Source organism: Rhodoferax ferrireducens (assembly GCF_003347515.1).
In the GTDB taxonomy this organism is placed as follows: Bacteria; Pseudomonadota; Gammaproteobacteria; order Burkholderiales; family Burkholderiaceae_C; genus Rhodoferax.
Window position 1 is genome coordinate 1 of record NZ_QEII01000211.1, and the last position, 54,271, is coordinate 54,271.

The 54,271-nt window shown below is 62.8% G+C and carries 58 protein-coding genes (1 of these 58 cut by a window edge); 10 read left to right on the plus strand and 48 right to left on the minus strand.

From position 1 onward, the window contains the following. Nucleotides 1-195 precede the first annotated feature (195 nt). Genes C5P05_RS02855 through C5P05_RS02965 form a run of 23 tightly spaced genes read right to left on the minus strand, consistent with a single transcriptional unit; the run spans nucleotide 196 to nucleotide 21,622 of the window. On the minus strand, nucleotides 196-1,617 hold the full coding sequence (locus C5P05_RS02855; protein WP_420130717.1) for a sensor histidine kinase: 1,422 nt from the start codon (nucleotides 1,615-1,617) through the stop codon (nucleotides 196-198). Beyond that, nucleotides 1,617-3,074 carry a nickel-dependent hydrogenase large subunit gene (locus C5P05_RS02860; protein WP_114968363.1) on the minus strand — a complete coding sequence of 486 codons (1,458 nt, stop codon included), beginning with the start codon at nucleotides 3,072-3,074 and terminating at the stop codon, nucleotides 1,617-1,619. The genes C5P05_RS02855 and C5P05_RS02860 overlap by 1 nt, the downstream gene beginning before the upstream one ends. Nucleotides 3,075-3,084: 10 nt before the next feature. Then, nucleotides 3,085-4,110, minus strand: a complete 1,026-nt coding sequence (locus tag C5P05_RS02865) for a HupU protein (RefSeq protein WP_114968364.1) — start codon at nucleotides 4,108-4,110, stop codon at nucleotides 3,085-3,087. A gap of 2 nt (nucleotides 4,111-4,112) precedes the next feature. After that, nucleotides 4,113-5,573 (minus strand): sigma-54-dependent transcriptional regulator, encoded by a 1,461-nt coding sequence (locus C5P05_RS02870; protein WP_114968365.1) that lies wholly within the window; start codon nucleotides 5,571-5,573, stop codon nucleotides 4,113-4,115. Continuing rightward, the gene (locus C5P05_RS02875) at nucleotides 5,570-7,327 is read right to left on the minus strand and encodes a hydrogenase maturation protein (RefSeq protein ID WP_114968366.1); all 1,758 of its coding nucleotides are present in this window, start codon (nucleotides 7,325-7,327) and stop codon (nucleotides 5,570-5,572) included. Before C5P05_RS02875 ends, C5P05_RS02870 begins: the two co-directional genes overlap by 4 nt. Nucleotides 7,328-7,347: 20 nt before the next feature. Then, nucleotides 7,348-7,848 (minus strand): hypothetical protein, encoded by a 501-nt coding sequence (locus tag C5P05_RS02880; protein WP_198674601.1) that lies wholly within the window; start codon nucleotides 7,846-7,848, stop codon nucleotides 7,348-7,350. A gap of 45 nt (nucleotides 7,849-7,893) precedes the next feature. After that, on the minus strand, nucleotides 7,894-8,952 hold the full coding sequence (gene hypE / locus C5P05_RS02885; protein WP_114968367.1) for a hydrogenase expression/formation protein HypE: 1,059 nt from the start codon (nucleotides 8,950-8,952) through the stop codon (nucleotides 7,894-7,896). Continuing rightward, nucleotides 8,949-10,094, minus strand: a complete 1,146-nt coding sequence (hypD, locus tag C5P05_RS02890) for a hydrogenase formation protein HypD (protein ID WP_114968368.1) — start codon at nucleotides 10,092-10,094, stop codon at nucleotides 8,949-8,951. The genes hypE and hypD overlap by 4 nt, the downstream gene beginning before the upstream one ends. Next, a complete protein-coding gene (locus tag C5P05_RS02895) occupies nucleotides 10,091-10,336 on the minus strand; it encodes a HypC/HybG/HupF family hydrogenase formation chaperone (protein WP_114968369.1) in 246 nt (81 codons plus the stop codon). Before C5P05_RS02895 ends, hypD begins: the two co-directional genes overlap by 4 nt. Next, nucleotides 10,327-11,526, minus strand: coding sequence for a carbamoyltransferase HypF (locus C5P05_RS02900; protein WP_157979200.1), 1,200 nt, complete (start codon nucleotides 11,524-11,526; stop codon nucleotides 10,327-10,329). Before C5P05_RS02900 ends, C5P05_RS02895 begins: the two co-directional genes overlap by 10 nt. Continuing rightward, nucleotides 11,523-12,476: a hydrogenase nickel incorporation protein HypB gene (gene hypB, locus C5P05_RS02905; protein WP_114968370.1), complete on the minus strand. Its 954-nt coding sequence runs from the start codon at nucleotides 12,474-12,476 to the stop codon at nucleotides 11,523-11,525. Before hypB ends, C5P05_RS02900 begins: the two co-directional genes overlap by 4 nt. A gap of 24 nt (nucleotides 12,477-12,500) precedes the next feature. After that, nucleotides 12,501-12,848, minus strand: a complete 348-nt coding sequence (locus tag C5P05_RS02910; RefSeq protein ID WP_114968371.1) for a hydrogenase maturation nickel metallochaperone HypA — start codon at nucleotides 12,846-12,848, stop codon at nucleotides 12,501-12,503. Beyond that, the gene (locus tag C5P05_RS02915) at nucleotides 12,841-14,010 is read right to left on the minus strand and encodes a hypothetical protein (RefSeq protein ID WP_198674602.1); all 1,170 of its coding nucleotides are present in this window, start codon (nucleotides 14,008-14,010) and stop codon (nucleotides 12,841-12,843) included. The genes C5P05_RS02910 and C5P05_RS02915 overlap by 8 nt, the downstream gene beginning before the upstream one ends. Beyond that, nucleotides 14,007-14,555 (minus strand): [NiFe]-hydrogenase assembly chaperone HybE, encoded by a 549-nt coding sequence (gene hybE, locus C5P05_RS02920; RefSeq protein WP_114968372.1) that lies wholly within the window; start codon nucleotides 14,553-14,555, stop codon nucleotides 14,007-14,009. Before hybE ends, C5P05_RS02915 begins: the two co-directional genes overlap by 4 nt. Nucleotides 14,556-14,567: 12 nt before the next feature. Continuing rightward, entirely contained in the window at nucleotides 14,568-14,804 is a 237-nt protein-coding gene (locus tag C5P05_RS02925; RefSeq protein ID WP_114968373.1) for a rubredoxin, read from the minus strand. Beyond that, on the minus strand, nucleotides 14,801-15,667 hold the full coding sequence (locus C5P05_RS02930) for a hydrogenase expression/formation protein (protein ID WP_114968374.1): 867 nt from the start codon (nucleotides 15,665-15,667) through the stop codon (nucleotides 14,801-14,803). Before C5P05_RS02930 ends, C5P05_RS02925 begins: the two co-directional genes overlap by 4 nt. Before the next feature lie 27 nt (nucleotides 15,668-15,694). Next, nucleotides 15,695-16,207, minus strand: a complete 513-nt coding sequence (locus tag C5P05_RS02935; RefSeq protein WP_232834322.1) for a hydrogenase — start codon at nucleotides 16,205-16,207, stop codon at nucleotides 15,695-15,697. Next, complete coding sequence (locus tag C5P05_RS02940) at nucleotides 16,197-16,517, minus strand: HypC/HybG/HupF family hydrogenase formation chaperone (RefSeq protein WP_420130718.1); 321 nt, start codon at nucleotides 16,515-16,517, stop codon at nucleotides 16,197-16,199. Before C5P05_RS02940 ends, C5P05_RS02935 begins: the two co-directional genes overlap by 11 nt. Nucleotides 16,518-16,545: 28 nt before the next feature. Continuing rightward, a complete protein-coding gene (locus C5P05_RS02945) occupies nucleotides 16,546-17,211 on the minus strand; it encodes a HyaD/HybD family hydrogenase maturation endopeptidase (RefSeq protein WP_114968376.1) in 666 nt (221 codons plus the stop codon). A 5-nt stretch (nucleotides 17,212-17,216) separates the two neighbouring features. Further along, nucleotides 17,217-17,969, minus strand: coding sequence for a Ni/Fe-hydrogenase, b-type cytochrome subunit (gene cybH / locus C5P05_RS02950; protein WP_114968377.1), 753 nt, complete (start codon nucleotides 17,967-17,969; stop codon nucleotides 17,217-17,219). A gap of 36 nt (nucleotides 17,970-18,005) precedes the next feature. Beyond that, a complete protein-coding gene (locus C5P05_RS02955; RefSeq protein WP_114968378.1) occupies nucleotides 18,006-18,596 on the minus strand; it encodes a HupE/UreJ family protein in 591 nt (196 codons plus the stop codon). A gap of 45 nt (nucleotides 18,597-18,641) precedes the next feature. Beyond that, the gene (locus C5P05_RS02960; protein WP_114968379.1) at nucleotides 18,642-20,498 is read right to left on the minus strand and encodes a nickel-dependent hydrogenase large subunit; all 1,857 of its coding nucleotides are present in this window, start codon (nucleotides 20,496-20,498) and stop codon (nucleotides 18,642-18,644) included. A 29-nt stretch (nucleotides 20,499-20,527) separates the two neighbouring features. Then, nucleotides 20,528-21,622, minus strand: coding sequence for a hydrogenase small subunit (locus C5P05_RS02965; RefSeq protein WP_114968380.1), 1,095 nt, complete (start codon nucleotides 21,620-21,622; stop codon nucleotides 20,528-20,530). Between the two features lie 369 nt (nucleotides 21,623-21,991). Here C5P05_RS02965 and C5P05_RS02970 point away from each other — a divergent pair, with 369 nt between their 5' ends. After that, nucleotides 21,992-23,281, plus strand: a complete 1,290-nt coding sequence (locus tag C5P05_RS02970; RefSeq protein ID WP_114968381.1) for a methyl-accepting chemotaxis protein — start codon at nucleotides 21,992-21,994, stop codon at nucleotides 23,279-23,281. A gap of 25 nt (nucleotides 23,282-23,306) precedes the next feature. Here the strand turns inward: C5P05_RS02970 and C5P05_RS02975 are convergent, their stop codons facing one another. From C5P05_RS02975 to C5P05_RS03010, 8 genes are all read right to left on the minus strand, one after another. Continuing rightward, nucleotides 23,307-24,593, minus strand: a complete 1,287-nt coding sequence (locus C5P05_RS02975) for an OmpP1/FadL family transporter (RefSeq protein ID WP_114968382.1) — start codon at nucleotides 24,591-24,593, stop codon at nucleotides 23,307-23,309. Nucleotides 24,594-24,685: 92 nt separating this feature from the next. Continuing rightward, on the minus strand, nucleotides 24,686-25,324 hold the full coding sequence (locus C5P05_RS02980; protein WP_114968383.1) for a Rieske 2Fe-2S domain-containing protein: 639 nt from the start codon (nucleotides 25,322-25,324) through the stop codon (nucleotides 24,686-24,688). A 20-nt stretch (nucleotides 25,325-25,344) separates the two neighbouring features. Next, nucleotides 25,345-26,169 (minus strand): universal stress protein, encoded by an 825-nt coding sequence (locus C5P05_RS02985; protein WP_114968384.1) that lies wholly within the window; start codon nucleotides 26,167-26,169, stop codon nucleotides 25,345-25,347. A 2-nt stretch (nucleotides 26,170-26,171) separates the two neighbouring features. Continuing rightward, on the minus strand, nucleotides 26,172-26,603 hold the full coding sequence (locus C5P05_RS02990; RefSeq protein WP_114968385.1) for a hypothetical protein: 432 nt from the start codon (nucleotides 26,601-26,603) through the stop codon (nucleotides 26,172-26,174). A gap of 10 nt (nucleotides 26,604-26,613) precedes the next feature. Then, nucleotides 26,614-27,579 carry a sulfite exporter TauE/SafE family protein gene (locus C5P05_RS02995; protein ID WP_114968386.1) on the minus strand — a complete coding sequence of 322 codons (966 nt, stop codon included), beginning with the start codon at nucleotides 27,577-27,579 and terminating at the stop codon, nucleotides 26,614-26,616. 12 nt (nucleotides 27,580-27,591) lie between these two features. After that, nucleotides 27,592-28,533, minus strand: coding sequence for a dimethyl sulfoxide reductase anchor subunit family protein (locus C5P05_RS03000; RefSeq protein ID WP_114968387.1), 942 nt, complete (start codon nucleotides 28,531-28,533; stop codon nucleotides 27,592-27,594). A gap of 18 nt (nucleotides 28,534-28,551) precedes the next feature. After that, complete coding sequence (gene soeB / locus C5P05_RS03005; RefSeq protein ID WP_114968388.1) at nucleotides 28,552-29,280, minus strand: sulfite dehydrogenase subunit SoeB; 729 nt, start codon at nucleotides 29,278-29,280, stop codon at nucleotides 28,552-28,554. Next, nucleotides 29,277-32,198, minus strand: coding sequence for a molybdopterin oxidoreductase family protein (locus C5P05_RS03010; protein WP_114968389.1), 2,922 nt, complete (start codon nucleotides 32,196-32,198; stop codon nucleotides 29,277-29,279). The genes soeB and C5P05_RS03010 overlap by 4 nt, the downstream gene beginning before the upstream one ends. Nucleotides 32,199-32,448: 250 nt before the next feature. On the opposite strand from C5P05_RS03010, the gene C5P05_RS03015 reads away from it, so the two are divergent. Together C5P05_RS03015 and C5P05_RS03020 are read left to right on the plus strand one after the other, a co-directional pair. Continuing rightward, nucleotides 32,449-33,660 carry a GAF domain-containing sensor histidine kinase gene (locus C5P05_RS03015; RefSeq protein ID WP_114968390.1) on the plus strand — a complete coding sequence of 404 codons (1,212 nt, stop codon included), beginning with the start codon at nucleotides 32,449-32,451 and terminating at the stop codon, nucleotides 33,658-33,660. Beyond that, nucleotides 33,657-34,355, plus strand: a complete 699-nt coding sequence (locus C5P05_RS03020; RefSeq protein ID WP_114968391.1) for a response regulator — start codon at nucleotides 33,657-33,659, stop codon at nucleotides 34,353-34,355. The genes C5P05_RS03015 and C5P05_RS03020 overlap by 4 nt, the downstream gene beginning before the upstream one ends. Here the strand turns inward: C5P05_RS03020 and cobA are convergent. The 15 genes from cobA to C5P05_RS03095 are packed head-to-tail and all read right to left on the minus strand — an operon-like array spanning nucleotide 34,345 to nucleotide 47,905. Beyond that, a complete protein-coding gene (gene cobA / locus C5P05_RS03025; RefSeq protein WP_114968392.1) occupies nucleotides 34,345-35,169 on the minus strand; it encodes a uroporphyrinogen-III C-methyltransferase in 825 nt (274 codons plus the stop codon). The genes C5P05_RS03020 and cobA overlap by 11 nt on opposite strands. After that, on the minus strand, nucleotides 35,166-35,549 hold the full coding sequence (locus C5P05_RS03030; RefSeq protein ID WP_114968393.1) for an iron-sulfur cluster biosynthesis family protein: 384 nt from the start codon (nucleotides 35,547-35,549) through the stop codon (nucleotides 35,166-35,168). Before C5P05_RS03030 ends, cobA begins: the two co-directional genes overlap by 4 nt. A 26-nt stretch (nucleotides 35,550-35,575) precedes the next feature. Continuing rightward, entirely contained in the window at nucleotides 35,576-37,333 is a 1,758-nt protein-coding gene (locus C5P05_RS03035) for a cobyrinate a,c-diamide synthase (protein ID WP_114968394.1), read from the minus strand. A gap of 12 nt (nucleotides 37,334-37,345) precedes the next feature. Further along, entirely contained in the window at nucleotides 37,346-38,569 is a 1,224-nt protein-coding gene (gene nrfD, locus C5P05_RS03040) for an NrfD/PsrC family molybdoenzyme membrane anchor subunit (RefSeq protein WP_114968395.1), read from the minus strand. An 18-nt stretch (nucleotides 38,570-38,587) separates the two neighbouring features. Then, nucleotides 38,588-39,361, minus strand: coding sequence for a sulfate reduction electron transfer complex DsrMKJOP subunit DsrO (gene dsrO / locus C5P05_RS03045; RefSeq protein ID WP_114968396.1), 774 nt, complete (start codon nucleotides 39,359-39,361; stop codon nucleotides 38,588-38,590). Nucleotides 39,362-39,369: 8 nt separating this feature from the next. After that, complete coding sequence (locus C5P05_RS03050; protein WP_114968397.1) at nucleotides 39,370-39,765, minus strand: hypothetical protein; 396 nt, start codon at nucleotides 39,763-39,765, stop codon at nucleotides 39,370-39,372. A 4-nt stretch (nucleotides 39,766-39,769) separates the two neighbouring features. Continuing rightward, nucleotides 39,770-41,728: an NAD(P)-binding protein gene (locus C5P05_RS03055; protein ID WP_114968398.1), complete on the minus strand. Its 1,959-nt coding sequence runs from the start codon at nucleotides 41,726-41,728 to the stop codon at nucleotides 39,770-39,772. A 56-nt stretch (nucleotides 41,729-41,784) separates the two neighbouring features. Beyond that, nucleotides 41,785-43,278, minus strand: a complete 1,494-nt coding sequence (gene dsrK / locus C5P05_RS03060; protein ID WP_114968399.1) for a sulfate reduction electron transfer complex DsrMKJOP subunit DsrK — start codon at nucleotides 43,276-43,278, stop codon at nucleotides 41,785-41,787. A gap of 15 nt (nucleotides 43,279-43,293) precedes the next feature. Next, on the minus strand, nucleotides 43,294-44,028 hold the full coding sequence (locus C5P05_RS03065; protein ID WP_114968400.1) for a respiratory nitrate reductase subunit gamma: 735 nt from the start codon (nucleotides 44,026-44,028) through the stop codon (nucleotides 43,294-43,296). Nucleotides 44,029-44,039: 11 nt separating this feature from the next. Next, nucleotides 44,040-44,372 carry a TusE/DsrC/DsvC family sulfur relay protein gene (locus C5P05_RS03070; RefSeq protein WP_114968401.1) on the minus strand — a complete coding sequence of 111 codons (333 nt, stop codon included), beginning with the start codon at nucleotides 44,370-44,372 and terminating at the stop codon, nucleotides 44,040-44,042. A gap of 42 nt (nucleotides 44,373-44,414) precedes the next feature. Next, on the minus strand, nucleotides 44,415-44,714 hold the full coding sequence (gene tusB, locus C5P05_RS03075; RefSeq protein WP_114968402.1) for a sulfurtransferase complex subunit TusB: 300 nt from the start codon (nucleotides 44,712-44,714) through the stop codon (nucleotides 44,415-44,417). Between the two features lie 18 nt (nucleotides 44,715-44,732). Next, nucleotides 44,733-45,128 carry a sulfurtransferase complex subunit TusC gene (gene tusC / locus C5P05_RS03080; RefSeq protein ID WP_114968428.1) on the minus strand — a complete coding sequence of 132 codons (396 nt, stop codon included), beginning with the start codon at nucleotides 45,126-45,128 and terminating at the stop codon, nucleotides 44,733-44,735. A 17-nt stretch (nucleotides 45,129-45,145) separates the two neighbouring features. Further along, a complete protein-coding gene (gene tusD / locus C5P05_RS03085) occupies nucleotides 45,146-45,505 on the minus strand; it encodes a sulfurtransferase complex subunit TusD (RefSeq protein WP_114968403.1) in 360 nt (119 codons plus the stop codon). A 21-nt stretch (nucleotides 45,506-45,526) separates the two neighbouring features. After that, a complete protein-coding gene (dsrB, locus tag C5P05_RS03090) occupies nucleotides 45,527-46,597 on the minus strand; it encodes a dissimilatory-type sulfite reductase subunit beta (RefSeq protein WP_114968404.1) in 1,071 nt (356 codons plus the stop codon). Between the two features lie 27 nt (nucleotides 46,598-46,624). After that, nucleotides 46,625-47,905 carry a sulfite reductase, dissimilatory-type subunit alpha gene (locus C5P05_RS03095; protein ID WP_114968405.1) on the minus strand — a complete coding sequence of 427 codons (1,281 nt, stop codon included), beginning with the start codon at nucleotides 47,903-47,905 and terminating at the stop codon, nucleotides 46,625-46,627. 226 nt (nucleotides 47,906-48,131) lie between these two features. Between C5P05_RS03095 and C5P05_RS03100 the strand changes: the two genes are divergently transcribed. The 7 genes from C5P05_RS03100 (at nucleotide 48,132) to C5P05_RS03130 (ending at nucleotide 52,955) form a co-directional block, all read left to right on the plus strand. Continuing rightward, nucleotides 48,132-48,371 (plus strand): DUF6967 family protein, encoded by a 240-nt coding sequence (locus C5P05_RS03100; protein ID WP_114968406.1) that lies wholly within the window; start codon nucleotides 48,132-48,134, stop codon nucleotides 48,369-48,371. Continuing rightward, on the plus strand, nucleotides 48,368-48,982 hold the full coding sequence (gene cas6, locus C5P05_RS03105; RefSeq protein WP_114968407.1) for a type I-MYXAN CRISPR-associated protein Cas6/Cmx6: 615 nt from the start codon (nucleotides 48,368-48,370) through the stop codon (nucleotides 48,980-48,982). The genes C5P05_RS03100 and cas6 overlap by 4 nt, the downstream gene beginning before the upstream one ends. A 38-nt stretch (nucleotides 48,983-49,020) precedes the next feature. Beyond that, nucleotides 49,021-49,350 carry a TusE/DsrC/DsvC family sulfur relay protein gene (locus C5P05_RS03110; RefSeq protein WP_114968408.1) on the plus strand — a complete coding sequence of 110 codons (330 nt, stop codon included), beginning with the start codon at nucleotides 49,021-49,023 and terminating at the stop codon, nucleotides 49,348-49,350. A gap of 108 nt (nucleotides 49,351-49,458) precedes the next feature. Beyond that, on the plus strand, nucleotides 49,459-50,076 hold the full coding sequence (locus C5P05_RS03115; protein WP_114968409.1) for a hypothetical protein: 618 nt from the start codon (nucleotides 49,459-49,461) through the stop codon (nucleotides 50,074-50,076). Between the two features lie 10 nt (nucleotides 50,077-50,086). Beyond that, a complete protein-coding gene (locus C5P05_RS03120; RefSeq protein WP_114968410.1) occupies nucleotides 50,087-51,028 on the plus strand; it encodes a TauD/TfdA family dioxygenase in 942 nt (313 codons plus the stop codon). A 43-nt stretch (nucleotides 51,029-51,071) separates the two neighbouring features. Continuing rightward, a complete protein-coding gene (locus C5P05_RS03125) occupies nucleotides 51,072-52,547 on the plus strand; it encodes a 2Fe-2S iron-sulfur cluster-binding protein (RefSeq protein WP_114968411.1) in 1,476 nt (491 codons plus the stop codon). Nucleotides 52,548-52,577: 30 nt separating this feature from the next. Further along, entirely contained in the window at nucleotides 52,578-52,955 is a 378-nt protein-coding gene (locus C5P05_RS03130) for a S24 family peptidase (RefSeq protein WP_198674603.1), read from the plus strand. A 9-nt stretch (nucleotides 52,956-52,964) separates the two neighbouring features. On the opposite strand, the gene C5P05_RS03135 is transcribed toward C5P05_RS03130, so the two are convergent. Both C5P05_RS03135 and dsrE2 read right to left on the minus strand, forming a co-directional pair. Next, nucleotides 52,965-54,053 carry a YeeE/YedE family protein gene (locus C5P05_RS03135; protein WP_114968412.1) on the minus strand — a complete coding sequence of 363 codons (1,089 nt, stop codon included), beginning with the start codon at nucleotides 54,051-54,053 and terminating at the stop codon, nucleotides 52,965-52,967. 8 nt (nucleotides 54,054-54,061) lie between these two features. Further along, on the minus strand, nucleotides 54,062-54,271 hold the 3' portion of the coding sequence (gene dsrE2 / locus C5P05_RS03140) for a sulfur carrier protein DsrE2 (protein ID WP_114968413.1). Its footprint extends 261 nt past the window's final position; only the last 210 of its 471 coding nucleotides appear in the window; its start codon lies off the right edge, out of view — the gene reads right to left on this strand; the stop codon is at nucleotides 54,062-54,064.

The window sequence follows — 54,271 nt, forward strand, 5'->3', positions numbered from 1 at the left end:
TTTCCATGGCTGTGCTCCTGTGGTGAACGAGGCCAATTGCCTCACCTCACAACATAGGCACTCGCCCACCTTCGGCAAACCACAAACGTCACATCGCAGGGTACCGCGCGAGCGGTTTAGTCCGACGCTGCATTGCCGACCATCAATGCATCCGGAATCACTGTTTGCATAGATCCAGTCGAATGGTTTCTGACTCTAATGGCCCGTAGCCACCGCCCCCACCAACGGCAACTCCAACAAAAACTCCGCCCCCCCATCCGCATGGTTGCGCACGCTCAACGCCCCGCCATGCTGCTCCACAATCCCATAACTGATCGACAAGCCCAGTCCCGTTCCCTTGCCCACAGGCTTGGTCGTGAAAAAGGGATCGAAAATGTGCGACAGGTGTTCCGGCGCGATGCCGGGTCCGTTGTCACGCAGGCGCAAGCGCAAATGCGTGCTGTTTACCTCGGTGTCTATCCACACCACCGGTGGCACGCGGTCGATGCCGGTGGCTGCATCCAGTGCGTTTTGCAGCAGGTTCATCAGCACCTGCTGCAGCTGGCCCGCGCTGCCGGTCACGGTGCAGGGCGCACCGGGTTGCCAATGCACTTCGAAACTGGGCGCGGCACCCTTGCGCACCCAGTGGATGGCGCGCTCGATTACCTCGTTGAGGTTGACCGGCGAGCGGGCCTCCGGGTCCATGGCGGAGAAGCGCTTGAGGCCATTGACGATGTCGGCCGTGCGCTGCGCGCCTTCAAGCGTGCCTTCGATCAGCGAGGGCAAGTCGCCCAGCAGGTGATCGATGCGCAATTTGCTACGCAGCGTTTCAAGCTGCTCGGCGGGTTCGTCGGCATGCACGGCGGCCAAGTAAACGCGCATGCGCTCACAGTAGCGGCTCAGGGCGTGCACGTTGCCCAGCACAAAGCTGATCGGGTTGTTGAGCTCGTGCGCGACACCGGCCACCAGCCGGCCCAGCGAGGCCATTTTTTCAGAATGCAGCAGTTGCTGCTGCGCGCGTTTGAGCGCTTCGTGCGCGGCGCGCAGCTCGTGGTAGGCGCGCTTGATTTCGGCCGTGGGCCGCGCCACGAACACGGTGCCGACCCGGCGCCCGCTGGCGGCCACGCGGGGCGTGCAGTTGGCATCCACCGGCACGCTTTGCCGCTGGGCGTCGAGCAGGTTGAGCTCCAGCCCTTCGCCGCGACGCGGCGGGTTGGTGTTGTCGAGCACGGTACGCGCACGGTCCGCGCTCTGGGTATCGGCCAGCAGGTCATAAATCGAGGTGCCGCGCAGTTCGGCGTCGCTGCGGCCGACCAGTTCGCACAGGGCGGCGTTGGTTTCCTCGATCACGCCGCGCTCGTTGCACACCAGCAGCACGTCCGACATGGCGGAGAGCACGCTGAAGATGAATTGCTGCGACTGCTCCAGCTCGGTGTTTTTCTTCTCCAGCTCGATCTCGTCATGGATCAGCTGCGAGTAGACCTCGTCCATTTTCTGAATAACGTCCATCCAGGTGGACTCGTCCACACCGTCCATGGGGCCGACGGGCAGCAAGCTTTCCAGACCCGGGGGGCGAGGGGCGGGCGTGTTGGCCGACGAAGAATCCGACTCATCCATGGCGTGAAATGGTTCCGTCATCAATGCACTGTGCAAACCATGCAGGGATCAAACGAACGCACGATGTGTTGCACCGCCACGGGCGTGATCTCTCCGTCCTGCACCGGCGCGCCCACCAGTGCCTGCTCCAGCGCGCCAGGCGTGCCGGCGGCGTCGCGCGGCGAGAAGTTCCAGGTGGTGGGCGCGACGATCTGGTAATTGGCAATGCGGCCCCGGCTGGCCACGACCCAGTGGCCCAGGCTGCCGCGTGCGGCCTCGCTCAGGCCTATGCCCACACCGTCGGTGAAGGTTGGCGTCGGCACGCAGTAGGCCTCGTTGTGTCGCAGTTGTTGCAGCCAGTTTTCCATCATGGGCACGACGCGCGCCAGCTCCAGCAGGCGCGCCAGCACCCGTGTGTAAACGGTGCCGCCGTGGCGGCTCACCGCGTCAAGCACCAGCGGGTGCGCGGACGCCAGTTGGCGCGCAATCGCGCCAGTCTCCACCACCTCGCCGGCCAGGCGCGGCGCCTTGTTCCAGGTGTAGGCCTCGGCCTTGTTGGCATCGGGCAGCGTGACGCCGTCGATCGGGTGCCGCGGTCCGGCCGTGTCGGACAGCCAGGCGTAGGTGGCGTCCTCACGAATACCCTGCTCGTCAACGGGTGCCAATGCGCCGGTGCTTGCGTGCCACACACCGTCTCCCAATTCGAAGCCGCCCTGTGGCTGCGGATAAGCGCCGTAACTGAGGTAGCGGCCCGGCCCCGGCCCCAGGCCGGTCAGTGCCGCGTCTTGCACCATGCTCAAAAACAGGCGGAAATCGCCGCGCCAGGGGTCTTGCGCCTGCCAGGCCCACAGCGCGTCTTCACTGTCCAGCGCTGCTATTTGTTCGAGCGGCGCGGCAAACAGCTGGCGTTCCAGAAAGCCGCGGAACTCGCGCACTTTCGCCAGCAGTCGGATGCGCTCGGCGACCTCGATCGGGCGCGTCGAGCCGCCGGGCTCGATGCTCTGCGTATGCGGCCACTTGCCGGCCAGCGTGCCCAGGAGCGTGAACCAGCGCTGGCGTGCTGCGATGGCCGCGCGCGTTTGCTCGCCGGTCTGCGTGGCAAAGCGGCGCACCGCTTCCGCATGCCAGGGCTGCTGCGCATACACCGGCCGCGTGAAGTCGGGCATGAAAAACAGATAGAAATGCGTGAGGTGGTCGGCCAGGTTTTCGGTCGCCAGAATCACGTTGGTGACGTGCTGGCCGTTGGGCGGCATCGTGATGCCACCCAGGCTGGCCAGGGCCCGCGCGCAAGCCACCGACTGCGACACCGAACAAATGCCGCAGATGCGCGGCACGTACACCAGCGCGTCATGCGGTGCTTTGCCTTGCAGGATCTGTTCGAAACCGCGGTACATCGGTGAATTCACATGGGCCGAGGTGACCCGTCCCGCCTCGATGTCGAGCGTGACTTCGAGGTCGCCCTCGACACGATTGAACGGGCCAACAATCAAACGGGACATGGCAGGCTATTCATTTCAAGCGGGTCTTTCGCGCGACGGGCGCCACCACCAGGTGGTCGGCCACGGCGTTGAGCTTGACGCGCCGGGGCGTGGCGTGTTTCGACAGCGAGGCCAGGGCCACAAACCAGGCCTTGGGCATGTCGGTGGGCAGGCCAATCGGAATGCCGGCGAACTTCGGCGTCTCGTGGAAAGGGTGGCCGGGCTCCTGAAAACCCGGCTCGGTGCAGGCGATGCAGGCGTAGCCGCCGCGCGTGCAGGAGCCTTCGCCATTCCACAGCCGGGTGTTGCAGTCGGCGTGCACTTGCGTGCCCTTGCAACCCATGTGCTCCATCATGCAGCCCAGATCGGACGGCTTCTCGGCGCTGGCCTTGTATTCGTAGTACTCGTTGCGCGTGCAGCCGTGGTGCACCAGCTGGTCGGCGTAAAAGCGCGGGCGGCCCAGGGTGTCGAGATCGTCCGCGCCAAACGTTTCTGCGGCCAGGGCCATCAGGCTGTCGATCACCCAGCTGGGGTGTGTGGGGCAGCCCGCGATGTTGATCACCGGCAAGCCGCTGGTCGAGCGGAACTCGGCCCCGAGCAGACCACCGATGCGGTCATCCTCATACTGAAGGCCGCAGGCGTCGGTGGGGTTGGTGCCACCGGCTGTTACGCCGCCCCAGGCCGCGCAGCTGCCGACCGCCACCACATGGCGCGCCTGCGCGGCCAGCCGCGTGACCCAGTGAATCATTGGAATGCCGGTGCCGGCCAGCACATGGAAGCGGCCGGTGCCGTGCGGTCCGCGCAGGAGCGAGCCTTCGATGCACAGGGCATCGAGCCGCAGGCGCCCGGCCACGATGTCCTCCAGCATGGCGATCAGCTCGTGGCCGCTTTCCAGCGAGAGGGAAGGGTGCCACATCAGGTTGACACCCGCGTCGCGCAACTGGCCGTGAAAGTCCGTGGTGTCGGCGCACAGCAGCGACATGCTGCAGCCGCCACAGCCGCCGGATTGCAGCCACAGCACATTGAAGGCCGGGCCGGTTGGTAGCGAATTTGCCATGATCAACCCTCCAGTCCGAAGCGGGCCATCTTGCCGCGCAAGCCAACGCGCGACAAACCGAGTTCCGTGGCGGCGCGCGTCTTGTTCCAGCGGTGGCGCAACAGGGTTTCGCGCAGCACCATGGCTTCGATGGCATCAAGCCGCTCACCCAAAGTGCCGCTGCGCGGCAGGACCGCCGCTTGCGCCCCGGCCTGGCTGGCGGTCGCCAGGCCGGCCTGGCCGTGCAGCACGCGCAAGGAGAAAGACGAGGCATCGACCACATCGCCGTCGCTGAGCGCGATGGCGCGCGCGATCTCATTGCGCAATTCACGAATGTTGCCGGGCCAGGGGTAGCCCATCAGGCAGGCCAGGGCCTCGTCGCCGAGCGTGGCCTCGGGGCGGCCCAGCTCGGCGCCCACCTCTTGTACCAGGCGCCGGGCAATCGGCGCGATGTCGCCCGCACGCTCACGCAGCGCCGGCACCGTGATCGAGACGCCGGCGATGCGGTAATACAGGTCTTCACGAAACAGGCCTTCGCGCACGCGCTGCTCCAGGTCGCGGTGGGTGGCGGCGATCACCCGCACGTCCACTGGCACCGAATGTGCGGCGCCGACCGGACGCACTTCCCGTTCCTGCAGCACGCGCAGCAGCCGCACCTGGAACGCTGGCGAGGTTTCGCCGATCTCATCCAGAAACACCGTGCCACCGTTCGCGCGCTGGAACAGGCCGGGGTGGTCTTCGTAGGCGCCCGTGAAGGCGCCGCGTTTGTGGCCGAACAGTTCGGATTCGAGCAGGGTGTCGGGGATGGCGGCGCAGTTTTCCACCACGAAGGCGCCGCCGGCGCGCGGGCTGGCGTAGTGCACGGCACGCGCCAGCAGCTCCTTGCCGGTGCCGGATTCACCCAGCACCAGCACGCTCAGGTCGTAGCGCGCGACGCGTACCGCCACCTCGCAGACGGCGTCCAGCGGGCTGCCGGGCGCACGCTCGATGCGGTCGAAGTCGAAGATGCTGCGCGCCTTGGTGAGCTTGGCGTTTGCGCGCTGGCGCAGCACCGGCGTGCTGGTGCGCAATTCCAGGTGCAGCCGATTCGTATCGCGCTGCAGCGTCTGCGCCTCCACGGCATTGCGCACGGTGGCCAGCAGGTGGTCGGGCACCCAGGGCTTGAGGATGTACTGGTAAATGCCCGCCTCGTTGATGCCGGCAATGATGTCTTCGGAGTCGGTGTAGCCCGAGATCACGATGCGCACCGTGTCGGGCCAGCGCTCGCGCACTTCCTTCAGGAACAGTACGCCGGTCAGCCCGGGCATGCGCTGGTCGCACAGGATCACGCTGATGTCGGTGCGCTCCAGCCGCTCACGCGCCTCGTCGGCATCGCTGGCGGTGTACACGGTGAAGTCTTCGTCAAGCGTGCGGCGCATGGCCTCTTGTGAACGCACTTCGTCGTCCACCACCAGCACCGTCGGCAAGGTATCGGCCAGATTCATGGGCGGTGAACGGCCAGATGCCGTGGTGTCCAGGCATGGGGTAGCTTGTGCACAAAGTGGTAGCGCGCCACGTGGTAGCTGGGGTCGAAACCGTAAAAATTGCGGTGCATGCGGGACAGTTCTTCTTTGCGGTAGTCAGCTAGCGGCCGGATGGCCTCGTCAGCGGCGCGGACCTGCTGTTTTTGCAGGATTCGCTCCGGTAAATTGTAGGTGAGCGCCAGCGCCAGTGCATCAGGGATAACGTCACGTTCGAGCGCGGCGGGGGAGGTGTCCAGGCAGCGGTCCAGCAGCCCCATGCGCTGCGCGTCAGCGGCCAGCAGGGGCAGGCGCTGCCTCATGAGCTCGCGTGCCCGCTCTGGCCCCAGACGTCGGGGCAGCAGGTAGGTCCAGTATTCTGAACCGTAGAGGTTGCCCATGTTGCGGTAGTGGGGGTTGAGCACCGCGCCCTGGTGCGCCCAGACCTCGTCGGCCGCCAGGGCCAGAAACACGCCGCCGGCGCCGGCATTGCCGCGCAGCACTGCCACTGTGATCCGGTCGGTGGTTGATATGAGCTCCTGTGCCACGTCGTTCATGGCATTGATGTTGCGCCAGGATTCGTCGGCGGCGCTGCTGTCGGGGCGATGCGCGGCCGCTTCGATGCAGTTCAGGTGGATGCCGTTGCTGAAGAAGTCGCGCCCGCCGAGCAGCAGCAGCACCCGGGTGTCGCGCTGCTTGGCTTGTTTGAGCGCGGCCAGCAAGCGCTCGCACTGTTCGGTGGACATGGCGCCGTTGTAGAAGTCAAACGAGAGACAGCCCACGCGGGCGCCCGCCGGCCCCTGCTCCCAATAACGCAACTCGGCCCATTCGTCGTCTTCGCGTTCGAGCGGCACGGACCACACCGGCAGCGTCGCCGCCTCCGGCGCAAAGGCCAGCGTCGCCGGCAGTTTGAAAGCCGACTCGTCGCCGCAGGCGCGGGCCAGGCGGACCTGTCCGATCCAGACGCCGCCATCCACGGTGCGCCGCAGCAGGGCGCCATCTCGCTGGGCCACCACCGCACCTACTGCAGTGCCTGCCAGCGCCTGCAGGGCCGTTCCGGTGGCGGGGTGGGCGTCAAATAAATGGCAGGGAAGGCCAAACAGTTCGTCCTGGACGCCCGGCTGGCCGTCGGCGCCGCGCAGGCGGGCCAGAATTTCGGCGGTGGTGTGGTTCAGCCAGTCGATGCGGCGCGCGGTCTGCGGCATGGCGGGTCGCCAGGTGCAGCCAACCGAGCCCGCGTCGGCCACCGCTACCGTCGTCGGTGCCGGTGCCTCCGGTGGGTCGTTATCGCCCAGGCGTTGCACGGCGCGCAGCACCGCCACCAGCGCTGCCTCGGTGACTTCCGACCGGTAGAGACTGCCCTTGCTGGCCGGGCGCATGTCGAAACGGGCATGGGCCCACACCGGGCCGGCGTCGAAATCGGCATTGGCCTGCAGCACGGTCACGCCCCACTGCGGTGTTTGCTCCAGTACGGCCCAGTCCAGTGCGGCCGGCCCGCGGTCGCCCGGCGGGCCGGGATGCACGACCAGGCACAGCACCGAGCGCCAGACGGACTCGGGAATGCGCCGTTTGAGAAATGGCGCGATCAGCACATCCGGCTGGAACAGGGCACAGGCTTCTTCGGTGACCGAGTCCGAAATGTCCAACTCCACGGACAGCTGGTGCCCCCGTGCTTTCAGGGCCGCGAACAGCCGTTGTGACAGGCTGTTGAAGCTGTGGCAGAGCAAGAGAATACGCATGGAAAGTGATACAGCTTGAGTCAGGGGCGGAGCGCAGCCACCAGTGCGGCAGCCCGCTTTCGGCCCAGATAGATATGTAACTTGGCTTCGAGTCCGTCCAGCGCTGCACCGAAATCGTCCCGTGTGCGGGCCGTCAATAGAGGTTTAGCAACGATGACCACATCGGGTCCGAAAAGTGGCGCCAGGCGGGAAAGCGCCTCGCGGCGAAGTCCGGTCAGGCGGGCCGCCACCTCTGTATCGGCCGGCACGGATGCCGCCAGTGTTGGTGCGTCCGTTGGCGATGGCATCACCGCAGCTGTGCTCTTTGAGGGCACGGGTTCTATATGCCCTTGCGCTGCCAGCTCTTGAAGTATTGACGTTGCGTCGGTACCTATTTTTTTCTGCAGAGCGGCCACGCTGTCAAGACCGTTGACCAAAATTAGCGTGGTACGTGTACGGATGGACAAGCCAGCGGCACGTGATTTCACCTCAGCAACGCCTTGCTCGCTTTTACGGTAAACACGGCGCAGATCATTTTCCATAGAATTTTGGTATAGAGCTGACTACAAGCCGTCGATGTCACCGTTTTAGCAAATACGTGGCAATTGCTCGCCGCTGAGCCAGTCAACGACACGGCGGCCGCCGAAACGGGTGTTCATTTGCACAAAGTGGTGCGGGTCTTCAGTCACGGTACCGATGCGCACCGCTTGCGCCCCCAGCGGGTGGGCGCGCATGGCGAGCAACAGGGCCTCGGCGCTCTCGGGGCGGCAAATCGCAATCAGCTTGCCTTCGTTGGCGATGTACAAGGGGTCCAGGCCCAGCAGTTCACAGGCCGCATCGACCTGTGGCAGCACCGGAATCGCGGCCTCTTCCAGCACCATGCCGACGCCGGACTGACCGGCGATTTCGTTGAGCGTGGTGGCCAGGCCGCCGCGCGTCGGATCGCGCAGCACGCGCACGCCGCCGGGCGCGGCCTGCAGCATGGCCGCCACCAGCGTGTGCAGGGCGGCGGTATCGGACTCAATTGTGGTCTCGAAGTCGAGCGACTCGCGTTTGGAAAGAATTGCCACGCCGTGGTCGCCAATCGTGCCCGACAGCAGGATGATGTCGCCCGGGCGCGCATTGACGCCGGCGATGTCAACGCCGGGCGCCACCACGCCGACGCCGGTGGTGCTGATGAACACGCCATCGCCCTTGCCGCGCTCCACCACCTTGGTGTCGCCGGTGATGACCGGCACGCCGGCCTCACGCGCGGCGGCGGCCATGCTGTCCACGATGCGCTTGAGTTCGCTCAACGGAAAACCCTCTTCAATGATGAAGCTGGCCGCCAGGTACAAGGGCTGCGCCCCGGACATGGCCACATCGTTGATGGTGCCATGCACGCTCAGACAGCCTATATCACCGCCCGGAAAAAACAGGGGCGACACCACATGGCCATCGGTCGCCATCACCATGCGCCCGCCGACGGGAATGGCAAATGACGCGCTGTCGTCGCCCTGGCGCAAATAGGGGTTGTCCAGCGCGGTCACGAACAGTTCTTCAATCAGTTGGGACGCGGCACGGCCGCCGGCGCCGTGGCCCATGTCGATGCGGCCATTTTTGATGTCGAGCGGTCGCAGGTAGTTTTTCTTGGCCATGGGGGTCATGCGGTTTCTGCCACGATGGCGATGTCGCGAAAGCGGCCGTAGGAATAGTGGGCGGCGCATGCCCCTTCGCTGGAGACCATGCAGGAACCGACCGGATTCTCCGGCGTGCAGACCGTGCCAAAAATCTTGCAATCGGTCGGCTTCTTGACGCCGCGCAGAATGGCGCCGCACTCGCAAGCTTTGTTGTCTGCCACGGGACGGTAGCCGAGCTCAAACCGGCGCTCGGCGTCGAACTCGGCAAAGGCCGGGCGGATTTTCAGGGCGCTGTAGGGCACCTCGCCCAGGCCACGCCACTCGAAACTGGTGCGCAGCTCAAACACCTCGGAGACCAGTGCCTGGGCGCTGAGGTTGCCGTCGCGGTCCACGGCGCGGGAGAATTCGTTTTCAACCTCGCAGCGACCTTCGTTGACCTGGCGCACCAGCATCAGCACGGCTTGCATTACGTCCAGCGGTTCAAACCCGGCAATCACCACCGGCTTGCGGTATTCCTCGGCAAAGTGCTCGTAGGGGCCAGAGCCGATGATGATGCTTACATGCGCCGGGCCAATGAAGCCGTCAATCGGCACCGTGCCGTATTGCCGCACTTCAGGCGATTCCAGGATGTGCGTGATGGCCGAGGGCGTCAGCACGTGGCAGCTCAATACGGTGAAATTTTTCAATCCCTGGCGCTGCGCATCCCGAATCGCCAGCGCCGTCGGTGGCGTGGTGGTCTCGAAGCCGATGGCAAAAAATACCACTTCCCGCGACGGGTTCTGGCGGGCGATGCTCAAGGCGTCGGCGGCGGAATACACCATGCGGATATCGCCGCCGCGTGCCTTGGCCTTCACCAGGGACAGGCCATTGGAGGCCGGTACACGCATGGTGTCGCCATAGGTGCACACGATCACGTTGCGGTCCAGCGCCAGCCCGATGGCCAGGTCGATGCGGCCGATTGGCAGCACGCAGACCGGGCAACCCGGTCCGTGCACCATGCGTACATTTTTGGGCAGCAGTTCGGCGATGCCGTAGCGCGAAATCGCATGGGTGTGGCCACCGCAGAACTCCATGAAGCTGTAGTTCCTGCCAGGCTGCACTTCGGCGGCTAAACGCTCGGCAATCTTGTGGGCGATGTCGCCATCGCGGAATTCGTCGATGTATTTCATGGGGCAATCTCCGCCTGTTGTGCGTCAAACTGCGCCATCTCGCCAAACAACGCCAGCGTGCGTTCGGCTTCCTCTGGGTCGATGCGGCCGATGGCGTGACCGACGTGAACAATCACGTAGTCACCCACCGCGACACCGGGCACCAGGGCGATGGAAACTTGCTTGCGGATACCGCCCAGATTGACAATGGCCTGCTCGTTGGCCAGGAGCTCAACGAGTTTGGCAGGGATGGCTAGACACATGGCAGGCTTTCGGTTTCAGGTGAATAAATTTGGTTATTTTGGCCTCTAGACCCCGTGGAATATGCGCTAGTAGCTATTGAATTGATAGTGTATGTGCGGTGTGCCACCACCCAGGCCTGGCCCAGCGCCAGCCCCGCGTCGCCACAGGAATGCCGCTGCGGCAAGAGCACACGAAGCCCGCGCTCTTGCAGGCCGGCGGTGACCCGGCCTGTCAGCAATTGGTTGGCAAAGCAGCCGCCACCCAGACACACGGTGCGGGTGCCGGTCTGTTCCGCGGCCTGTGCCGCCCAGCTGGCCAGCGCATCAGCCAGGGACAGGTGAAACCAGGCCGCCGCAGCGGGCATATCAGCCGCCGGCGTTTCAAGCAGTCGCGCCAGCAGAGGGCGAAGGTCGAGTTGTTCCATGTTATGCATGGCAACGCCGTGCCCAAGCGCGGGCATGCCGTTCTGGTCCAGCCAGGCCTGCGCCTGTTGCTCCAGCGCCATCGCGGCTTCGGCTTCATGGGCTTGGCGAACGCTGAGGCCCAAGGCGCCGGCGGCGGCATCGAACCAGCGCCCGGTGCTGCAGGTGCTCGGGCAGTTGATACCGCGCTCCAGCATGCGCTGCACCATTTCTGCGGCAGTTTTTCCGACGACCGGGGCAAAGCGCTGGCCGACTTCGCCGGTGCGGCCCAGCGCATGCAGCGCGGCGGCCGCCATGCGCCAAGGTTCGCGCGCCGCCACGTCACCGCCCGGCAGCGCCAGTGGCCACAAATGGCCCAGACGCCGCCAGTCAGTTTGACTTACCCATAGCAATTCGCCGCCCCAGGCGGTGCCGTCCGTGCCCAGGCCCACGCCATCGAGCGCCAGACCGACCACCGGACCCTGCACGCCGTGTTCGGCCATGACGGCGGCAATGTGCGCATGGTGGTGCTGCACGCCGATGGCCGGCACGCCGAGTTCATCCGCCAGCTCGATGGCCAGGCGTGTGCTGTAGAAATCGGGATGCAGGTCATGCGCGATGGCCGTCACCGGCTCCTGCGCCTGGCGCAGCAGTGAACGCGCAGAGACTTCCAGTGCCCGGCACGCTTCGGGATCGCTCAAATCACCATGCAGCGCTGACCACTGGGGCTGACCCGAGGTGAACAAACACGCGGCATTTTTGAGCCACGCACCGCAGGCCAGCACGGGGGGCAAGTTGGCGGTTTTCATGCCGGCTCCATGGCATAGCCGAGCCAGTTCAGCCAGGCGTCCATGCCCTCGCCGGTGGTGGCCGACAGCTTCAGTATTTCGATGCCCGGGTTGACGCGGCGCGCAAGTTCAATGCAGCGTTGCACATCGAATTGCACATGGGGCAACAGGTCGATCTTGTTGAGGATCATCAGCTTCGACGCGGCGAACATGTCGGGGTATTTGAGTGGCTTGTCCTCGCCTTCGGTCACCGACAGAATCGCCACCTTGGCGGCTTCGCCCAGGTCCCAAACCGCAGGGCATACCAGGTTGCCGACGTTCTCGATGAACAGCAGGCTGCGGGCGCCCACATGCGCGTGGTCGTGAGCATGCGGGTGATCGTGGCCGTGTTGGTGTGCGGCGTGATGCGCATCGTCATGGTGCTGGTGCAATTGCGCAAACGCTTGGGCCACCATCGGCGCATCCAGATGGCAGCCCTTGCCGGTGTTGATCTGCACCGCCGGCGCGCCGGTGGCCCGGATGCGGTCGGCGTCAAAACTGGTTTGTTGGTCGCCTTCGATCACCGCCACATGCAAGCCAGGCTCGCGCCGCTTGAGGGCGTTGATGGTGGCGCACAGCAAGGTGGTTTTGCCCGAGCCGGGGCTGGATACCAGATTGAGGGCCGTCACCCCATGCGCTTCAAAGTGCTGGCGGTTTTGACGGGCGATCTGGTTGTTGGCACCCAGAATATCGGTCTCCAGCTTGATGGCGCGGGTCTGGCTCATGCCGGGGACTGAAACCCGGGCAGCACCGGCGCCAAAATGCAAATCGCCACTATGGGGATCGACGTGGACATGGTCGTGGTCATGCACGGCATCGTGAGCATGGGAAGGCGCACCTTCATGTTCATGGGTATGGCTGTGAGGGTGCTCTTGTACCCCCGCCACAGCCGCTGTCTTGCCCGTGTTAGCGCAGCCGCAAACTACACACATGTTGTTGTCTCCTTATTTGTCATGTCAATCATCTTCCACCAGCATGTCAACCACGCGCAGTTCGGTGCCGCCGGTGGCTTGCAGCTGGTAGTGGCCACAGATCGGACAGGCGTCGCCGCGCTGCTGAATCGCGACCGATGCGCTGCACGGCAGGCACCAAGCTTGGCCGGGCGGCTCGTCAATTTCAAAGCGGGCATCCTGCAGGCAGGTGCCGGGCGCCAGGGCCTCCAGGGCAAACCGCAAGGCGCGTGCTTCCACGCCGGCGAGTTGCCCGGCTTCGAGGCGAAGCAGGGTGACACGGCGAAACCCTTCGCGTTGCGCCGCGTCTTCCACCAGCTTGAGGATGCCCCCTGCCAGGCTGGCCTCATGCATGGCAGTCCTCGGGATGGTTGATCATGAGTTCATGTTTCACACAGGGATCGTACGCGCTGAAGAGCAGATCGACCTCCCGGCAAATCCCTGATGTGCTTGGGGTCGGCAGCTGTTCCAGTGCCTGCGCGACCGCGCCTTGCGGATGGAAGTTCCATTCCGTGGGGGCCAGCACCTGGCACGAAACCACCCGCGCGTCGTCGCCCGTGCCGTCGAGCTGGACATGGTGCACCAGCAGGCCGCGCGCCATTTCGACCCAGGCGAGGCCTTCGCGCCGGGCCGTTGCCATGCTGCCCATCGTCAGCCAGGACGCGCCACTGCGGCCCGCTTCATCGGCCAGCGCCAGGCGAACCAGTTCGGCCAGGCGCGCGCCCAGGCGCAGCCACGGCGTGTTGATCACTTCCGGCGTGGCCTGGCGCAGACGCGTCCAGGGACCGGTTTCTGCACACTGACCGCGCCACAGGGGTTGGCGGGTGAAGCCGGGCTGGCGAACCAGGCAGTCGGCCAGCACCCTCAAACCGGCTTCGCTGGTGTGCACGCGCAAAAAGGGGGCTGCAGGCGTTGCCCGGTCAGCCAGCGGCCGGGCCTGGCGCAGCAAGCCGGTCAGCCAGCCGGGGCTGTCTTCGGTCCAAACGCGCAACCAGGCGGCGGGGTCCTGTTCCCACTGGCTCAGCCACACCTGCGCAGGCATACCCAGCAGCTGCGTTTCCAGCCACTGCTGCAGGCCGGGGCAGGGCTCGTTGAATGGGTCGCCGGACCGGGTTGACGCCACAGCGGCAAACAGCGGGCATTGCTGCAGGGCGGCATGGGCTTGCTGCCTGGCCTGTTCGGATGCCGGTCCCAAAGCCAGCTGCTTGGGCCAGTCCAGACCGATGCGGCGTACGTGTTCGCGCAGGGTTTCCAGTTGCAGGTCTTGCGCGGCATTCAGCCGGGCGGGCGTCGACCGCCCCAGCGCCGCCGTGACGGCCATGTCGGCACAGAGGCGATGCGCGTGACCGCACAGGCTGAAAAGACTGCCCAGCCGGCTTGCCAGGGAGGTGGCCGGCACACCGCGGGTGAGCAAGGCTGCCCAGTCGCGACGGCTGCTGACCAGGTTGTGGGGCCGTGCCTGGCCCGGCGCCACACGCAGCACCCCGGCCAGGTCGTCGGGCCGCGACAGGGTCATGCCTTGTCTCCCGCAGACGGCCGGCGTCCGAACAGGAAGGCCCGGCGCGCCGCCAGATCGGTCGATTTGGCCTGCGGCACTGGCGCAGGTTCCGGTGGCTGGCGCAACGTCGCCAGAACAGCCGCGCCGGTGGCGGACGCCGCCGCCTGATCAGGGAACTCGAACATGGGCGAAAAGAGCGAACAGGCCTCAAAACTGCCAAAAGCGGGCTCATGGCCCGCGATGAAATCAAAGCTTTCGGCCCCGACCTGATGAACCCGGCTGCTGCCCGCACGGTCGGGTTGATCGATTCGATCCAGCGGGAACCAGACCAGGTTCATGAACCACGGCGTCACCAGCACGCCCACGGCACCGTGTGTGCCGCCCGCTTCGGCGCCATCACCTTCACACAGCTCAAACCCAAGGGCTTCGACGCGCAGCGCCGGGTTCAAAATAGGAACGCCAGCCATACGGGCCTGGGCCACGTTGTCAAACAGCTCGACCAGCGCCTCAGTACGGGCGCGTAGCGAGGCCGCGAGTGATGATGGAAGTGTCAGGTTGTGCATGTTGATTCTGGCCTATGCCGCGTCCACCAGTACCATGAATTGTTCGGCTTCACCATCACACACGGGGCAGCGCCAATGGCTCGGGAGGTCGGTAAATGCCGTACCCGGCTCCACCTGCCACACCGGGTCGCCCAACGCCGGGTCATAGACCCACCAGCAGATCTTGCACTCCAGCCGCGCGGTCGCCGGCAGCCGCGCACTGTTGCCGAGGTAACTGCCTTCAAAGCGGGGGGCGCTGGAGGAAATCATGCCTGCTCCACCCATTCGAGCACTTCCTTGAGGCGCTCATAGGAGTCATTCAGGTCTTCCGGTGCCGCCAGTGCCACTTCCGGGATCTCAGTGACCTCAACCGTGTTGAGGATCACCAGGTCTTGCGAGTTGTAATACACCACGCGCCAGCAATGCGGCGTGCAGGTGTTGGTGATGCGGCAGTTGCCGTAACCGCGCGAGAGAATCAGCACGCGGCCCGTGCCCAGATGGTGGTCGAGAAAACCGATGTCTTCGTTGGACATGGGCAGCAGGGTGAGATTCACCACATGCGCCGGCTGGCCGGGCTGCCAGGTGCGCCACTGGTCCTCGATTTCAGCCAGCAGCGAGGGCGCATTCTGCACATTGGGCGGCAAGGCACCTTCCCAGCGTGGCACGGTGGGCCAGACGTCCTGCCTGGCCGTGGTCTTGAGCACCGCCGGCACGGCGCCCAGCTCCAGCGTGTCGGACACCACGGCGCCATTGACCGACTGAATGACGCGCCAGACCCCGGCAAACACCGATTCCTGAATGTTCAATTCGACTTGCGCATCACCCGCGCTTTTGACCAGTGCGCTGACTTCGCCTTCACCCAACACCTGGTTGATCAATTTCAGATCAGGCATGGCCAAATGGCGCAGGTCCACGCTGCGGTTGGGACCGCCGTGGCGTACCTCTTCCAGCTGCGCCAAAGCCTCGCGCAAGGCGATGTGCGCACCGACGCGGGCCGCAATTTCTTCCGGTTCCGGCAGCACCGGCGGGCGGAAGGTTTCCATGCCCTGCGGCATGGGCATGTAGTCCAGCACCTCATCCTCAAGTTGGCTGCCGGGACCGATGCTGACGACGGGAATGGGAAAGTCTTTCATCTCAAGATACCTCTTTTAGTAACAGCTTCAGTGGCAGGACGTGCCCAACGCGGTGGCGCTGACCACGGGAATGCCAATCGTCGGTGCGCGTGAAATCGGCATGGCCAGTGCGCGGGCCATTTCCCGCACATAGTCGTCCCAGTCGTGCATGCCGCACAGCGTGGTGACGTACTGGCCATCGCGCAGAAATAGCAGCGTGGGCCAGCGCTGCGAGCCGTAGCGCTTGGCCAGGTCCTGCTCGATTTCACGCGGTACGACGGCCACCTTGAAGCGACCCGGAAAGCAGCGCTGCAGTTCCGGCAACACCACGGCGACATCCTGACCCTCCGGAAACTGCACCGCGTCACCGGCGAACAAGACCACGCGGTCGCCGCCCTCGGCGGCCCAGGCGCCGATGCTTGTCTCATCGACCCAGGTGGCACCGTGCACGCTCACCAGGCGCTCAACCAGCGGTGATGTTTCGGACGCAGCACGAGGGGCTTGAACCGGCAGTTTGATAAAGACTTCGCTGCCTGCGGCAGCCATGGTTTCAGTGTTCAAGATATTTCTCCAAAGGTGTTTGTTGCATCGAACCCGACAGCGCCAACAGCTGCTCCCGGCTCATGGCGGAGGGCAGACTGAAACCCACGCTGAGTTCGCGGCTCTCGCCCTGCAACGCAGCTTCCATCATGTCCAACGTGGCGTTAATTTCCTGCGCCCGTTCCACGCTGATCCGCTCTTGTGCGCTGTCGATAAAAATCAGCAGCCATTCACCCGCTACGGCCGCGCCGATCAGGGCGGTGTTGACGCGTCGACGCTCACCGCGACCCTGGCACCGGGCATGGCCGGGCTCGACGGCAAGCACTTGCATGGGAATACCAATACACATGCGGGTGGCCTCAAGTCGTTACAGCAGAAGGAAAGAACCGGTCGTCGCCCATGCGGCAGGCCAGGTCTTCGTCGGGCCGTTGGCCCTCATAAGTTGCCAGATCAAGCTGGGCGAACGTCACCGCCTCAAGTTCAGTGAGGGGCCGGGTCCGGGCCACGGGCTGCGCACCCCAGTTGCGCAGCGCATGCACGCCCAATGCCAGGGCGTCTTCCATGGCTTGCTTGACGCGAGGGCGCAGGCTGCCGCCATAGTCGTCCAGCTCCTCGGGCTGGCAACCGATTAGCATGACCTGGCGCGGAAATTTTTCCGTCAATTGCGCCAGCATGAGTACTTCCTGAAAGCCGGTCTGGTGCAGGCTCATTTTTTTGGCGCCCATGAAGCGGGGAACGTTGTCGCCCTCGACCGTTTTCAAGGTGCCCGGTTCCAGTCCGTAGTCGATGGCATCAAAGATGAGCAGGCGGGTGGCTTCCTGCACATGCTGAATCAGGTACAGGCCTTGCGTGCCGCCATCAATCAGCCGCACATGGGGGGCAAATTCATAGCGGCTTTGCAGTGTCTGGATGCATCGCACGCCAAAACCTTCATCGGCCCACAGGACGTTGCCAATGCCCAGGACACAAATGGTTTCCGGGTTGTCACCCTCCCGGTGAATGCTGCTTTCAGGTGCGCTTGTCATGGCATTCAGTCCTTGAAAGTGCGGTGACCCGAGATCATGGTGCTGACCACGCTGGAGCGGCCCATGATGTCTTCCCGGATGGCGGCGTAAACATGCAGGATGACGAAAATAACCAGGCCCCAAAGGCCGAGATGGTGCCAGGTGTGCACGTCCTGCGACTGTCCCATCAAGGGGATCACCCAGCCGAACAAGCGTTCCTGCCAGGAACCCATTTGGGAACCTTCGCCGTACAGTGCAAAGCCGGTGATGATCATGAACAGCGTGAGCCCTACAAAGCCAAACACCATCGCGAAGCGCGCCAGCGGGTTGTGGCCGACAAAACGCCCCGGCCGATCCGAGAGGAAGGCATACCACTTGAGCATGCCGAGCAGGTCATGCCAATAGGCGCGCTGGAAGATCGGCACCCAGAATAATTCGCGCGCATGGTGGTTGCCGACAAAGGCCCAGTAGATGCGCCCGAGCAGGCCCACGGCCAGCAGGTAGCCGGCAGCGAAGTGCGCAAAGCGGATGTAACCCATCAGGAAGTTGGCACTGGCCTCGCCGGGCTGTGTCGGCAAGGGCGAGCCAATGAAATAGCCGCTGATGGCCAATACCGTGATGGCGAGTGCATTGATCCAGTGCCATGCGCGGATCGGGGCTTCATAGACATAGACCGACTTGATGGACGAGGCCCGGGCGACCTCGAGCGCATCGGCGGCCGCTTCATCGACCGACGTTGCGCTGTGGTGCTGGCCCGGTGTGGCGTGTGTAGTAGTCATGGTGCTTCTCCGTTGAAAGCCGTTCCTGGCGTGCGCTTACAAGCGCGCCGCCAGCATCACCAGGCCCGATGTGCCCATCAGTAAGGCTGCGGTGCGACCCACCCATGTCGGCAAGTGCTGCAGCGCGTTGCCTGCGGCCAGCCCGACGCCGTGCAGTGCCGCAGACCCGAGCATGAAGCCTGCGGCATAGCTTGCAAATGACTGCCCGGCCGCCAGTTCAGCGCCATGGGCATAGCCGTGCAGCAGCGCGGCGACCGAGATCAGGGCCAGGCCGGTTGTCAGCCCGATCCGGCGTGCCAGCAACAGCAGGGTGCCCAGAGCGACCACGCTGGCTGCAACGCCGGGTTCCGCTTGCGGCAATACAAACCCCGCCAGTGCCACCAGCGCTCCCACGAGCAGCATCGCTATGAACAGCGCGGGCCCCGCCAGACGATGGGCCTTGGGCAGCATGACGACGGACCAGATGCCCACCGCCACCATGGCCAGCAAGTGGTCCAGTCCCAAAAAGGGGTGAACGATGCCGGCGAAAAAACCCTCGGCGCCATGCCCGGTATGGGCTTGCGCCGCGGCCACGGTCGTCATCAGGGTCACCGCGGCCAAGGACCGCAAGAAGTTGATTTTTTTCATTTTGAAATGTCTCCTGAAAATTTAGGACAAGTTGCGAAGATGCGCTCAGCGCACGGTGACCGTGGCCATCTCCTGCCCGTCAGGACTCATCACATGGGTTGAGCAGGCCATGCAGGGGTCGAACGAATGCAGTGTGCGCAGAATCTCCACCGGTTGTTCCGGGTTGGCCATGGGTGTGTTCATCAAGCTGGCTTCGAAAGCGCCAATCTGGCCTTTGTGGTCGCGTGGACTGGCGTTCCAGGTGCTGGGCACCACGCACTGGTAGTTCTCGATGCGGCCGTCCTTAATCTTGATCCAGTGGCCCAGCGCGCCCCGGGGTGCCGCGACGCTGCCCACGCCTTTGGCTTCCTTGGGCCAGGTGGCAGGGTCCCACTTTTCGACGTTGGCGGTGGCGGTATCACCGGCCTTGATGTTGGCGACCATCTCCTTGAAATCGTCGTACATCATCTCGGCGCAGTACTGTGATTCCAGCGCCCGCGCCAGCGTGCGGCCAATGGTGGTTGGCATCAACTGTTTGACGCTGTACTGCGTCTCCGCCATGCCCAAGGCCTTGGGAAAGGCCTTGTTGATGATGGCGGCGGAGGTGTCGATTTGCTCCTTGACCCGCTGGCAATATTTGTTGCCTTGTTGGGCGTGGGCATAACCGAGGATGTAGCGCGACAGTGGGCCGACTTCCATCGCGTGACCGCGCCAGCGCGGTGACTTGACCCAGGAGTACTTGGCGCTTTCGTCGATTTCGTCAATGCTGGTGCGGGTTCCTTTGGTTTTCTCTCCCAATACGTAATTGGGTTCTGTCACGCCATCCCAGCCGTGCAGACCCTTGGTTTCGTCGCCGTATTTGTACCAGCTGTGCGTCACGAACTCCTGCACCTGCTCCGGGTCGCGCACATCAACGGCGTGGATCTTGTCCCAGTTGCCGTCGAGGATGGCGCCGCCCGGCAGCTTCTGCGTGCTGTGGTCGCCCATGACTTTTTCGTAGGTGCCGTAGTCCATCACATTGGTCGCGGACAGTCCGCCGCCGTAGAGCCAGCCGGCGTTTTTGTAGATGGTGCCGATGGCCAACACGTCGGGGATGTAGACGTTGTTGTTGAACTCGATCATTTCCTTGATGCGTTGCTCAACAAAGTTCAGGCGTTCCATGTTGACCGGTGCGCCCGCCGCGCCCTCCTTGTCGAGGTTGATCGCGCAGGGCATGCCGCCCACCAGGTAGTTCGGATGGGGGTTCTTGCCGCCGAAGATGGTGTGGACCTTGACCCATTCCTTTTGCAGGTCCAGCGCTTCGAGGTAGTGCGTGACGGCCATCAAATTGGCTTCAGCCGGCAACACATAGGCCTTGGAGCCCCAGTAGCCGTTCATGAAAGGCCCGAGCTGGCCGCTCTCCACGAATTTCTTGAGACGATTCTGGATGTCGCGGAAATAGCCGGGTGATGACATCGGGTGGCTGGGAGACACCAGCTGCTGCAGCTCGGAGGTCTTTTTCGGATCGGCCTTGAGGGCGGACACCACGTCCACCCAGTCGAGCGCGTGCAGATGGTAGAAGTGCACCGCATGGTCGTGCACCTGCAGTGTCTTGGCCATGATCTCGCGGATCAGGTAGGCGTTTTTCGGAATCACGATACCGAGCGCGTCTTCCACGGCACGCACCGAGGCCAGGGCGTGGCAGCCCGTGCACACGCCGCAAATGCGTTCGACAAAAGCCCAGGCGTCGCGTGGGTCGCGGCCCTTGAGAATCACTTCCAGACCGCGCCACATCGTGCCCGTGGACACCGCGTTGCGAATGATGTTGTTGCTGTCGACGTTGACCTCGACACGCATATGGCCTTCAATGCGCGTGACCGGATCGACCACGATGCGTCGGCCCGTGTTGTCCATCTTGAAACCTTGCGTTTCGTATGCACCCATTTTGTTTCCTTGGTTGTCTTGTGTTGTGCTCAGTGCTCAGCCGGGGCTGATGCACTTTGGCGGGTGTCTGTCTTCTGGTTCGCGCGCTTGATGGCCGATACCGCTGCGTGGGCGACCGCCGCGGCGCCGACCACGGCGGCGGCGGTGCCGCCGACCTGGTCCGCGTTGGCTTCAACGCCGAACTGGTGGATATCGGTCAGGCGGTCGTAGAACGAACCCTTGTCCCAGAAGCCGTCTTCCGAGCAACCGATGCAACCGTGGCCGGCCTGGATCGGGAAGCTCGTGCCCTCGTTCCAGCGTGTGGTGGAGCAGGCGTTGTAAGTCGTCGGGCCCTTGCAGCCGACCTTGTACAAACAGTAACCCTTGCGTGCCGACTCATCGTCAAACGCTTCGACAAACTGGCCGGCGTCGAAGTGCGGGCGGCGGTAGCACTTGTCGTGAATGCGCTGGCTGTAGAACATCTTGGGCCGGCCCTGGCGGTCCAGCTCGGGAATGCGGTCAAAGGTCAGCATGTAGGTAATCACGCCGGTCATCACCTCGGCGATGGGTGGGCAGCCTGGCACCTTGATGATGGGCTTGTCGAAAATGACTTTGTGGATCGGTGTCGCCTGCGTCGGATTCGGCTTGGCCGCCTGCACGCAGCCCCAGGAGGCGCACGAGCCCCAGGAGATGATGGCCTTGGCATCCTTGGCGACATGCTTCAACTGCTCGATAAAGGGCTTGCCACCAATGATGCAGCTCATGCCATCCTGGTTCAGCGGCGGGTTGCCTTCCACCGCCAGGATGTAGTTGCCCTTGTACTTGACCATGATCTCTTCGAGGATGGCCTCGGCCTGGTGACCGGCGGCGGCCATCAGTGTGTCGTCATAGTCCAGCGAAATCATCGACAGCACGACATCTTTCGCCAGCGGATGCGCCGAGCGGATGAAGGATTCAGAGCAACAGGTGCATTCCAGTCCGTGCAGCCACAACACCGGCGTGCGTGGTTTGTTTTCCATGGCGTAGGCGATCTGCGGCACAAAAGCCGGGCCCAAACCGAGCGACGTGGCGGTCAGGGAGCAGTACTTCAAAAAACTGCGGCGAGATATGCCTTGGCGGCGCATCACCTCATAAAAAGTTTCCATTCAGGAATGTCTCCAGTTGTTTTTTTCCGGTGGGCTAGGACCTGCTTTCATGGGCAGGCCTAGTCGTTATTGCAATTGACGCGCCAACCTGAACCGGGCTGCGGGAATACCCCTAGCCGTCGTTTTAAGTACTTGTTTTTATTGGCTAAATTTGATCACTTGAGAAGCGTCTTCTTGGTCTTTCGGATACTTGTGGAAGCTGTGCTTTCGGTTGCGATAGGCTGTTGAGAGCTGGGTGTCCAGCCCGAATGCAACAGGTCTTGCCTCGCCGCACGGTGGCCGTTCCTGCGGATGGCCCTGGCACAGATAGTGCTCATTTGCTGCCTTGCGTCGTATCGCAACAAGCAAAAATAAATGGAGACTTTGACAATGAATTTCACTTCGCATTGGGGCATCGCCCGGCGTCTTTACCTGGCTTCATCGCTGCTGATTGCAGCACTCGTCCTGGTGGCCAACGCGGCCTGGATCAGCCTGACATCGGTTGATGACTTGTCGCGGCAGGTCGCGGTAAATTCTGTGCCTGGGCCGGATCAACAGGCGCTCGCGCAGATTGGCTTGCAGGCCCGAGGCGCCAGAACCCGTGTGTCGGTCATGGTGGTGGCGGTGGCCTTGGGCTTGCTGGCTTTTTCCTGGTACATCTCCCACTTGCTGTTGCGCCGGGTGGCAACGGCGCAGCACATGGCGGAGCGGGTGCGCGAAGGTGACCTGACCCGTGTCGCCATTGACAAAACTCATGACGAATTCCACCCCCTGCTGTTGGCGCTGGGGAACATGCAGAGTGCACTGATGAACGTGGTGCGCAATGTGCGCCACGGGGCGGAGTCGGTGGCGACGGCGAGTGTTGAAATTGCGCAGGGCAATCGTGACCTGAGCGGCCGTACCGAAGAGCAGGCCGCGGCCCTGGAGGAAACCGCTGAATCGATGGCTCAGCTCGATGGCATGGTCCGCAAGAATGCCGATGGCGCGTTGCTGGCCCGGCAGTTGGCCCAAGATGCCTCTGCCGTAGCCGCTCATGCGGGCGAGGTGGTGGCGCAGGTGATGGACACCATGCAGGGCATTGATGACAGTGCGCGCAACATCGTGGACATCATTCAAGTGATCGACGGCATTGCGTTTCAGACCAACATCCTGGCACTGAACGCGGCCGTGGAGGCCGCCCGTGCGGGCGAGCAGGGCCGGGGCTTTGCCGTGGTGGCCAGCGAGGTGCGCAGCCTGGCGCAGCGCAGCGCCGACGCGGCCAGGCAAATCAAGCAGCTGGTCAACACCAGCGTGGCCCGCGCCGCTCAGGGCAGTGCGCTGGCCACCGATGCGGGCGACGCCATGCAGCAAGTGGTGAGTGCCATTGCGCGCGTGACGCGGATCATGGAGGAGATCAGCGCGGCCAGCCTGCAGCAAAGCAGCAGCCTGTCCCGCGTGAGCAACACCGTGACCCAGATGGGCCGCTCAACCCAGCAGAACGCGGCCCTGGTCGAGCAAATATCTGCCGCCGCTGACAGCCTCGGAACCCAGGCGCAAGCGCAAGTGCAGGGCGTGGCCGTGTTTCGGCTGGACCCCACTGAAGAACGGGACGCTACGCCCGTGCCCGGCGCCAAAATGCCCGTGGTTTTGCTTTCCGGTGAATTTAAGCAAAATAGGCCTCTAGCGCTCGTGGATGCTTGACTATCGGCTAGTTAATTGATAGCGGCTACCAGCGCCAGCCGAACTGGATGCCAATGGACTGCTGAGACATCTTGATGGTCTCGGTGCCGCCTGCACCAGGCCCCATCAGCGCATCAAACATGGAGGTACCAGACACCGACTCCGACGGCGCGTACATGTAGAAGAAGCTCAACTCAGTTTGCGGTGACATTGCATAAGTTCCACCCAGCGTCAGATGCCGCGTGACTACGCCCGGCGCCAGGATATTGAAGCTCACGTCACGGCTCTGGACCGGGTTGTCCCCAAAATTAAGTCCGGCCCGAAGCGTCCACTGCGTCGAGGCCTGCCACTGCACACCCAGCTTCCAGACATTGATATCGGTCCAGCCAAAGCCGGGACCATTGGCCGAACCCAAGGGGGCGGCGTTGTTGCTGGGATTGGCAATTGCCGCAATGCCACCGTAATTGATGCGTGAGTAGTCCAGTGCCAGCGTGATGGCCGGTGTGGCCTGAAAACTGGCACCAAGGGTGTAGTTTTCAGGAATATCAAAGCTGCCCCCACCGGCGAAAAGTCCCGCATAGTCGTCAAACTTGGACATCCCGATCTTGGGTGCATACGAGGCGCCAATGCTGAACTTGTCGTTCAGTTTGCCCAGGTAGCCCAAACGCACACCCACCCCAGTGCTTTGGTCATAATTGCCGCTGGTCACTTTACCGGGTACGCCCGTCATGGGCGGGAAACCCGGTGCGTTGTCGAACGCCTGCAAACCATAGGCCTTGAACTGCTGGAACACCAGCAAGGGCGAGATACCGACTGAATGGCGGTCGTTGAACTTGTAGGCCACGGTTGGCGCCACAATCAACTGCATCAAGTCGACCCCCAGGTTGGGACCACCGCAAAGCACATTGGCCGGGCCGGCGCCGCAATTGATTTGCCCGCTCGGGTAATCCGTATTCATGCCACCGTTGCCATAAACCGTGATGCCCACGCCCAGTTTGTCATTGATCGCCCGGTTGTAGCCAAATTCCGGAATCAGAAACAGATTGCTGCCGCTGTCCACAGACGCATTCAGGCCCCCCCCGGTACGCGTCATCGAACGGTCCGGCATGAACGCGTCCAGCCCAACCTCGGCCCGTGTGCCGGCCCACGCCGCTGCCGCCGGGTTGTTGGCGCCGGCAAAGGTGTTGTCCGTGCTCGTCACGGACGCACCCCCCATGCCTTTGGCCTTGATGCCGTAGCCATGTGAGAAGTAGCCGTTGGTGGCGTGTGCCGCGCCGGTTGCCAGCAGTGCGCAAAGCGGTGTCAGGTAAAGTAATTTTCTGGATGCTCTCATGGTTGTCTCCGGTAGTTTTAATGATGGGAAGCGCGGGAATTTCACTGGAACGGTGAGGGGTGGGAGCGTTGTGCAACAGCGGCTGCGAGTTGCTACCAGAAAGCCAGCAAACGGCCTTCGACGACCTTGGACTTGATGCGTTTGAGTGGGCTGTTGCCATTCTTGATGCAGTCGCCACTCTTCACGTCAAACGCCCATTGGTGCTTGGGACAAGTCAGGGTGGTGCCCTCAATAGCCAACTGCGTGATGTCGGTGCTCTGGTGCGGGCAATGGCTGTCATAGACCTGAAAAGCGGTCTTGTCGTGGTAGACGAACAGGCCACGACCCTCGCATTCGGTGCGTGTGACTTCGCCACTCTCGATGTCGGTGCTGTCCATCACGTCGCGCCACTGGCCGGGGCCGGGAGCGAGGCTGGCCAAAGCCTCGGGCTGGAATTCGGGGAGGTTCATGGCCAGAATGATGTCCACGGCCCAGATGATTTTGGCCAGGCCCAATGCCGGAAACGCCATCAGCAGCGCGTCCAGCACCTCCACCGCTGTGCAACCCTCGCGCAGGGCACGCCGCAGGTATTGGCGCAAGCCGCGCTCGGTTTGCGCATGGACTTTGGTGATGACCGAAATCAGGTTCCTGGTTTTCGGATCCAGGTGCTTGCCGGCATCTTTCAGGAAAGCGAAGTAATGGCCCAGCGCCTCGGGCCGGGCTTTGAGCAGATAGTTCAGTGCGTCACTCATGGTGAAGAAATTTCCTCGGGTTATTGACAATGAAGAACCAGGACCGGGTAGTCGGAAAGTCCCATGACCTTTTGCGCCACGCCACCGACCAGGGCCCGGCCAATGCGGCTGTCGTCGCGGCTGGCCAGCACGATCAGGTCGGCTTGACTCGTGGCCCTCGCTGCCAGAATTTCGGTGAAGGCTTTGCCGACCCGGACTTCGCCCTGCGCCAGCACGCCACCCCGCCGGGCCTGGTCCAGCATCTCGGTGACGAAGGCATCCGCCGGCGCACGCAGCCCCTCTGCAGGCACAACGCTCACCACGTACAGCGGCAGGGCGCATTGGGCGGCGACCGCAACGGCGGTGGCGAGGACTTGACGCCCCTGTTCTGTCGGCTCTGCGGCGACCAGCACACGCTGGCGCCACATGTGGGCTTCCCGCGGCACGATCAGTACATGGCAGGGCGCGTGCGCCACCACCTTGCTCACCATCTCGCCGACCAGCAGGTTGGCCAGAAAGCTCCGCTTGCCGCGGCGACGGATGATGATCAGGTCGCTGGCCTGTTCCCGCGCCTCCTCGACGATCTCGCGGTAGGGTTCCTCGCCCCGGCGCACACGCAGTTCAATCGCCACGCCCCCGGCCTGCGCTTGCGCGTGCAACTGGGCGATCTTGATGGCCGCCTCGCGCTCGGCCCGAGCCGCAATCTGCGGCGCCAGCGCCTCGTATTCCGGATTGCTCACCAGGGGCAAGATCGTGGCCAGCGGCAGCTGGCAACGCTTGGCCAGCGCAAACGCCAAGTTTTCGGCGCCGGTGTCAAATTCGCTGTGTTCGGTGGCCAGCAACAAGCGCGTAAAGAGACTCGCCATGCTCAGTGCCCTCCTGTCAGAAGGCCCGAGGCGGCCAGCACCAGCACCGTCACCACCAGGACACAAAGCCCGGCATAGACATAGTCGCGCCGCTTCAGGTACAGGGGAATCAAGCCCAGCAAGGGTGGCAGCGAACAACCTGCCAGCAGCGATATGCCGATCAGGTTGGACAAGTCTCCCTTGTGTGCCAAGGCCAGCCAGCCCCAGGCCGTGGGTGTGCCGGTGTGCTGCAGGTAGGCATGCACTGGCAGGTTCCACACGCTGGGCAGTTGCGCCAGCGGCACATGCGGTGTTAGCACCTCGAACACATAGGCCGCGAAACTGAGGACCAGCGCCAACAGGCCGATGCGCGATCCCCAATCCAGTAAATAGGCGTAGCGTGAGGCTTCGGCCTGTTGTTGTTGGGTGTGCTCAGAGAGTTTGGTGTTGATCATTGGCTCGCCTTCAGACCCAAACGCCCAAACCCTTGAGCAGGGCGCGAATTCCCGCAAACAGCAAGAGCGTGATGACCATTTTGCGAATCACCGAGCCCTTGAGTACGTGCAGCAAGCGGGCGCCAATGCGGGCGCCCAGCATCATGCCCACGACCGAGGGCACGGCGATCATCGGCATTACCGCGCCCCGGTTCAGGTACACCCACGCGGCCGAAGAATCGACCAGGGATAGGACCAGACCCGAGGTGCCGGCAGACACCTTCAGCGGTGCGCCCATGAGCAGGTTCAGCGCGGGCACATTGGCCCAGCCCGCGCCGATGCCGAACATCCCGGCCATGACACCGATGCCCAGGAACAGCAACAGTCCCACGGGCGTACGGTGCACCTGCCAGTCAATGGAGCGCCCCGAAGCCCCGTCGATAAATACCCCGTGAATGCCCAGTGCGCAGGACAGCCGGTCGGGTTGCGCCACGAGTGGGAATTCTGATTTTTTGGACACCAGCATGAGTGCCACGATGCCCAGCACGATCAAGCCCAGTGCGGTCTGGATCGCCGAGGCGGGCAGCGCCAGACCCAGCAAGGCCCCGGCAATGGAACTCATGGACGCGAGCAGTGCCAGCGGCAGTGCCAGGCGCAGGCTGGCCAAGCCACCGCGCAGCAGCATGGGCCCGGCCGCCAGGGCACTGGCCAGCGCCACCAGCAAGCCGGCACCGCGCACGAAATCCAGGTGGAAGGGGAAAAATCCCCCGATGATGGGTACAAACAGCGTGCCACCGCCAATGCCGGCCGGCACCGCCACAATGCCGATAAAGAAGCAGGTCACAAACAAGGCCAGTGGCCAGAACCACCAGGGCAGGGTACTGGCTGGTACCACACTGCCAGCAGCGTAGGCCGGCAGAGCCAGTAGCAGAAAGAGCGCCAGCACCCTCCCGGCCTGGCGGATGCTGGCCAACGAGGGTGTGATCAGTCGGTCCATGAATCGTCGTTCTCAGGAGATGGTTTGGTAGTACAGGTTTTGCGGATGGTTGGCCTGGGCAAAAAAGAACCAGCGCTCGGCCAGCAAGCCCGTGTATTGCAGCGCAAAGGCCATGCCCAGCATCGCCGTGGACGAGGCGGAAACGCCAACGGCCAGACACAGCAGCGGCAGCGGAAATGCCAGCAGCAAAAAAACCCACTTGACCGAACGCAGCATCGCGCCACTGCGGCCGTGGAAGAATTCGCGCGTATTGAACGAGCCGCCCATGAAACCCTGCGCCTTTTGCACGATGCGCGGGTGTTTGATGCCGATGGCACTTTGCAAGGTCGATTTGGGCTTGAGCCGGGCATTGCGCATCAGCGAGGCGCTGCGCGTGATCCAGGCCAGCAGCGTCAGCCCCGTGGCCGCGAGCGCGTAGGGCGGTACCAGGCTGGGCATGTCAAACACCGCCGCCAGCAGCGTCGCCAGCGTCAGACCGGAGGCGCAGCCCAGCAGCAGGTAGTTCACCAGGGTCAGCGGGCTGGCCCACTCTTGCAGAAAACGTACCGAGGCGTAGATCATGGCGGTGCAGACGAACAGCGCCAGGCAGACCAGCGCCGTCAGCGCCCCGATGAGTGGGGTGTAGCCCAAACCCAAGACCTGGGCCGCGCCGTAGAGGAACAGTCCCAGCATGAACAAGGGCAGGGCGATGACCTCACGCGACAGCCAGGAGGTGCGCCACATGGCCGCAGAGCGCCAGGCGCGTTCGGGGTGACCGAGGTGAAAAAAGGAGGCCGCCAGCCCCAGGACGCTCAGTGCCAGCGCCACCCCATTGCCGGCGAACAGAAAGCGCTGGCTGTCCGCCGGGGCGAGGCCGCCCACGCCGGCAAGTTCCGTGGCGTAAAGCGCAAGAAACAGCCCTTGCGCGGCACCGATGAGGGTGGTCAGAAAGATGACTGAGAAAGCGGGTTGCATAGTGTGCGGGCTTGGGTTTCAGGTGGCGAAGTCTTCACGTCCCGGCGCGCGGTGCGGATGCTCGGGCTGCTTGCCGTCGATCTTCAGCGGGTTGTCCACGCGCTCCAGGTCTTCGGGGTGAATGCGGATTTCGGTCTTGCGTCGCGGCAGGTAGTGGTTGGCCGGGCGTGTGCCCCATTCGGGCATCAGCTGGTAGCCACCGCGCTCGGCGATGGCCTTGGAGACGACGGATTCCGGGTCGTGCACATCGCCGAACAGGCGGGCATTCGACGGGCAGGCCAGCACACAGGCCGGCTTGCGTTCACGTTCCGGCAGTTTCGTGTCGGTGACGCGGTCCACACACAGCGTACATTTGGTCATGACCTTGCGCTGCTCGTCAAACTCGCGTGCGCCGTAAGGGCAGGCCCAGGTGCAGTATTTGCAGCCGATGCACTTGTCGTAGTCCACCAGCACAATGCCGTCCTCGGCCCGTTTGTAGCTGGCCCCGGTGGGGCATACCGGCACGCAGGGCGGGTCTTCACAGTGCAGGCAGGACTTGGGGAAGTGCACGGTTTGCGTGTTCGGGAATTCACCCACTTCAAAGGTTTGCACCCGGTTGAAGAAGGTGCCGTTCGGATCGGCCCCATACGGATTGAGGTCCACCAACGCACCTGCTGTACCGGAGGTGTTCCATTGCTTGCAGCTGGTCACGCAGGCGTGACAGCCGACGCACACATTCAGGTCGATGACCAAGGCTAACTGGGTCATTTGCGCGCTCCCCGGCCGGCAAACCAGGCTTGCCAGCGCGGTAGCACCGACTGGACGCCGGGCGCGGCCGGCACTGCCTTGAACTGTGGCCAGCTTTGCTCCGGCTCGTCGTCCCGCGCCTTGTAGATGCGCACGCGCACGTCGTACCACGCGGCCTGGCCGGTGATGGGGTCGGAGTTGGACAGGGAGGCACCGGCGCTGGACGGTGGCAATTCCTCCGAGATCAGGTGATTGAGCAGGAAGCCGCGCTGCGATTCATTGGCATCGGGTGTCAGATTCCAGGCGCCAGCGGATTTGCCGATGGCGTTCCAGGTCCAGACCGTGCCGGGCTCTACCGCTTCGGAGTAGCGGCACATGCAGCGCACTTTTCCCCATTGCGACTCCACCCACATCCAGCCGCCATCGGCAATGCCTTCGGCGCCGGCGGTCCTGGGGCTGACGAACAGGTAGTTGTGCGTGTGAATCTGGCGCAACCAGGCGTTTTGCGAGTCCCAGGAGTGGTACATCGCCATGGGCCGTTGCGTGATGGCATTGAGCGGGTATTTGGCGGTGTCGGTAGCCTGTTCCTCCAAAGGCACGTAATAAAACGGCAGCGGGTCGAAGTAGGTCTCTACGCGTTTGCGCAGGTGCTCGGGCGGCTGCTTGCCGGGACGTTTGCCCTGCGCCGCACGCCGAAAGCCCTGCAGGAACTCGGAGTAGATGTGGATGACGATCGGGTCCTTGTCACGCCGGATGCCGACCTGTTGCGCCCACTCCATGTAGCCGAGGTTCCAGTTGCGCATGTACTGGTGTTCCGGCGGCATTTCGTAATGAAACACGCAGTTGTTCTTCTCGTACATTTCCCACTGTTTGGGGTTGGGCTCGCCGCGCATGGACTTTTCGCCGCCCTTGCCGCGCCAGCCGGCCAGAAAGCCGATGCCCGATCCCGGCGCAGTTTCGTAGTTGACGATGAAGTCGGTATAGCCTTTGAATTTGGGCGTGCCATCCGCCTGCGTAAAGGCCGGCAACTTGAGCCGGCCGGCCAGCTCCACCAGCACCTCCTGGAACGGCTTGCACTGACCTTTGGGGGCGACCACCGGGATGCGCACCGAATCAGCGGGGCCGTCGAACTCGGAGATCGGACGGTCCAGCATGGACATGCAGTCGTTGCGCTCCAGATAGGTGGTATCGGGCAGGATCAAGTCGGCAAAGGCGGTCATCTCCGACTGGAAGGCGTCGCACACCACCAGGAAAGGGATCTTGTACTCGCCGCTGTTCTCTCCCTCCGTGTGCTTGTCGTTGAGCATGTTGCGAACTTCGGAGGTGTTCATGGTGGAGTTCCACGCCATGTTCGCCATGAAGATCAGCAAGGTGTCGATGCGGTACGGGTCACCGCGCCAGGCATTGGTGATGACGTTGTGCATCAGGCCGTGGGCCGACAAGGGGTGTTCCCAGGAGAAGCCTTTGTCGATGCGCACCGGCTGGCCTTTGTCGTTGACAAACAAGTCGTCCGGGCTCTCGGGCCAGCCCAGCGGCGCGCCGTCCAGCGGTGTGTCGGGTTTGACGGCTTGCGGCCCCTTGGGCGGGCGGGCGTTGGGCGGTACGGCACGCGGATACGGTGCCTTGTGCCGGAAACCACCGGGACGGTCGATGGTGCCCAGCAGCGACATCAAAATCGACAGCGAGCGTATGGTCTGAAAGCCGTTGGAGTGCGCCGCCAGGCCGCGCATGGCATGAAAGGCCACCGGGTTGCCCGTGACCGAATCGTGGCGTTTGCCCCAGCTATCGGTCCAGGCGATGGGCAACTCGATTTTTTGGTCACGCGCGGTGATGCCCATCTCATGGGCCAACCGCCGGATGGTGGCTGCGGGGATGCCGGTAATACCTTCGGCCCACTCGGGCGTGTAGGCCTTGACGCGTTCTTCCAGCAGCTGAAAAGCGGGCACGGCGGGCGTGCCGTCGGGCAGCTTGAAATGCCCGAGCAAGGCCGGGTCAGCGCCGTCCGCATGGTCGGCAACCGGCCTGTCGGTGAGTCGATCCCACCAGTAAAAATTGGCCGGGCGTAGTGGATTCACCACTTCGCCATCCGGGTCGCGCAGCATCATGCCAAAATCGTCACTGGCGCCATCCTGATTCACCAGTTGACCGGCGTTGGTGTAGCGCGCCAGGAACTCACGGTCGTACAGTCCGAGCTGGATGAGTTCGTGGATCAGTGCCAGCAGGAGCGCGCCATCGGTTCCCGGCTTGATCGGCACCCACTCGTCGGCAATGGCCGAGTAGCCGGTGCGCACCGGGTTGATGGAGACAAAACGCCCGCCGCCGCGCTTGAACTTGGACAGCGCCATTTTCATCGGGTTGGAGTGATGGTCTTCGGCCGTGCCAATCATCACAAACAGCTTGGCGCGCTCCAGATCGGGGCCGCCAAATTCCCAGAAAGAACCGCCGATGGTGTAGATCATTCCGGCCGCCATGTTGACCGAGCAAAATCCGCCGTGCGCAGCGTAGTTGGGCGTGCCGAACTGGCGGGCAAACAGGCCCGTCAGCGCTTGCATCTGGTCGCGTCCGGTGAACAGGGCAAACTTCTTCGGGTCGGTGGCGCGGATCTTCTTCAACCGTTCTTCCAGCATCGAAAAGGCTACTTCCCATTCGATCTCTTCGAACTGGCCGTCGCCGCGTTCACTGCCCGGTTTGCGCACCAAAGGCTTGGTCAGGCGGGCGGGTGAATACTGCTTCATGATGCCGGATGAACCCTTGGCGCAGATCACGCCCTGGTTCAGCGGGTGTTCCGGGTTGCCCTCGATGTAGCGCACTTCGCCATTGCGCAAGTGCACCCGGATGCCGCATCGGCAGGCGCACATGTAGCACGTGGTGTTGCGCGTCTCGGTAGTGGCGTCAGCCAGCGGCGGGCGGCAAGGATCGTGAAGCGGTGTGGCAGACATGTGGTTGGTGCTTTTCTCGCTGGCGGTTCAACAAAAGGGGCGCAGCTGGCGGTCCATGATCCAGATCAAGGACACGTTTTGCAGAGTCACCCTATTAGAAACATGGGCACCATTGCTCGTCTATTACCGACACGGGTAAGCCGGTGTAGCCCGAATGGGTAGCGTCCCGGGAAAGTCGAACCTGTGTTCGGGTTTTCACGATGTATAAGTTGTTGGTAATGTATTAGCATGGCAAATTAGTGACTTCACCATGACTTCTACCCATACCCTGTTCAGCCCCGCAAGCCTTGCGGACGAGGGCTCTATCGTCTCTGGATTGACGACCGAAATTGCGGCCGGCGGTGATCTTGAGTCGCTGCTGGAGCGCTTTCTGGTGTCCATTGTTGCGCTCGCCGGCGCCCAGGCCGGGGCGGTGCGAGTCCTGACCGACGACGGGCAACATATGCGGCTGGTGGCGCAACACGGCTTGCCACCGGAGGTGATGGACGCCGAACGGCTGGTGGAGCGCGACTGTGGCATGTGTGGCGTCGCAGCCGGTGCCGAGGTGCTGGGCTGGGTGGAGGATGTTCAATCCTGCGCAAGACACAGCGCACCGGCGTACTTCGGCCAGCAATGCAAAAGCGTGCTGGCCATATCGCTGCCCCACGGTAACGAGGTGTTGGGGATCTATAACCTGTTTTTTGGAGCAGATACCCACATTGACCCGCAGACGCAAACCATACTGCGCCTGATTGGCCAGCTCTTGGGTCTGGCGCTGCACAACGCCCGCATTGAGCGCGAGCGCCTGCGCGTGACGGTGATGAAAGAACGCCAGGAAATGGTCAATGAGGTGCATGACGTCATTGCGCAGACGCTGGTCTACGTCAGGATGCGCCTGCCCCTGCTGCACGATGCCATGCTGGCGCACGACGACCCACGCTCGCTCAAGTATTACGCTGATGTCAAAACAGCCGTAAGTGAAGTGCATAACAACTTGCGCGAAGTCATGACCTACTTCCGGACCCGGATGGATCCGCTGGGCTTGCTGCACGCGCTTCAGGGCATCGCAGATGGTTTTTTCAACCGCAACGGCATCACGCTGGAAATCAGGAATTCGGCGCAAAATCTGAATCTGACCGACGAACAGGAGGTTCAGGTGTTTCACATCATTCAGGAAGCCTTGGCCAACATCGCAAAGCACTCCATGGCGCGGCGTGCGGTGGTGGCGATTGACAAGTCACCACAGCGGCTGGAGTTTCTGATTGAGGACGATGGATTGGGTATGGATGAGCCTTCCGTCTCGACGATTGTGAGCATGGCCGACGGCGGACTGACGCCATCCCATCATTTGGGGCTGGAAATCATGCAAAGCCGTGCCCGGCGACTGGGCGGCAGCGTGGAGGTGGGCCGTAACGACGGTGCTGGTACGCGGGTTCGCCTGGTGCTGCCCTTGAGTCCTGCGCAGGCAAGGGGCGGGGCATGACAGGCGCGACCCGCGTGATGCTGGTGGACGACCACGCGCTATGCCGCAGTGGCCTGACCGAGTTGCTGGAACACCGGGGCGCCATGGCGGTGGTGGGCGCTACGGGTGATCCGGCGCAAGTGGTGCCGATGTTGCGCGAACAGCAGCCCGACCTGATCGTGCTGGACTTGCGTCTGGCCGCGACCGATGGCTTGAGCCTGTTGCGCCTGATTCGTGCGGAGGGTTGTGAAACCCCGGTCGTCATCTTGACCATGAGTGACAGTGAAGACGACTTGTCCGCCGCCCTGCGTGCGGGCGTGCGCGGTTACTTGCTCAAGGACATGGAGCCCGAGGAAGTGATTGACGCCATCGGACGGGCGGCGCGTGGCGAGATGGTTGTGGCCCCGGCGATGATGCTGAAACTTGCGCAAATATTGCAGTCCGGCCCCAAGGGGTCGGTCATGGGCAGCCTCGTGGCCTCACTCACCGAGCGCGAACGCCAGGTGCTCGACCATGTGGCCAGCGGCCAGAGCAACAAGGTCATTGCGAAGGCGCTGGACATCAGCCACAACACCGTCAAATTGCATGTGCGCCACATCATGGACAAGCTCAACCTGCGCTCACGGGTGGAAGCCGCGGTGTTTGCGTTCGAGTACCGAAGCTCACCGGACGGGGTCAAGGCCGCGGACAGCGCGGGCCAAAAAGTCAAAAGCTGACGCAGGGATATCCCGGCGCCGGTCGGGCGACCGCGGTACTTGTCAATGGTTTGAACCATGCCAGCGCATCGTGCAGTCTGACGACCTCGCCGATGATGGTGAGGCAGGGTGATTTCAGCCCCGCTTGTGCGACGCGTTCAGGCATGTCAGCCAAGGTTCCGGTAACGACTTTCTGGGTGGCAATGCTGCCGTCTTGCACCACGGCGATGGGCAGGGCGGGGGCAGCACCGTGGCGCATCATCTGGCGGCAAATTTCGGGCAGTCCGCCCAGGCCCATATAGATCACGACCGTCTGGTGGGGTCTGACCAGGCTGGGCCAGTCCAGATCAGCCGTGCCGTCCTTGAGGTGGCCGGTGACAAACAGGCAGCTTTGCGCGTAATCGCGGTGCGTCAGCGGGATGCCGGCGTAGCTTGAGACGCCCGACGCCGCGGTGATACCGGGAACGACCTCAAAGGCGATGCCATTGGCTGCCAGCGTTTGCAGCTCCTCGCCACCGCGCCCGAAGATGAACGGGTCGCCGCCCTTGAGGCGCACCACCTGCTTGCCCTCAAGCGCAAGTTTGACCAGCAGCGCGTTGATCTGTTCTTGCCGCATGGTGTGTTCGTTGCGGCGCTTGCCCGCATAGATGCGCTCGGCGCAGGGCGAGACAAAGTCAAGCACCGCGCGGGAAACCAGGTGGTCATAGACGATCACCTCCGCCTGCTGCAGCAGGCGCACGGCGCGTAGCGTCAACAGCTCGGGGTCACCGGGGCCGGCGCCCACCAGAAAGACGCGACCGGTGCCTGGCAGGGGAAGCCTGACGTCGGCTTTCATGGCGTACGCCCCGCGCTGCCGCAGCCACCACTGCTACAGCCCCCGCTGCCGCAACCGCCACCACCCGTTGACGCTTGCGCCGGTGCGCACGCGGTAAGGCTTGCGTCCATGAAAATGAAATTGAACTCGCCGGGGTTCAGTTCTACATAGTCCAGCACCGTGTCCATCAGCAAGTCCTGGGATTCGTCGGCAATGACGACTGCCACACCGTCCAGGTCGAGCTTCATGTCTTCATCCTTCGGGTCGTCAAAACCCATGCCGTATTGCATGGCGCCTTCGGCGTCGATTCGGGCGGCAATGCGCAAGGCCATCTCCTGGGCCCCGCTGGCGCTTGCCGCCTGCTGGATTTGCCGTGCTGCGGCGCTGGTCAATGTAAACATGCTGTCCTCCTGATTCACAAAATTGTCTAGTGCTCGCCCTTGGTCTTCAAGAGACCGGCCAGACGATTGCCCTGCTTTTGTGGCCCGCCCACGGGAAAAAGCGCGTGAAGGTAGTGGTTGTTGCCGCGCTCAGGACCCCATGTTTTGGTGAAGTGCCAAATCATCGCGCGCACTTGTGCCTGCACCCGGTGTTCCTCGAAATAAGCCCGCAAGAAGGCAATGACCTGCCAATGCGCTTCTGTCAGCTCCAGGTTTTCAGCCTGGGCCTGGGCCTGCGCAAAGTCTTCAGACCACTCGTCCAGGTTTTTCAGGTAGCCTTCGATATCGGTCGCGACAGGGCGGCCATTGACCTGAACGGTGCGCAGCACGGTGGCGCTTTCGGTTTTGGCTGCAGCTTGCTGCGCATGAATAAAGGCCATGAACTGTTCCGCCCAGGCTGAGCCTGCCCCGTTGCGCAGATGGGCGTACGAGGCAAGCACCTTGCGATACACAATGCCGTCGCGCTGGCCGTCTACCCCTTGCCCGCGCAGCACGCGGTAGGCGAACCTCAAACCCGGCGCCAGGTTTTCCAAGCTGGAGTAGTGAAACTCATGCCCGCGCAGCGCTGGCGGGGCCGATCCTGAAGAAACTGGCCACGGCGCATCGGCTGTGGCCTCAAGTTCGACATAGCCGCGTCCGACCGGGCGCTCATGCATCACCACATCGGCGGGCAGCGCACCCACCATGTCGAAAACCTGATCCTTCCAGCGCAGCGTGCGCGCCAGATACATGAGCCCACCGCATTCAGCATAGACCGGCAGATCGGCTTCGATGGCGGCGCGGATGCTCTCGCGCATGGCGGCATTGGCTTGCAGCTCGGTCATGAACATTTCCGGGAAACCGCCGCCGATGAACAGACCGTCTACTGCGGGCAGACAGGCGTCCTCCAGGGTATTGAACGGGACGATCTCGGCCCCGGCCTGTTCTAGCGCCAGAAGATCGTCCGGGTAGTAAAAGCCAAATGCCTTGTCGCGCGCCAGACCGATGCGCAAGCGCGGTTGCGCCGGTGCCGGGCTGACTTGCATGACCGGGGCTTGCCGGGGCGGCGTCGCGGGGCGGGGCGCAGCGCTGGCGGCCAGGCGCAGCACTTGGGGCAAATCGACCTGCGCCGCGATCAACTCACCCATGGTGCGCACCCGTTGCGCGGCGTCATCCAGTTCATGGTTGGGCATGAGGCCCAAATGTCGCTCAAGCACTGACAGCCGTGGGTCGTGGCTGATGGCGCCCAGTACCTGCACATTGGTGTAATGCTCGATCACGGCACGCAGCTTGGATTCGTGGCGCGCACCACCCAACTGGTTCAGGATGACGCCGGCAATGCGGATGCGTGGATCAAACGCCTGGTAGCCCAGAATCAGCGGTGCGATGCCGCGGGTCATGCCACGCGCGTCCAGCACCAGCACGACCGGCAGGTCCAGCAGCTCGGCCAGCGCGGCGTTGCTGTTGCTGCCATCCAGCGCCAGCCCGTCGTACAAGCCCTTGTTGCCTTCCACGATGCTGATGTCCGCGCCTGCGCTGTGGCGCGTGAAGCAGGTGGTGACCTGCTCGGGTGTCATCAGGTAGGGGTCAAGGTTGAAGCAGTCGCGCCCGCTGGCCTGGCCCAGCCACATGGGATCAATGTAGTCCGGCCCTTTCTTGAAGGGCTGCACCACCAGCCCTTGGGCTGACAGGGCGGCGCACAGACCCACGGTGATGGTGGTCTTGCCCGAAGACTTGTGTGCGGCAGAAATCAGAAGGCGCGACATACTGGACTCGCTTCAGACGGTGGCGGCTGCAGGCGTGGTGCCGCTCATCCGCAGCGCTGCGTCGTCCAGGCGTTCGGGCAGAAAGCCCATCACTTTGAGCGCCAGCATGACGATCAGGCCCGCGACGGCAACGCCGCCAAAACCCAGCAGCCATTCCGGCAGGCTGGGCGAGTAGCTGTTGACCACACCGTCATAAAAGCTGCTGCTCACTTGCTGGCCGGGGAATAACACCAGCGGGAAGGCCTGCCCGCCGATGATGGTGACGTACATCTGCGCAAACCCGCCGCCGATCACCAGAGCGGCACAGGCCGCAATGCGGCGACGCATCTGGCCAATGCGGGGGTGCAGCAGCAACACCAGTGGCAGCACACCGCCCAACAGCACGGCGCCAAGCCAGAAAAGGGCGGTGTAGATGCCGCCATCGAGCAGGATGAAATTGTCAAAATCATGGTGCTTGGTGAAGTACAGATTGGTCAGGTAGTAGACCAACACAAAATACAGCCCGGCTGCAATAAAGATCACCTGCAGCCGTGCAAACCGTGCCATCAACGCATCGCCCACCGGGCGCCCACTGCCGCGGCAGGCCAGCATCAACACCAGCAGGAAGACGGCCAGGCCATAACTGAGCGACAGGGCGATAAACAAGGGCGCCAGCAGAGCCGAGTCATAGGCCTGCCGGGCCACCAGAAAACCAAAGATGGACCCGGTGCCGGTGGTCAGTGCCATGCGCCAGACAAAGGCGAAAAGACCCGCCAGCGGGGTGAATCGGTTCATGCGCCGCTCCATCATGGTCCACAGATAGACGATGACAAAACCCATGAAGCCGGAGTACAGAAAAATGTTCAAGGCAAAGATGGACTTGAAGTTGTAGTACGTCATGGCCACGATCAGCCGGTCGGGTCGCCCCAGATCGAGCATCAACACCGTCAGGCCACCCAGCAGCAGCGCAATCGCCAGCAGCCCGGACAGAGGCGCCAGCGGTTTGAACTCCGTCTTGCCAAATACCGAGGCCATCGAGGCGACGTTCAGTGCGCCCGAGGCGGCCACCACCAGAAAAACTGCAAACACATGGGGCAGGCCCCAGACGATCTGGTTGTTCATGCCGGTGACGATGTGGCCTTGGTGTTCCATGAACCAGACCGCCCCCAGGCCGAGCAGCGTGACCAGCGCCAAGCCGGCCAACAGCAGGTAGTAGCCGGGGCCGGTACCTTTCAATTCACGCAACGTGATGTTCATCGTTTAGCCTCTTTTGCTTCAAATGCCGCTGTAACGCACGCCGGTGTTCAGATTCAAGTTTTCGCGAATCTGGCGTGTCGGGTAACTGGCGACCCGCTTGGAGATGTCGCTCTCCGGGTTGTTGAGGTCCCCGAAGAGAATCGCACCATGTCCCGCGTCCGAGCAGGCGCTCACGCACGCGGGTTGTTCGCCCCGGTCCACCTTGTGGACACACAGGGTGCAGGCTTCCACCGTGCCCATGCCCCGTGGCACATCGGGTTTCTGGTTGGTCTGGGGTTCATGCACAAAAGAGCGTGCCTTGTAGGGGCAGGCCATCATGCAGTAGCGGCACCCGATGCAGGTGTGTTTGTCAACCAGCACAATGCCGTCGGCACGCTTGAACGAGGCGCCGGTGGGGCACACATCGACGCAAGGTGGTTCGGCGCAGTGCTGGCACATCATCGGCAGGGATTGGACTTTGCCGGTGCGTATTTCCTTGATTTCGATCTTGCGAATCCACTGTGAATCGGTGGTCCGGGTGCCCCCGGAGAGACCGTTTTCGGTGTTGCAGGCGGTGACGCAGTCGGTACAGCCATTGGCGCATTTGCCGCTGTCAATCAGCATGCCCCATCGAACCTTGCTGCTCGCGCCCGGGCTGGGTACGCTTGCGCCCGTTTTGGGGGCGGCCTGCGCAATCTCCATCAGCCGGACGCCGGGGGCGAGCAGGACGCCCGCCAGACCGGCTGCGGCGACGCCGAGAAAACCGCGCCGGCTGGTGTTCGTGTCGGCCGGTTCGCTGGGTGGGGGCGTCATGTCTGTTTTCATGGTTTAACCGCCGGTTTGTTGGCATGGCACTCGAAACAGTCGATCTTCACGGCGGCGTAGGTGTGACAACTTTGACAAAAATTGGTGCTCGCCACGTTCACACTGCCACTGGTTTGACTGGCATGGCAGGCAATGCAGGCTTTCAGGCTGTAATTTCCGGTGCGAATCCCGCCGCGCAGCGTGTCGTCGCGCTGGTGCTTGAGCAGCGTCATATGGTTGCGTCGCATGAACGCGGGGTCTTCGACACATTGGCCCCCACGCGCCGCCTCGATCACAGGCTGCGGCACTCGCCCGGCTGCAGACGGGGCGCTTGTGCTGTCGGCGACTGCCGCCAGACTGGTCGCCAGCAGCAGCCCGATGCCGATTGTTTTGCGGACGGCACACGATGACATGGCCCTAGTCCCCCAGGCCCATCTGGATATAGCCGGTGGGGCACACGTCGGCACAGATGTGGCAGCCGATGCACTTGCTGTAGTCGGTGTCCACGTAGCGCCCAATCGTGGCCTTGGATTTGGGGACCTTGAACACCGCCACCTGCGGGCAATAGACCACGCAGTTGTCGCACTCGAAACACTGGCCGCAGCTCATGCAGCGTTTGGCTTCGGCCATGGCCTGGGCCTCCAGCAGAGGTTGCAGGCGTTCCTCAAAGTTGTTCAGCGCCTGCTCGGCCGTGAGCGTCACCGTGCCACGCCGGTTGCGTGCCACGTAGGGAAAATGACCCAAAAACAATTCCTTGTGGGAGATGACATAGCGATCCGACCGGTCGTCAAAATTGTGAATCGCTGCTGTGTTCTTGTCCGTGCCGCGTATCGGCTCGTGCACTTCGCTGAAGGTATAGCCCTTCTCCAGCATCTTGCGTTTCAGGTCGAAGGCATGCACGTCGATCTTGGCGCGTTTCTCCAGCGGCTCGTTCTGCAAAAAGCGATCAATGCCGTCGGCCGCGATCGCCCCATGCCCAATGGCGGTGGTCAACAAATGCGGGCGCACCACGTCGCCGCCGACAAAGAAGCCGGGTTGCCCCTGTACCTGGTAGTTCTTGTCGCTGTTGATGGCGCCTTTGCCGTTGTTGAACTCGTCCAGTCCGGTGAAATCCACCGCCTGGCCAATGGCCGAGACGATCAGGTCAGCGGGAATATCTTCTTCCGTGCCTTCAATGTTCTTGATCTCCAGGCGGCCGCCCGTGATTTTGGCTTCGCAGCGCATCACGCGCAGTGCGGTGGCGCGACCGTCGGCCCCGCGCACCACGGCAACCGGCGTCATGCCACCACGAATGGTGATGCCTTCGGACAGGGCTTGTTCCACCTCATGCCGGGTGGCCTGCATCTTGTCCACGGCAAAGATCGAGGTCAAGGTGACCTCGGCCCCCTGACGCACCGACGCCTCGGCGACGTCGTGCGCAATATGGCCGGCAATGGCGTGTTCCGGCCGATCAGATTCGTGGATCTTGTCGATGTGGCCCAGACGGCGCGCCACGGTGGCGACGTCGATGGAGGTGTCGCCGCCGCCGACGACCACCACGCGCTTGCCCACATGGCGCAGACGCCCGTCGTTAAAGGCCTTGAGGAACGAGGTGGCGGTCACGCAGTTGGGCGCGTCGGCGCCTTCGACAGGCAGGGCCCGGCCGGCTTGTGCCCCCAGGCCCAGAAACACGGCGTCAAATTCAGCACGGATCTGCGCCATGCTGATGTCGGTGCCTATGCGGCAGTTCATGCGGGTTTTCACGCCCAGGTCCAGAATGCGCTGGATTTCGGCGTCCAGCACGTCGCGCGGCGTGCGAAAACCCGGAATGCCATAGCGCATCATGCCGCCGAGCTCGGCGCGCTCGTCAAACAGCGTCACGTCGTGACCCTTGAGGGCCAGTTGGTAAGCGGTTGACAAACCCGCGGGACCGCCGCCGATCACCGCCACGCTTTTGCCGGTCACGGTGGTTGGCTTGGGGTAGGCGAGCTTGTTGGCAATCGCATAGTCACCCAGGAAGTGCTCCACCGAATTGATGCCGACAAAGTCCTCCACCTGGTTGCGGTTGCAACCCGACTCGCACGGGGCAGGACAAACGCGCCCCATGACGGAGGGGAAGGGGTTGGCCTCGGTCAGGCGGCGAAACGCGTATTCCTGCCATAGCATGCCGGCCGGTGGCTTCTCGATGCCGCGCACGATGTTGAGATAACCGCGTATGTCCTCGCCCGCTGGACAGCTGCCCTGGCAGGGCGGCGTGCTTTGGATATAGGTCGGACACTTGTGCGAGTGGCCGGCATCAAATATTTCCTTTTGCCAGGAGCTCACCTTGTCGTCGCCATCCTTGTAGCGACGGAAGTTGAGCGGTTTGACGGCAATGGCTTCGGTGGGCGTTGACATGATCGAGTCTCCTGATATTTGTACTTGTAGCCAGAGTTGGGGCGAGCGAGCGAGGGCTATTTGTCGCCCAGGCGTATCGCCTTGCTGACCAATTGGTGAACACCGCCCACCATGCTCATGTTGAAGCCGTAGTAGGGCAAGACCTTGGTGAATTGCGCTTTGCAGATAGCACAGATGGTGGCCATGAAATTGACACCGTGATCGTCCACCACGCCTTTCAAGGCCTCCATGCGGGGCAAGGCGCCCTTGACCCGCAATTCCATCAAATCGTCGGTGAGCAGGCCCCCGCCGCCGCCGCAGCAAAAGGTGTTTTCATGAATGGTTTGCGGCGCCATGTCATGAAAACGGTTGGCCACGGAGGTGATGATTCGCCGTGGAATGACGAACTGCCCGCCGGGCATATTGCCCATCCGCGAGGCCCGCGCCACGTTGCAGGAGTCATGGAAGGTGATGATGCGGTGGTCATTGGCCTCTTTGTCGAAGCTGATCGCGCCGCGCTGAATCAGGTCGTCCGTGAATTCGCAGATGTGCTGTGGCACCGGGTAGCGCTGGTCGAGATAGTCGAATGGACCAATCAAGGTGTTCCAGAAACTGTAGGCTACGCGCCAGGCATGGCCGCACTCGCCCACAACGATACGTTTGACGCCCAGTTCCAGAGCCGCCTCGCGCACCCGCAAGGAGATGTTGCGCATCTGCTCGTAATTGCCAATGAACATGCCGAAATTGCCGGCTTCCGAGGCGTGTGAGCTCAGCGTCCAGCTGATGCCCGCCGCGTGAAACACCTTGGCGTAGCCGATCAGGCTCTCGACATGGGGCTCGGAAAAGAAGTCGGCAGACGGGGTGATCAGCAGCACCTCGGCGCCCTTGACATTGAGCGGGAACTTGATGTCCAGGCCGGTATCATCCTTGGTGTCTTCTTCCAGCCCTTCGAGGGTGTTTTCCAGTGCCGGGCCGGGAATGCCCAGGTTGTTGCCGATGCGGTGCACCTTGCCAATGATCTCGTTCGAGTATTTTTGCCCCATGCCGATGGAGTCCATGATCTCGCGGGCGGCCATGGTGACCTCGGCGGTGTCGATGCCATAGGGGCAGAACACCGAGCAGCGACGGCATTCGGAACACTGGTTGAAATAGCTGTACCACTCGTCCAGCACTTCGCGCGTGAGATCGACCGCGCCCACCAGCTTGGGGAAGTACTTGCCGGCAAAGGTGAAGTAACGGCGGTAAATTTTGCGCATCAGATCCTGGCGCGCGACCGGCATGTTCTTCGGATCGCCCGTGCCCAGGAAATAGTGGCATTTGTCGGAGCAGGCGCCGCAATGCACGCAGGCGTCCATATACACCTGGAGCGAGCGGTACTTGCCCAGCAACTCGCCCATCTTGGCCAGGGCCTTGGCCTGCCAGTCGTCTACCAGTGCTTCCGGGAAGCCAATCGCCTTCTGGATCGGCGCCGCCGCGATAAAAGGTTTGAGGTGCGACATGGCCCCCACCTGAACCAGCGGAATGACCGGGTAGCTCTTGAGCTTGGGGGTGTCGAACGCAGCTGTGGCCATGGTGTGTGGGGGTGCTTAAGGTTGCTTGTCCAGCGCGGCGGCCCAGGCCGAGATATGCCGCACCTCGCGGGCGTTGTCGGCCTGGTTGCGGGTGGGGCTGAAAAACAGGCCGGGTGCGTGCAGCAGCTTGCTGATGGGGAAGATGATCATCAGCATGGCCACCAGCGCCAGATGCACCAGCAAAATGGGGTCGGAGGGCAGGGCTTGCCAGCTAAACCGCATCAAGCCCAGTATGAAAGCCTTCAAGGCCACGATGTCGGTGTGGGCTACAAAGCGCATGGCCAGTCCGCTCAGGCCAATGGCCAGCAGCAGTGCGAGCATCAGATGGTCGGACGGGGTGGAGATGTAGCGCACCCGATCCACCAGCCAGCGCCGCGCCCACAGGCCACCCAGTGCTGCCACCATGGCAAAACCTGCGTAGGTGCCAAAGGGCTGAATCAAGACGACCGGCAACCACACCGGCTCCTGAAAATAACGTACATGGCGCAACACCACGAGCAGCAGCGCGAAGTGAAAGGTCCAGCCGAAAATCCACGTCCACTTGCTGGACTTGAACAGGCTCTCGAAAAACACAACTTCACGGGCCATACGCCAACCCACCCCGGCACGGGTCGTCGGTGCAGGCGTGGTGGGAATCTTCAAGGGCGCCGGGGTCTTGGCGTACCGGCGTACCTTCAGCGCCACGCCGACGACCAACACCGCTGTGGCCGCATACAGCAACACCGAGTAGAAAATCGTCAGCAATGACATGGCGGGGCGCCTTAGATGCAGCCAGTGGGCTTGGGCAAGCCGGCGATCTTGCAGGCCTGCTTGGCCGGGCCATAGGGAAACAGGTCGTACAGGTACTTGCTGTTGCCTTTTTCTTCACCAAACTGTTTGCCGATAGCCTTGGTCAGCACGCGCACGGCGGGCGCAATCTGGTACTCGTTGTAATACTCGCGCAGGAAATTGATGACTTCCCAGTGGTTCTCGGTGAGTGGCACCTTCTCTTCTTCCGCCAGGTGCGCGGCGGCGTCGGTGGTCCATTCGGCCAGGTTCAGCAAGTAGCCCTCTTCGTCGGTTTCATAGTTCTTGCCGTTGATTTCAAAACTCATGTTGTTCTCCAGATAAAAAAATTAAAGCGAGCCGTGTTTTATTCACAGCCAGGAATGCGAGGTGGGGTGTTCCACGGTCAGGTCCACAAAGCCGCGGTAATCGACCAGCGTGACGCCGTCGATCAGCTTGGCCGTCACGCCGCGGGCGTCCATGTCGGGTTGCAGGGCGTAGACCTTGAGCGTGGCGCAGGCCTGGCGGACCCGGGCCTCCGCAGCGCTGCCCACGGTGGCGGCATAAATGCCGTCTTCGATGAGCAGCAGCGCGTGCCCGGCCTGGGCCATGCGCAAACAAGTGTCCAGCGTGCTGGTTTGAAAGGGTGATTTATTGACGATGTGCAACATGGGTGGTTTCCTCGGTCTTTAGAAGCTCAGGATCACGTCCTGTTGCGCCATGAGTTGGCCCATCTGCTGGGCATCGAGCACCTCGACCGGAACCAGCAGGTCTTTTTCGGTCAGGCCGCGCTGATCCAGCGAGGCTTGGTCAACGTAGAGTTTTTCCACGTCGTAGCCGTCTAGCGCGCGGTAGCTGGGCGAGAAGTTCTTGAGGCCGATGCCCTTGGTTTGCTGCCCTTTGACCAACTCATAGACGCCGTCGTCGATGAAGACCAGGCTCACGTCCTGATCGAAGGTGGCGGTGATCAACACCACCTCCAGGCTTTCGAGTGCATAGATGGTGCCGTAGGGGGCCTTGCGGTTGACAAACATGAATTTCTTCACTTTGGGTCCGCTGGCCGGGCTTGCTTGCTGTTCGCTCATTTCGGTGTCTTCCTTGTTCAATCGCCAAACGTGACTAGGCGATCCGCCTTGATTCCGCTGTCCACCAATTGGCCCAGGCCCGAGATGCGAAAGCCCGGCGCCAGCACTTCTTCCTTGATGCCTCGACGCAAGGCGGCCGCCACGCAGACCACCAAATCCACCTTGTGCTCGGCCGCCAGGGTCGACCAGCGGTTCACCACGTTGCGGTCATCCTGCGGTGGCTCGGTGAGCCGGGTCGCGTTGTTGACGCCGTCATGGTAGAAAAATACGCGCTGGATTTCGTGACCTTTTTCCAGGGCCGCTACCACGAACTGATAGGCACTGTCTGACGCCTGGTGCGTGTAGGGGCCTTCACTGATAAGTAAACCGAATTTCATGGGGGTTCAATTCCGGGGCAATTAAAAACGGATATGGGTCGATGCGTTCAGGCTGGCGCGCGAACCGCGCCAGTCGTCGATCAGGTACTTGGTAAACGGCAGGTCGCACTTCTCAAAGAAGGCGGGCCAGCCGATGCGCTCGATCCAGTCCGAAACCCGCTCCCACGAACGCGCGTCTTCCTTGTAGGTGTACAGAATTTTCTTGACCATGGCTGACACCTCGGGCCAGCGCGGCGGGTTGTTGGGCAGGCCCGAGGCCACCATCTTCATGAAGGTCGGTTTGCCACGCGCATTGGAGTTCTTGCCGCCCACCCAGATCGCCAGCTTGCTGTGCTCGGGGTCGTTGATCTGCATCGGCGGGCAGGGTGGGTAGCAGGCGCCGCAGCACATGCATTTGGCCTCGTCAATCTCCAGCGACGGTTTACCGTTGACCATGGCGGGCCGGATCGCGGCCACCGGGCAACGCGCCACCACGGTGGGGCGCTCGCACATATTGGCCACCAGATCATGGTTGATCTTGGGCGGTTTGGTGTGCTGGATGATGATCGCAATGTCGGCTTGGCCGCCGCAGTTGATCTCGCAGCAGGAGGTGGACAGGTGCACCCGGTTAGGCATTTCTTCCTTGATGAACTCGGCGTGCAGGTCGTCCATCAGGGCCTTGACCGCGCCCGATGCGTCGGTGCCCGGAATGTCGCAGTGCAGCCAACCCTGGGTGTGGGCGATGGCCGATACCGAGTTGCCCGTGCCGCCTACCGGGAAGCCGCTACTGGTGAGCGCGTCCACCAACGGCGCCACGCGCTGCGGGTCGGACACCATGTACTCGATGTTGGAGCGGATCGTGAAGCGCACATGTCCGTCAGCATAGGTGTCGGCAATGTCGCACAGCGTGCGGATGGTGAACAGGTCCATTTGCCGTTGCGTGCCGGCGCGCACGGTCCAGATTTCGTCGCCGGTGTGCGAGACATGGTGCAGCACACCAGGCCGCGGCCGGTCGTGGTACTTCCAGTTGCCGTAATTTTTGAGCATCAGCGGATGCATGTACTGCTTGTTGTCAGGTACGCCGCTCTCGATGGGGGTGCGCATGGTTGCCATGGTTGTCTTCCTGTGTTCTTGAGAGTTTCAGGCCGCCGCTTTGCGGGCGTTGATCTTGGCCACTTCGTCGTCCCAGCCGTCCGTGCGCACATAGGGGTTGGTGCGTGGTGTGGACACCATATTGGGATCGATCTCCAGCCCGATTCCCTCGAGGAAGTTGACCAACCCGATGCGCTCGATCATCTCGCCGGTGCGCTCATGCTCCAGCGCGTTTTCAGCGAAGAAGTCGATCGACTTCTTGGCCAGTTCCACCAGGGCCTGGTAGTCCTCGTCGGTCTTCATGGGCATGAAGGGCGTGACCACCGTGCCCATCAGGTCACCGATCTTGAGCGTGCGCTTGCCGCCCATCAGCACGGTCACGCCCTTGTCGGTGCCCGAGGCCAGGGCACCGGTCATGACGTTGATGCAGTGCATGCAGCGCACGCAGTTGGCGTTGTCGATTTCCAGCGACTGGGTGTCGTTCAGGGCAACACTGGTGATCTTCGGGCCGCTTGAGACGTCCTTGGTCTCCTTGAGCATGATGGCCTTGGTGGGGCAGCGGCTGACCACATCGTTCACCAGTTCGGTCAAACCATGCTTGGCGAACCACTTGCGCGCCAGGGGTTCATCGGTACGCATGTTGTCGCGCCAGGTGCCGATTACGGCCATGTCGGCACGCTGGATGGAATTCATGCAGTCATTCGGGCAACCGGAAAACTTGAACTTGAACTTGTACGGCAGCGCCGGGCGGTGCATGTCGTCCAGGAAGGTGTTGACGACCTGGCGATGCGCCCGTGCCTCGTCAAAGCAGGACTGTTCGCAGCGCGCCGCACCGACACAGGACATGCTGGTGCGCACTGCCGGGCCGGCGCCACCGAGGTCAAAGCCGAGTTCGTTCAGCTCATCGAACGCGCCCTGCACGTTGGCCGTGCTGGCGCCCTGGAACATGATGTCGCCGGACTGGCCATGAAAGGCGATCAGGCCTGAACCGTGACGCTCCCAGATGTCGCACATCTTGCGCAGCACCTCGGTGTTGTAGTGCATGCCCGCTGGCGGCTGTACCCGCAGCGTGTGGAATTCCTTGGAGGCGGGAAACATCTCTGCGACTTCGGAAAACCGGGGAATCACGCCACCGCCGTAACCAAAGACCCCGACGGTGCCGCCCTTCCAGTAGCCCTTGCGGGTTTTGTAGGAGTGCTCCAGTTGACCCATCAGGTCGGTCATGTAGTCGCTGTCCTTGGCCAGACGTTTCAAACCCGTGACAAAGCTGGGCCACGGACCGCTCTCGAGCTGGTCGAGCATGGGGGTGTCGTGCGGTTTCTTGCTCATGGTATGTCTCCTGTCAAGGCGGCGAATGCGATGCGCCGATCTGTCGATTCCTGGCTGACGTGTGCCTCTTCGGGCCGGTTCACTGTCAACTCTGGGGTAGATCGTAGGGTCCGGCTACGGCGGGCGCTATCACCCTCGTTGATTATTTTGTGCTACCCATTAGGGCTATACATCCCCACCCGTGCCGGTAATAGACGGCACGGCCGCCATTGCGCCAAATAGCACCATGACGACCATTACTCCGCTTGAAAAACTGACCAGTCCCCTGGGCGGGCAAGTCATCGAGTTACAGCAACTGGACTATGACGCCGGCGGCATGAGCTTGCTGCGCACGCGTATCCGCGAAAAAAGCCGGTTCACCGTGTTTGAGATTGACCCCCAGACGGCGCGTCTTTGGGGCGAGGCCCTGCTGCGCTGGGCGCAGACGCAACCTCAGCCATTGCCGCAAGCGCAGGATCCGGCATGACGGCCTTGCAAGCCTTGGGTGATGCCACGGTGGACGCCGTGTTTCCCATCGAGGGGCAGGTCTTGGTACGCGATCATGCTCAGGCGCTACAGCAGGCCTTGTGCGCGAAGTTGCCTTGGCTGGAAGCGGACGCTTTGGCGGGAGTCCACCCCATCAAGCTGGTCCCTGGCACTGAGAATCACGCCCTGTTGTCCCGGCGAGCCCGCTTGCTGCTGCGGGTGGGCGCGTCGCGTTTGGGCGACTTGATGGCGGTGGCCCGTCTTGACCTTGGCGTGGATGGCCACCTCTTGCGCCTGGGCGTGCCGCACCTGCGCGAACTGCAGCCCCATGCCACTTTGTATGCCTACCGAGTGGCGGCCGACAGTGCGGACGAAATGTCCTTCATGGCGGCGGTGGATCGCGCGCTGGCGGAGTTGGAGATCAGCGGCGAGCGGGTTTGCGGCAAGCGCCAAGGCATGCTGGTATCTGGCGCTGTCCTCAACACCTTCAGCCTGATGCTGCACGCACTGCCACCGGAGCAGTCGTTGCGGCTGCAGCAGCATGGCCTGGGTCCTTACCGCTTGCTCGGCTGCGGGATCTTTGTGCCGCACAAGTCAGCAGCGGCCGTGTAGAAATTTTCTTTGGCAACCAGAAGAAGGAGACTGCAAAAATGGGCTACAACATCAACGGTGCAGAGCACGAGGCTGACGAGCAGGGCTTCCTGCTGGAGCCGATGTTTGATGACGAGGCGGTGCGCGTCATTGCGCAAGCGGAAAACATCGAGTTGACCGATGCGCACTGGGAGGTTGTGAACTACCTCCGCGACGAGTACCGCGAACACGGCCACACGCCGACCTTTCGCAACATGCTCAAGGGCATGACGGAAATACGGCCCGAAGTGGACAGCAAATACCTGTATGACCTGTTTCCCGTGGGGCCGGCCAAGCAGGGGCCCAAGGTGGCCGGATTACCCCAGCCACTTGGCAAGGGCGGCTATTGATGCCCCCACGCTTGTCACTGCGTGTACTGCGCTGCCCCCCAAGGGGGCTGGCCTTGCTTGGGGCGGCCCGGCGCGGCGGCCGGATTTCCGCACGTTCGCTGGTTTGATATGGCCAACATCAGAATCAAGAGTCAGTGGTTTCGTAACGGCGCCGCCAAAACGCCGCAGCAGACCGCCAGTGCGATGGCGTTCATCGCCTGGCGGGTGGCGCAGAACATGCTCAAGCAGATGCGATCGGCGCGTTTTGACATTGAGGTGGGGCCGCAATATTTTGCTTTCACGCGCGAAGTGTTGGTGTTTCTGACGCAGGTGCTGGATCGCATGGCCTTTGAGCGCATGGGGGGCGAGGGGCGCGCCGAGTTCATCACCGCACTGGTGCGGCGGGTGGCCGAGGTGCTGCAGGAAAACGAGGACACCCTGCTGGGCGCACCGCCTGCCGGGCAGCCCAGCCACTACGACGAATTCATCGTGCTGTTCAATGAACTGGCCGACCATTACGCCGACTTCGGCCATGGCCCTGACGGACCGGACTTTGCCTTTGTGCGCTACCTGGGCCATCGCGTCGAGGCGCTCATGCCGGAGAAAGACCAGCGCTGGGTCGTCGATCAGATCATGGCCACCGAAGTGCCCGAGGCCGTGCTTACCCTGCAGCGCGCCATGCAGGGCGTGCTGTCCACCGAACCCCGGGCGCCGCGGAGTTCCCGCGCAGCCAACACAGCCGACTGAGGCGAGAACCATGATGAATACCCCCTTCAATCTGGACAACCAAGCCGCCTACCGGCGCTGGCGTGATGCCAAGCGCGCCAGCCATCCGACCTGCGCGCAGGACCTGCTGGTGGATGTGGGCGACCCCCGTGCCTTGAGCGAGGCTGAACAAAATGCGCTGCTGCAACGCTGTGCCACGGCCAACATGGCTATCTACCGCAGCCCCCAACGCGGCGCGGATAAGAGTATTCCGCGCCGCGTGGGCGAACAATTGGGCCTGATCCGGCTGGATGCCAACTGGCTCGCGGATGAAGATGGTATTTCGCAGATTGCGGTGGCCGCCAGCGTGGGCGAGCGCACCGCCTTCATCCCCTACACCAACCGCCCCATCAAGTGGCACACGGATGGCTACTACCATCCGGCGTCCCGCCAGATCCGGGCCATGATTTTGCACTGCGTGCGCGCCGCAAGCGCGGGTGGCGAGACCGCCTTGATGGACCATGAAATGGCCTACATCGCCCTGCGCGAAGCCAACCCCGACTGGGTGCGCGCGCTGATGGCGCCGAACGCCATGACCATCCCCGAACGGCTGGATGAAGAGGGCATCGCCCGTGCCGCGCAGACCGGGCCCGTGTTCTCGGTGGATGAGCGCAGCGGCGCGCTGCACATGCGTTACACCGCGCGCACGCGCAGTGTGCTGTGGAAGGACGATGCGCCAACCCGTGCCGCCGTGGCGTTTCTGGCGCAGTTGCTGGCCAGCGACAGCCCACACGTTTTTCGCCTGACGCTGGCGCCCGGCATGGGACTGGTGTGCAACAACGTGCTGCACGACCGTGCGGGCTTTGTGGACGATCCCCTGCAAACACGGCTGTTGTACCGCGCCCGCTACCTGGACCGCATCGCTGCGCCCGCACTGGCCGTGGACGCCGATTTTCCTCGGAAATTTATAGAAAATAGGCTTCTAGCCCTCTGAAATAGGGCGCAAGCAGCTATTAAATATATAGCATAAAAACACCATGTCACATCAGCTTAGCGTTTGGCGCGCGGCCCAGTTGCTGGGCGTGGCGCGCGGGGTTTTGCAGCAGCAGGTGCGCAATGGCGCCCTGGCCCTGAATGACGGATTGGTCTCCACCGACGCCTTGCTGCAACTCTATCCAGACGCGCAACTGGAGGCCTCGGGTTTGCTGGAGCGCGTGGCACAAATCCGGGACGAGGCGTTTGGCAGACGGGTGCGTGAGCGCATGTTGCCTAGCCAGGAGGTCCTGGCGCAAAGGCTGTTTGCGCAAAGCCAGGAACTGGCTGACGTGCGCAAGCACCTGCAGCGCTACCACGCCCTGGTGATTGCGCTGCAAAAGCGCACACGGGAGCTCGTCGCCGAGCGTCCCGGCGACGCCGCATGGCGGGAACTGGAACAACAGCTGACCCAAGGCCTCGCACAGGCCCTGGCCACCGAGTCGGTCGATATGCTGGAAGTGATGGACGATATGCTCAAGATCATGACCGCACAGGTCACGGTGCGCCCGAGCGGGCACCAGTTTTCGGTGGAGGGGCATGCCAACCTGTTGCAGTCGGGTCTGCACTCCGGCCTCCGGCTGAACTACGGCTGCGGCAATGGCAGTTGCGGTATGTGCAAGGTGCGCGTGATCTCCGGCGAAGTCGTGAAGACCCAGCACTTCGACTACCCGCTGTCGGAAGCCGAAAAAGCGCAGGGCTACACGCTGATGTGCTGCCACACCGCCGCCAGCAGTGAACTCACGCTGGAGATGCTGGAGGCCAGCGGCCCGCAGGATATTCCCGAGCAGCAAATCGTGGCCCAGGTACGCGCGGTCAGCGAACTCGCGCCGGACACGCGCTTGCTGCATTTGCAGACCCCCCGCACGCATCGACTGCGCTTTCTCGCGGGGCAGTTAGTGCTGCTGGGCTGGACCCTGCCGGGCCGCGGCGATGCTCACACCACTTACCCGATTGCCAGTTGCCCGTGTGACGACCGCAATCTGCTCTTCTTCATCGCCCGTGACGAGTCCGATGAGCTGGCGCGACATCTGTTTGCGGGCGACATCCAGCCCGGCGTTGCCGTGACCGTGCTGGGGCCAACGGGTGAATTCGTGCTGGCCGACGGACATCGCCCGTTGGTCTTTGCCGCCTGCGACGCCGGCTTTGCCCCCATCAAGAGTTTGATCGAACATGCGCTGTCGCTGGATGTCGCGCCCGTGCTTTCGCTGTTCTGGCTGGCGACACGCAGCGACGGGCACTTTTCCAGTAACCAGTGTCGCGCTTGGTCCGAGGCGCTGGACCAGTTTGAATACGAGCTGGTGTCACATGCGGATGTGACGGTCGGCGCCCGGCAGATCGCCCAGGCGATGCGGGCCGACCTGTTCGATATTGATTGCGATTTTTATTTGGCTGGGCCATCGGAATTTATCAGCACACTGCACGATGAATTGCGCGCTGCGGGCGTGGCGGCGGCGCAAATATTTACCCAGGTGCTGTAGCGCAGCGTCACCCACCCTATGAATCTGCCCATGAATTCAACAGCGCCTCACGGGGCCACCTATGCCGATGCCTCACCTGCGGTGGAGGATGCGCCCATGCCCGACTGTGCGGGCGGCGAGTCCTTTGCGCTGATGGTGCTGGGTCACAGCATGGCGCCCGAGTTCCTGGAGGGCGAAATCATCATCATCGAGCCTGAAGGGCTGGCGAAAGACGGCTCTTTTGTGCTGGCGTGGCACAAGGAAGAATGGACGTTTAGACAGTTGCTGCGCGCGGGCACGGCCTGGGTGCTGCATCCGCTGAACCCGGCCTTTGGCGATGTCCCGCTGCCGGATGTGTCGGCCGTGCGTGGCGTCATCATTCAAAAGGCCTTGCCGGGGCGGCGTCGGGCCTCCAAACACTACATTTGAGGCGGCGTCTCAGCGCTGCTGCCACTTCATCGTGGCCACTGCACCGCCGACGATCCCTGCCAGCGCGACGAACGAGCCCAGCGCCAGCGTTGAGACACCGGACAAGCCCTGACCAATCGTGCAGCCGAGAGCCGTGACGCCACCGAAACCCATGAGCACTGCGCCGATCAACTGGGTGCGCAGATCCTCCAGCGAGGCGAAGCCTTCCCAGCGAAACTGGCGTGTGCCGATGGCATAGGCAAAGGAGCCCAGGACCACGCCGATCACCGAGGCGACACCAAAAGTCACCCGCATGGACTTGTCCGTCCACAACATCAGCAGCTCCAGGTTGTAGGCCGTCGGCGCCACAAAGCTCATGGACTCCAGCGTACGGGTGTTGGTGGCGAAATACACGGTCTCCAGCGTGTCGAGATTTTCGCCATGGCCCAAGCTCCCGGTGAGGTACCAGGCGGCGACGATCAGCAATCCGAGCACAGTCGATCCGATCACGTGGGGTAGATTGCCGCGAAAGCGTTTGTCCTTGAAGACGAACACCAGCAGACCCAGTCCGACCATTGCCACGGTAGCGAGCAGGGCGGTTTTATCGGGCAGACCGGTTAGCTGGGTTAGGACTTGGGGCAACGCCGGCGAAGATACGTCGATGGACACCGGATCCAGATAGCTGGCGCGCCACTGCCCAAACAGGCCCTTGAGCGTCATGTAGGCCGAAATCGCCAGAAACACAAGCACCACCAGCGAGCGCACGCTGCCCCCACCCAGGCGCACCAGGTTCTTGTTCGTGCAGCCCGCTGCAATCGTCATGCCCACGCCAAACAAGGCGCCTCCGAGTAGCAGGGATAGCCAGGGCAGAGCCGGGCGGTGATAGACGGATTTGGACAGGTCGATCAGCCCGAAGTAATACAGCAGGTTGGCACCCACCATGGCCACGGCAATGGTGAGCAACCACATGCGCATGCGACCCCAGTGGCCCATGTTGACGACATCCGAGATCGCCCCCATGGTGCAAAAATTGGTCTTGTTGGCGACCACGCCAAAGATAAAGGCCAGCAGGAAGCCGCCCCAGACGACCAGCGTGGCCGGATTGATTGTGTCAGCCATGGCCAGGGTCAGATAAAGAGGCAGACGTCGGATTCGCCGGCAAACTTCATGAAGGTGGCGGCCCCCCCGTACTCGATCTCCTTGATAAATTCGCTGGTCTCAAACTCAAACAGATCCACCGTCATCTGGCAAGCGACAAACTTGACTTCCGCCTCAAGACAGATGTCGCGCAGTTCCTGCAGCGACGCCACGCCCTTGGATTTCATCTTGTTCTTCAT

Excerpts from the sequence above, each read along its gene's own strand:
- C5P05_RS02985 (WP_114968384.1), bottom strand. The coding sequence starts at position 26,169 with ATGGCGAGTCTCTTTACGCGCTTGTTGCTGGCCACCGAACACAGCGAA.
- C5P05_RS02915 (WP_198674602.1), bottom strand. The coding sequence starts at position 14,010 with ATGACCCTGTCGCGGCCCGACGACCTGGCCGGGGTGCTGCGTGTGGCG.
- C5P05_RS03125 (WP_114968411.1), top strand. The coding sequence starts at position 51,072 with ATGTCACATCAGCTTAGCGTTTGGCGCGCGGCCCAGTTGCTGGGCGTG.
- tusB (WP_114968402.1), bottom strand. The coding sequence starts at position 44,714 with ATGTTGCACATCGTCAATAAATCACCCTTTCAAACCAGCACGCTGGAC.
- C5P05_RS03130 (WP_198674603.1), top strand. The coding sequence starts at position 52,578 with ATGAATTCAACAGCGCCTCACGGGGCCACCTATGCCGATGCCTCACCT.
- C5P05_RS03050 (WP_114968397.1), bottom strand. The coding sequence starts at position 39,765 with ATGTCATCGTGTGCCGTCCGCAAAACAATCGGCATCGGGCTGCTGCTG.
- soeB (WP_114968388.1), bottom strand. The coding sequence starts at position 29,280 with ATGACCCAGTTAGCCTTGGTCATCGACCTGAATGTGTGCGTCGGCTGT.
- hypD (WP_114968368.1), bottom strand. The coding sequence starts at position 10,094 with ATGAAATACATCGACGAATTCCGCGATGGCGACATCGCCCACAAGATT.
- dsrB (WP_114968404.1), bottom strand. The coding sequence starts at position 46,597 with ATGGCAACCATGCGCACCCCCATCGAGAGCGGCGTACCTGACAACAAG.
- C5P05_RS02860 (WP_114968363.1), bottom strand. The coding sequence starts at position 3,074 with ATGTCCCGTTTGATTGTTGGCCCGTTCAATCGTGTCGAGGGCGACCTC.
- dsrK (WP_114968399.1), bottom strand. The coding sequence starts at position 43,278 with ATGGCCACAGCTGCGTTCGACACCCCCAAGCTCAAGAGCTACCCGGTC.
- C5P05_RS03070 (WP_114968401.1), bottom strand. The coding sequence starts at position 44,372 with ATGAGTTTTGAAATCAACGGCAAGAACTATGAAACCGACGAAGAGGGC.
- C5P05_RS03015 (WP_114968390.1), top strand. The coding sequence starts at position 32,449 with ATGACTTCTACCCATACCCTGTTCAGCCCCGCAAGCCTTGCGGACGAG.
- C5P05_RS02965 (WP_114968380.1), bottom strand. The coding sequence starts at position 21,622 with ATGGAAACTTTTTATGAGGTGATGCGCCGCCAAGGCATATCTCGCCGC.
- C5P05_RS03115 (WP_114968409.1), top strand. The coding sequence starts at position 49,459 with ATGGCCAACATCAGAATCAAGAGTCAGTGGTTTCGTAACGGCGCCGCC.
- C5P05_RS02895 (WP_114968369.1), bottom strand. The coding sequence starts at position 10,336 with ATGTGTCTAGCCATCCCTGCCAAACTCGTTGAGCTCCTGGCCAACGAG.
- C5P05_RS02945 (WP_114968376.1), bottom strand. The coding sequence starts at position 17,211 with ATGACAAGCGCACCTGAAAGCAGCATTCACCGGGAGGGTGACAACCCG.
- C5P05_RS02930 (WP_114968374.1), bottom strand. The coding sequence starts at position 15,667 with ATGAAAGACTTTCCCATTCCCGTCGTCAGCATCGGTCCCGGCAGCCAA.
- C5P05_RS03055 (WP_114968398.1), bottom strand. The coding sequence starts at position 41,728 with ATGTCAACGCCCACCGAAGCCATTGCCGTCAAACCGCTCAACTTCCGT.
- tusC (WP_114968428.1), bottom strand. The coding sequence starts at position 45,128 with ATGAGCGAACAGCAAGCAAGCCCGGCCAGCGGACCCAAAGTGAAGAAA.
- C5P05_RS02940 (WP_420130718.1), bottom strand. The coding sequence starts at position 16,517 with ATGCAAGTGCTTGCCGTCGAGCCCGGCCATGCCCGGTGCCAGGGTCGC.
- C5P05_RS03010 (WP_114968389.1), bottom strand. The coding sequence starts at position 32,198 with ATGTCTGCCACACCGCTTCACGATCCTTGCCGCCCGCCGCTGGCTGAC.
- C5P05_RS03135 (WP_114968412.1), bottom strand. The coding sequence starts at position 54,053 with ATGGCTGACACAATCAATCCGGCCACGCTGGTCGTCTGGGGCGGCTTC.
- C5P05_RS02955 (WP_114968378.1), bottom strand. The coding sequence starts at position 18,596 with ATGAAAAAAATCAACTTCTTGCGGTCCTTGGCCGCGGTGACCCTGATG.
- C5P05_RS02970 (WP_114968381.1), top strand. The coding sequence starts at position 21,992 with ATGAATTTCACTTCGCATTGGGGCATCGCCCGGCGTCTTTACCTGGCT.
- hybE (WP_114968372.1), bottom strand. The coding sequence starts at position 14,555 with ATGCACAACCTGACACTTCCATCATCACTCGCGGCCTCGCTACGCGCC.
- C5P05_RS03030 (WP_114968393.1), bottom strand. The coding sequence starts at position 35,549 with ATGTTTACATTGACCAGCGCCGCAGCACGGCAAATCCAGCAGGCGGCA.
- dsrO (WP_114968396.1), bottom strand. The coding sequence starts at position 39,361 with ATGACGCCCCCACCCAGCGAACCGGCCGACACGAACACCAGCCGGCGC.
- tusD (WP_114968403.1), bottom strand. The coding sequence starts at position 45,505 with ATGAAATTCGGTTTACTTATCAGTGAAGGCCCCTACACGCACCAGGCG.
- C5P05_RS02865 (WP_114968364.1), bottom strand. The coding sequence starts at position 4,110 with ATGGCAAATTCGCTACCAACCGGCCCGGCCTTCAATGTGCTGTGGCTG.
- C5P05_RS02910 (WP_114968371.1), bottom strand. The coding sequence starts at position 12,848 with ATGCATGAGGCCAGCCTGGCAGGGGGCATCCTCAAGCTGGTGGAAGAC.
- C5P05_RS02980 (WP_114968383.1), bottom strand. The coding sequence starts at position 25,324 with ATGAGTGACGCACTGAACTATCTGCTCAAAGCCCGGCCCGAGGCGCTG.
- C5P05_RS02875 (WP_114968366.1), bottom strand. The coding sequence starts at position 7,327 with ATGCGTATTCTCTTGCTCTGCCACAGCTTCAACAGCCTGTCACAACGG.
- C5P05_RS02855 (WP_420130717.1), bottom strand. The coding sequence starts at position 1,617 with ATGACGGAACCATTTCACGCCATGGATGAGTCGGATTCTTCGTCGGCC.
- hypE (WP_114968367.1), bottom strand. The coding sequence starts at position 8,952 with ATGACCCCCATGGCCAAGAAAAACTACCTGCGACCGCTCGACATCAAA.
- C5P05_RS02880 (WP_198674601.1), bottom strand. The coding sequence starts at position 7,848 with ATGGAAAATGATCTGCGCCGTGTTTACCGTAAAAGCGAGCAAGGCGTT.
- C5P05_RS03120 (WP_114968410.1), top strand. The coding sequence starts at position 50,087 with ATGATGAATACCCCCTTCAATCTGGACAACCAAGCCGCCTACCGGCGC.
- C5P05_RS03065 (WP_114968400.1), bottom strand. The coding sequence starts at position 44,028 with ATGTCATTGCTGACGATTTTCTACTCGGTGTTGCTGTATGCGGCCACA.
- C5P05_RS02995 (WP_114968386.1), bottom strand. The coding sequence starts at position 27,579 with ATGGACCGACTGATCACACCCTCGTTGGCCAGCATCCGCCAGGCCGGG.
- C5P05_RS02925 (WP_114968373.1), bottom strand. The coding sequence starts at position 14,804 with ATGATTTCCTCCAGCGCCCCCCGCTTTGAAGGCAGTTACCTCGGCAAC.
- C5P05_RS03035 (WP_114968394.1), bottom strand. The coding sequence starts at position 37,333 with ATGTCGCGCCTTCTGATTTCTGCCGCACACAAGTCTTCGGGCAAGACC.
- cas6 (WP_114968407.1), top strand. The coding sequence starts at position 48,368 with ATGACGGCCTTGCAAGCCTTGGGTGATGCCACGGTGGACGCCGTGTTT.
- cybH (WP_114968377.1), bottom strand. The coding sequence starts at position 17,969 with ATGACTACTACACACGCCACACCGGGCCAGCACCACAGCGCAACGTCG.
- C5P05_RS02900 (WP_157979200.1), bottom strand. The coding sequence starts at position 11,526 with ATGAAAACCGCCAACTTGCCCCCCGTGCTGGCCTGCGGTGCGTGGCTC.
- C5P05_RS03020 (WP_114968391.1), top strand. The coding sequence starts at position 33,657 with ATGACAGGCGCGACCCGCGTGATGCTGGTGGACGACCACGCGCTATGC.
- C5P05_RS03000 (WP_114968387.1), bottom strand. The coding sequence starts at position 28,533 with ATGCAACCCGCTTTCTCAGTCATCTTTCTGACCACCCTCATCGGTGCC.
- C5P05_RS02990 (WP_114968385.1), bottom strand. The coding sequence starts at position 26,603 with ATGATCAACACCAAACTCTCTGAGCACACCCAACAACAACAGGCCGAA.
- C5P05_RS03095 (WP_114968405.1), bottom strand. The coding sequence starts at position 47,905 with ATGAGCAAGAAACCGCACGACACCCCCATGCTCGACCAGCTCGAGAGC.
- C5P05_RS03110 (WP_114968408.1), top strand. The coding sequence starts at position 49,021 with ATGGGCTACAACATCAACGGTGCAGAGCACGAGGCTGACGAGCAGGGC.
- cobA (WP_114968392.1), bottom strand. The coding sequence starts at position 35,169 with ATGAAAGCCGACGTCAGGCTTCCCCTGCCAGGCACCGGTCGCGTCTTT.
- C5P05_RS02975 (WP_114968382.1), bottom strand. The coding sequence starts at position 24,593 with ATGAGAGCATCCAGAAAATTACTTTACCTGACACCGCTTTGCGCACTG.
- C5P05_RS02960 (WP_114968379.1), bottom strand. The coding sequence starts at position 20,498 with ATGGGTGCATACGAAACGCAAGGTTTCAAGATGGACAACACGGGCCGA.
- nrfD (WP_114968395.1), bottom strand. The coding sequence starts at position 38,569 with ATGAACATCACGTTGCGTGAATTGAAAGGTACCGGCCCCGGCTACTAC.
- C5P05_RS02870 (WP_114968365.1), bottom strand. The coding sequence starts at position 5,573 with ATGAATCTGGCCGATACCTTGCCGACGGTGCTGGTGGTGGACGACGAA.
- hypB (WP_114968370.1), bottom strand. The coding sequence starts at position 12,476 with ATGTGTGTAGTTTGCGGCTGCGCTAACACGGGCAAGACAGCGGCTGTG.
- C5P05_RS03100 (WP_114968406.1), top strand. The coding sequence starts at position 48,132 with ATGACGACCATTACTCCGCTTGAAAAACTGACCAGTCCCCTGGGCGGG.